This is a genomic window from Pseudomonas sp. 008 (genome assembly GCF_016861935.1).
Classification (GTDB): domain Bacteria; phylum Pseudomonadota; class Gammaproteobacteria; order Pseudomonadales; family Pseudomonadaceae; genus Aquipseudomonas.
Window position 1 is genome coordinate 1 of record NZ_BOMA01000016.1, and the last position, 56008, is coordinate 56008.

Sequence of the window (56008 nt, forward strand, 5' to 3'; positions counted from 1 at the left end):
GTAAGTTCACCTCCAGAGGTAAGTGCTTTGTTTACGCTAACTCTGCAGTCCGACGTTATCCAACACCCGATTCGCCGCGATCTCCGCCACCATGATGCTATTGGAAATACCCAACAGCGCATAACGCGACTCACCGTCCAGATGATCCACCAACTGGTGAACCATCACATCAACCGAGGCCAGTGTCTCGACCAGATAAACCGCCAGGGTTTCAGTCGTGGCCTCAGGGTCCACGGAAAACAGGGTGCTGCGCGTTCGCGGGGTGGCTTTGATGTCGGCATTCGACGGGAAGTGGAAGTCGAGCGCTCGCTCGGCGGCTTCGTTGAGTTTTTTGGAATCGGTGGATTCGTAGGGGGAAACGTCGTCCGTTTCGGGTGGGTTTGGCGTTGGTTTGAACATAGATGGAACTCCTAACAAGATAAAAGGAGCCATCACCCTCGCTACCAAACGAGTGGGTGGCGGCCATGCTCAGGTTGGTAGACCGGGCGTTAGGAAACCGGCGCGCCCGAAAGCGCCCTGCGCATGACCACCATAAAAATCCAGAGAACAGAAACTCTGCAAAAGGTGGTGCTGTGCACCTAACAATAATCCCGGGCTACCAAACCCCATCGCTGTTTTTCAGCGACAAGGAAACGATACCGCCCGGGCTCAAGGCGCACTAGCCGGCGGATTCTGGCGCAGTCGTAGGCAGCGGCGCAAGAACATGTAGCCTCAGTGAGTATCTGGAAATGTCTTTTAAACATCGCCCTTAAACACCCGCCAGATTTCCTGCTTTGGCATCCAGCTCAATCACCAACCCACCCGGCATCTGCACGAAAATCTGCCAGATCCCGTCTTCCGGCACCTGCGCCACCTGATACGGCAAACCGCTGGCCTGCACCCGTCGCAACACCGTGGCAGCCTCCTCATCGGTGCGAAAGGCAATGTGGCTCAACGCCGTCTCATCGAACGTCGGCTGTTCGATCACATGCACCAGCGCCTGCGCATCCTGATACAACCAGCGTCCGGGGAACGGGAATGGCGGGCGGCGTCCCGGCGCCAATCCCAACAACGAACCGAAGGCCTCCTGCAACGGTTGCCCGTCGGGGGTGTTGAAGGCCAGATGATCAAAGTGCCAACTCATAGCAACCCTCCTCCGTCGACGTCGATGACGGTGCCGCTGATAAAGTCGTTTTCCATGGCCAGAATAAACGCTGCCGCCAGATCTTGCGGGGTGCCGACCCGGCCCACCGGCAATGCCGCGGCGGTACGGGCAAACATCGCGGCGCGTTGCGTTTCGTCCATGCCGGCGTAAGCCTCGGTGTCGGTCACGCCGGGGCTTATGACGTTGACCCGGCGCGGTGCCAGTTCCTTGGCCAGTTGCTTGCCCAAGGCCTCCAGCGCCGCATTCAAGGTGGTTTTGATGAACTGCCCGGCGACGAATTTGCGTGACAACAGACCCGAGGTCAGCGTGATGCTGCCACGTGCGCTCAGGTATGGCAGTGCGACCTGAATCGTCCGCAGCGTGCCCCAGAATTTGACATCGAAGGCCTGTTGGGCGTGCTGCAAATCGCTGTCGACCAGCGGTTTGGCACTCACAGCCGGACCGGCCGTGATCACCAGATGATCGAAAAAGCCGATACGCTCGAACAGCTGTCGCAACGACGCTTCATCAGTGACGTCCGCCGCTTCGTGTCGGATGTTTGCATCAAGGTCAGCCGCTGGCTGGCGGCGACTCACCGCGACCACACGGGCCTCACGCTCGGCTGCGGCCCGGGCGACGGCTGCGCCTATTCCGCTGCTGCCACCGATCACCACTACAGTCTGATTGAGCAAGGAAGCGTTGAGTTGTGTCATGAGCCGATCTCCGGTCGAGTTAGGGAGATTCAATCTTCTCCGGTTGCCAATCGAAGAAAAATCCCGGTAAATCAGAAGGATCTTTAAAGGATTTTTACCAATGAGCTCGATTCTCGATCTGGAGATCTTCGTTCGCACCGCCGACTCCGGCAGCATTTCCGCCGCCGCCCGCGCCCTGGAACTGACCCCGGCGGCGGCCAGCATCGCCCTCAAACGCCTGGAAACTCGCCTCGGCATCCGCTTGCTGGCCCGTTCCACACGAAGCATGCGCCTGACCGAAGAAGGCCGGCGTTATCTGGAAAGTGTGCGACTGGCGCTCGCCGCGCTGGCCGAAGGTGAGCAGGCGCTCAAGCAACAAACCCAAGGCTTGAGCGGCGTGCTGCAACTGGCCGCGCCGTCGGACTTCGGGCGCAACGTGCTGTTGCCGTGGCTTGACGACTTCAAACGCGAGCATCCGCACATTCAATTTCAGCTACTGCTCAACGATCGCCATGCCGATCTGTTCCGCGAGACAGTCGATGTGGCTCTGCGCTTCGGTGTGCCGAGTGACTCGACGTTGGTGGCGCTGCCGATTCTGCCGCAGCATCGCCGCGTGGCCTGCGCCAGCCCCGAGTATCTGGCCCGGTGCGGCGTGCCGTTAACCCCGGCGGAACTGAGCGAACACAGCGCCCTGCTCTACCTGCGCGATGGCCGGCCCTACAACCAGTGGCGTTTCAGCCGTGGCGATGAAGTGATGGAGGTTCAGGTGCACGGCGACTACCTCAGCGACGACGGCGAAGTTGCCCGCCGCTGGGCCTTGGCCGGGCATGGCATCGCCTATAAGGCTTGGCTCGACGTCGCCGCCGATGTGCGGGCCGGGCGCCTGGTGACGCTGTTCGATGACTGGCAAGGCGAAAGCGTGCCGTTCAATTTGCTGTGCCCGCATCGGGTACAGGTGTCGGAACGGGTCAAAGTGCTGCAAGCGTTTTTGCAGGAGCGTTGTGAGGCACTGCGTCGATAATTCAGATTGCTCCGCGCTGCGGTTCTTGGTATTTGATTGAGGCTTTCTCACCGGTAAAAGGATTTCGTCATGAGCTATCGCACGCTGGGTCATTCGGGTTTACAGGTGTCGACCCTCACATTGGGCACCATGATGTTCGGCGAACAGACCAGCACCGAAGATTCCCTGCGGATCATCGGCAAGGCCTGGGACCAGGGCATCAACTTCATCGACACCGCGGACGTGTACACCAATGGCCGCTCCGAAGAGATCGTCGGCGAAGCGATCGCCAGCCACCGCCACGAATGGGTGCTCGCCACCAAGGTCGGCTTCGGCCCGGTGGACGGTGTGCCGAACCGCAGCGGTTTGAGCCGCAAGCACCTGTTCAATGGCATCGACGCCAGCCTGACGCGGTTGGGCACCGATTATCTGGACATCTATTACCTGCACCGCGAAGACCACAACACGCCGCTGGAAGTTACGGTGTCGGCCATCGGCGATCTGATTCGTCAAGGCAAGATCCGCTACTGGGGCCTGTCGAACTACCGTGGCTGGCGTATCGCCGAAGTAATTCGTTTGGCCGACAAACTCGGCGTCGACAGGCCGGTGATCAGCCAGCCGCTGTACAACATCGTCAACCGTCAGGCGGAAGCCGAGCAGATCACCGCCGCGCAAAACTATGGCCTCGGCGTGGTGCCTTACAGTCCGCTGGCGCGCGGTGTGCTCAGCGGCAAGTACGCGCCGGATGTGACACCGGACGCCAACAGCCGCGCCGGTCGCCAGGACAAACGCATCCTGGAAACCGAATGGCGGGTTGAGTCTTTGCGCATTGCCCAGCAGATCCAGCAATACACCCGGGACCGTGGCGTGGGCATCGTCGAGTTCGCCATCGCCTGGGTGCTGAACAACAGCGCCGTCACCTCGGCCATCGTCGGCCCGCGCACCGAAGAACAGTGGGACGGGTACACCAAGGCCCAGGCGGTGAAAATCACGGCGGAAGATGAAGCCTTTATCGATTCGCTGGTGACACCGGGGCATGCGTCGACGCCGGGGTTCAATGATGTGAGCCATTTTGTGCCGGGACGCAAACCGCGTTCGGCTTGAGGTTTATCGCGGGCAGGCTCGCTCTCACAGGTTCTGTGTCGATCTGCTGACTATGCTTCGACGAAGTTACTTGTGGGAGCAGGCTTGCCTGCAACATCCATCGCGATGTTGAAAATATCGATCACCCGGCCAATATTCAGCACAAAAACCACGTATCCTGCGCGCCCCGTTTGACCTTCAACCCGCGAGGACAGTTTGTCTAAAGGTATCGCTCTATCGGTCACAGCCTCGATGCTGTTTGCCGTCATGTATTACTACACCTCACTGCTCTCCCCCTTGAGTGGCGTGGAGATTTTCGGTTGGCGGATGTTGCTGACCGCGCCATGCATGACCGTGTTCATGGTGGTGTCCGGCGAATGGAAACGCGTGGTCGAGATTCTTCGGCGGCTGGCCGCCAAGCCGAAGTTGCTCATCGCCCTGATCGGCTCGGCAGTGCTGCTGGGCCTGCAACTCTGGTTGTTCATGTGGGCGCCACTCAACGGCTATAGCCTTGACGTGTCGCTGGGGTATTTCCTGTTGCCGCTGTCCATGGTCCTGACCGGGCGAATCGTCTATGGCGAGCGCCTTTCCTACCTGCAGAAAATAGCCGTGTTCTTCGCCAGCCTCGGCGTGCTCAACGAGTTGTATCAGGTCGGCGGTTTTTCCTGGGCGACGTTGCTGGTGGTGATCGGCTATCCGATCTATTTCATCCTGCGCAAACGCTTGGCCACGGACAACCTTGGCGGGCTCTGGCTGGACATGGCGTTGATGCTGCCAGTGGCGTTCTGGTTCGTGCAGGGCGGTGAACAAGGGTTTGGCGTGTTCGATCAACATCCGTGGCTGTCGCTGTTGATTCCGCTGCTCGGGGTGATCAGCGCTTCGGCGCTGGTGGTCTACATCATTGCCAGCCGGCTGCTGCCGTTCAGCCTGTTCGGGTTGTTGAGTTACGTCGAGCCCGTGCTGTTGCTGGGCGTTGCGTTGCTGTTGGGGGAAAGCATCAAGGCCGGCGAATGGCTGACTTATATTCCGATCTGGCTGGCGGTGATGGTATTGGTGTTTGAAGGGTTCAAGCATCTGGTCCGGCAACGACGCCGGCCAATGTAATTGCATGATTCAAAAAAAAGCCCGGCCAGCATTGCTGCTGACCGGGCTTTTTCACATCAGGAACGGCTTAATCGGTAGAGAGCACACCGCGACGAACCTGGTCACGCTCGATGGATTCGAACAGTGCCTTGAAGTTGCCTTCGCCGAAACCATCGTCGCCTTTACGCTGGATGAACTCGAAGAACACCGGCCCCATCAGGGTTTCCGAGAAAATCTGCAGCAGCAGACGCTTGTCGCCAGGCTCGGACGAACCGTCCAGCAAGATGCCCCGTGCTTGCAGTTGATCAACCGGCTCGCCGTGGTTCGGCAAACGGCCTTCGAGCATTTCGTAGTAGGTGTCCGGCGGCGGCGTCATGAAGCGCATGCCGATTTTCTTAAGACGGTCCCAAGTATCGATCAGGTTATCGGTGAGGAACGCCACGTGCTGGATGCCCTCGCCGTTGAACTGCATCAGGAACTCTTCGATCTGCCCGGCGCCCTTGGACGACTCTTCGTTCAGCGGGATGCGGATCATGCCGTCCGGCGCGGTCATCGCCTTGGATGTCAGGCCGGTGTATTCGCCTTTGATGTCGAAGTAACGGATTTCGCGGAAGTTGAACAGCTTCTCGTAGAAGTTGGCCCAGTAGGCCATGCGACCGCGATACACGTTGTGGGTCAGGTGGTCGATGATCTTCAGACCGGCGCCGACCGGGTTGCGGTCAACGCCTTCTATGAACACGAAGTCGATGTCGTAGATCGAGCTGCCTTCACCGAAACGGTCGATCAGGTACAACGGCGCGCCGCCGATGCCTTTGATCGCCGGCAGGTGCAGTTCCATCGGGCCGGTTTCGATGTGGATCGGCTGGGCGCCGAGTTCCAGGGCACGCTTGTAGGCCTTTTGCGAATCCTTGACCCGGAACGCCATGCCGCACACCGACGGGCCGTGCTCGGCCGCGAAGTACGAGGCCACGCTGTGGGGTTCGTTGTTGAGGATCAGGTTGATCGAGCCCTGGCGATACAGGTGCACGTCTTTGGAACGGTGGGTCGCGACCTTGGTGAAGCCCATGATCTCGAAGATCGGCTCCAGGGTGTTCGGGGTCGGCGATGCGAATTCGATGAACTCAAAGCCCATCAGGCCCATTGGGTTTTCGTATAAATCTGCCATTTTGGCGCCTCATCATGCTTTTAGAATTAACGGATCGTTAGTTGCTAGCAATGCTGAGACCGGCGGGTGGCGCGCAGGAGATGCCCCTCACGCTGCGGGCGAGGAAGTCACCGTAGATCAATTGAAACCCGAATATCTTCATTGTCGACCCAAGGCTCTTGCGGGCGAGGCTTCTGCTGCCAGAAGACGATTATTATTGTATGCGTAACCGGATTCTACACAGCGTAAATCAGTTTGTCCGCCTTCTTATACAATCCCCTTTTTCGTGGCCTGCGCAAGCGGTTTGTTGCACAGGAAAATCCCCGCCAGGATCAGCCCGCCGCCCAGGCACATCACCAGTGTCAGCTGTTCGCCCAGCAACAACGCGCCAAGAAGAACAGCCGTCAACGGGTTCAAGGCGATGAACACGCCCGAGCGCGTCGCGCCGATTTTGCGGATGCCGTCGTAATAACCAATGTAGGCCAATGCCGAACCCAGCACGCCCAGGTACATCAGGCTCAACCATTGTTGTGCGCCGAGCCCGGTGAGCGCCGCGACACTCAACTCGCCCCGCACGGCGCTGGTCACCCAGAGCATCAGCGTGCCGAGCAAAATCGAGTACGTCACCGTCTGCACCGGCCCCAGTGTTTGATTCAGGCCTTTGGAGAACAGCGAATAAATGCCCCAGCCGAGCACGCAGCCGAAGATCAACAAATCGCCAATCCAGGCATCGGCGTTGCCGGCCAGTAACTGCGGATTGCGGCTGACAATCACCAGGCTGGCGCCGGCAATGCAGATCGCGATACCGGCCACTTTCGCCCGACTCAGCCGCTCCTTGAACAGCAGCCACGAAGCCAGGCCGATCACGGCCGGGTTCAACGCCACGATCAAAGACGCCCGTGACGCGTTGATGTAATGCAGCCCGTAAAAGAAGCACAGGTTGTAGAAGAAAATCCCGAAGAATCCCAACAGCGCCAATTGCAACCATTGCCTGGGGCTGGGGCGCACCAAGGGCACCCGTGCCAGCAGCAGAAACAACAGCAACGCCACGCTCGCCAACAGGAACCGCAGACTCGCAGCGAATAACGGACTGAGGCTGTCGGCCAGAAACCGCCCGGCGACGAACGTCCCACCCCAGATCATGGTGACCGCCGCCAGTTTCAGATAAACCGGCACATCCGAAGGGTTCGCAAGGGTCTGTTCACACGTAGTCATAAGTCTCCACCGCCAGAAATCGGGCATGTGGCGTATCATTCGACTAATGATCGATCATCGTAAAATGAGTAAAAGCTCATGACCCTCACTCAACTCGAGATTTTCTCGCTGGTGGCCGAACTGCGCGGCTTCACGGCGGCCGCCCATCGTTTGGAGATTTCCCAGTCTGCGGTCTCCCACGCACTCAAGTCGCTGGAACAGGAATTGGGCGTCGAACTGCTGCGTCGGCATCAGTCCCAGGTCGAGCTCAGTGATATCGGCCAGCAGCTATTACTGCGCGCTCGGGCAATGCTCGGGCTGGCCAACACTTTGCGTCAGGAGGCGGCCGATTCACGCGGGATGAAAACCGGCACTCTGCGTATAGGCTCGTTCGGCCCGACCTCATCGATCAAGCTGTTGCCCAGGATCTTGCAGCACTACCGCGCCTCGCATCCGGGCATCGAGGTTCATATCGATGAAGGGCCGGATCGCCAGGTGATCCAGTGGCTGGAAGAACGGCGTATCGATATTGGTTTCGTGGTGTTACCCCAGGAACGTTTTGACACGATTGCACTGATCGAAGACCAGATGGTCGCGCTGCTGCCTGCCGATCATGCACTGGCCGGTCGCGACAGCGTGAGTTTGAGCGACTTGTGCCACGACCCTTTTGTGCTGACCGAGGCTGGGTCTTCGGAGCTGGTGTCGCGCCTGTTCAATACGGCGCGATTGACGCCGAACATTCGGTATCGCTGCTCGCAGTTGCTCAGCACGCTGGACACGGTAGGTCGTGGCGATGCCCTGACCGTCGTCGCCGAAGGCTCACTGCCCGATGGCAACGACAGCCGCTACGTGAAAAAGCCACTGTCACCCCCCATCAGCCGCCAGGTTGGTCTGGCGGTGCTCGATCAGCGTCAGTCATCCCCCGCGACGCTGGCCTTTATTAAACTGGCCTCAAGATTGATTAAAGGTTGACCGGCATAAGGGCCGATAGCCAACTATCATGGCTGAACTCTTTTGGGAGGCATGTCGACCTGCCAACCTTTGAGAGCCCTCTTTTATCGCGATGGATTTGCGAATGCCACTGAACGTCAAAAGTCGCCGCAAGCGTGGTACCCGGATCACTGTGACTGTTTTGAGCGGATTGCTCCCGATGTTGCTGGGAGTCGCCATTCTCTATCTGCAGGCTGAACGTACCCTCAAGCAGAGTACTGAACTGACTGGCGAAGAATCCATTCGCCAATTCGAACTGATGCTCGACAACACCGCCCAAGCCGCGCAAGAACTACTGCCGCTGGCTGGCAAAAACTGCAATGACGTCAAACTGGCCTTGCGCGAACAAGTTACGCGCCGGCCCTTCGTGCGCTCGACCAACCTGGTGTGGGACGACAACCTCTATTGCAGTTCGTTGTTCGGTGAATATCAGGAAAAGGTCAATCCCGGCGACTACACCCAAGGCCAGTTATGGCTCATGAACGGCAACCCCGTCACGCCCAATACCGCGCTGTTGGTGTATCGGCTCAGCGAAGGAAATAAAGGGGCATTGACCACGCTGAACGGTTATCACCTGAGCAACGAATTGCGCCTGATCGGCCGCAAGACATTACTGTTGCTACAAGTCGGTCCCAACTGGTTGTCTGCCGACGGCAAAGTTCACGAGGACGCCCCACCCGTCTTGCCGGTAGCACAAAGTACGCTAACGTCCTCGCGATATGCCTTTACGGTGGCCGCAGGTTTCCCCGAAGGAGAAACCTGGCGTTACATGCGTAGTGAATACCCGCCACTGTTCAGTCTGTTGATGTTCTTCGGCATGGTGTCAGGTTCGATCGGGCATGTGCTGCAGAAGCGCTCGATGTCGCCCAGCCGTGAAATGCAGCGGGCGCTGGAGGCAGCAGAATTCATTCCTTACTTTCAGCCCGTGGTGCATGGCGACAATAAGCGGTGGTCCGGCACCGAAGTATTGATGCACTGGAAACATCCCAGGGAAGGCCTGGTGCGTCCGGATCTGTTCATCCCGTTTGCCGAACATTCCGGTCTGATCGTGCCGATGACCCGCTCGCTGATGCAACAGACCGCCACATTGCTGGCGCCCTTGTCGGCATCGTTCGACGGGCCGTTCCACATTGGCATCAACATCACCGCCAGTCATTGCCGGGACCTGGAACTGGTCGAAGACTGCCGTGAATTCCTCAGCGCTTTTGCACCGGGCAGTGTCCACCTGGTGCTGGAGTTGACCGAGCGCGAACTGGTCGAACCGACAGTCATCACTCTGCAGTTGTTCGAACAGCTTCGCGCGCTGGGCGTGATGATCGCCATCGACGACTTCGGCACCGGCCATTCAAGCCTCGGTTACTTGCGTCAGTTCAATGTGGACTTCCTGAAAATCGACCAGAGCTTTGTTGCCATGATCGGTGTCGACGCCCTCTCCCGGCACATTCTGGACAGCATCATCGAACTCTCGGCCAAACTCGATCTGGGTATCGTCGCCGAAGGTGTGGAAACCGAGGAGCAAAGTGACTATCTGACCGCCCATGGCGTGAACTTTCTGCAAGGTTATCTGTTCGGTCGGCCGATGCCCGGAGCAGAATTCATTAGTGCATTAAGTGATCATTAACTAGTCACGTTAAGCGCCGAGAGCATGATGATGCGCACCAAATTGAATCAAACGACTACTCTTGTTACATGAAGAAAAAGTCAGGATTTACTCTTGGCCATTTAACTACTACAATTTTTCATACCTGTGCAAAATCGGCAGGCGTGTCATTATCACCGAGTCGCTTCAAGGCTCTTGGCTTATAGCTTTGTTTGCGGTTGGTTTCAGCCAAACACACTATTGGAGTAAAGATATTGTCCAGACTCGCTGAATTCCGTGCAGCTGAAAAGGCCCTTCAAGAACAGCTCAAGCAGTTGGAATCGCTGAAAAACGATGCCGGGCTCAAGAAAGAAATCGAATTCGAAGAAAAGCTCCAGGGGCTGATGAAAACCTACGGCAAGAGCCTGCGCGACATCATCGCCATTCTCGACCCGCACCCGGCGAAATCCGGCCTGCAGCAGGCAACAGCGCCTAAAACCCGCCGCGCTCGCGTGGTCAAGGTTTATCAGAACCCGCACACCGGTGAACTGATTGAAACCAAGGGCGGTAACCACCGCGGCCTGAAAGCCTGGAAGGAACAATACGGTGCAGCCACCGTTGACTCCTGGCTGCGTGCCTAAGCGCTCACGGTAATAAAAAAGCCCTGCCAATGCAGGGCTTTTTCATGGATGCCGTCTAAAATGCGACGATAGTCGCCGGTCAATTCGCTATAGCCTGACTAACTTTGTGCTTAATCCGTTTGGCTATCTAAAAATCCGGGCCATGCTCAAAAACGCGGGTACAGAAACCTTAAACTAAAGTTTCAAGCTGTTTCGAGCTGCCTCTATGTCGCCCTGACTTGCCTTATAAACCTCAGCCTGCCCCGCGTAGGAAAGAACATAGGCTTTATCGCCGTCGACTGCGGCGACCAATGTTTGAGACAACACATGTCGACCGTTCTGGGTAATGGTGCAGGTAGTTTCCAGCGCCGATAACCGGCTCAAGGCAGTCGGATGAATTTTGTTGCAGACGCTCTGATAGCCGCCCTGAAAAAAGTCCTTCTGCACGGACTTGCGCATTTCCAGTAACACACCTTCCAGATTCACCTGATGACCGCTTTCCACTTGAGTCATGGTCAACTCCATCACCATTACCGGTGTCCCGTCCTGGTCGTTTTTTACCGCGCGCTGACGGGAAACCTGAGGCTTGGCCTCGTCTTGCGGAACGGTCTCGACAGTCCATCCATTGGGCCAGGTCACGACCGGAGCTTCTGCATCAGCACGGGTAACACCTGAAAGCAGACACATCAGGACGAACATCAATTGACAGGGTCGGATCATTGTAATGAACACTCACGGATTGAGCCGCGAAGTCTGAGCTTCACCCGCCCGGCAGGCAAGCCTGCGGTTTTGGTTTGGCGATGCCAGGACCCTTGCGTATCATTGTGAGCATTCTTGGAATTTCCGGAGGGCCCATGAGCCTGCATGAACTCAATACATTTCCTGGTGTGACCGCCCAACCTGACACCGCCACCCAGAAGTTCGTCTTCAACCACACTATGCTACGGGTCAAGGACATCACCCGGTCGCTGGATTTCTACACCCGCGTCCTGGGTTTCTCGCTGGTGGAAAAGCGTGATTTCCCGGAAGCCGAGTTCAGCCTGTACTTCCTGGCGCTGGTCGATAAAAACCAGATCCCGGCCGATGCCGCTGCCCGCACCGAGTGGATGAAATCGATCCCCGGCATTCTCGAACTGACCCACAACCACGGCACCGAGAACGACGCGGATTTCGCCTACCACAACGGCAACACCGACCCGCGCGGCTTCGGCCATATCTGCATCTCGGTGCCAGACATCCGTGCCGCGTGCGAACGTTTTGAAGCCCTGGGTTGCGATTTCCAGAAACGCCTGAACGACGGTCGCATGAAGAGCCTGGCGTTCATCAAGGACCCGGATGGTTACTGGGTCGAGATCATTCAGCCGGCACCGCTGTAAATCAAAATCAAAAGATCCACCCACAAAAAACCCCATGATCGCTCATGGGGTTTTGTGTTTTCAGCTTCGGCGTTTATGCCGGCGCCGAGGTACGGATCAAGTGATCGAATGCGCTCAGGGAAGCCTTGGCGCCTTCGCCTACTGCAATCACGATCTGCTTGTACGGCACGGTGGTCACGTCGCCGGCCGCGAACACGCCGGGGATCGACGTCTCACCACGGGCATCGACAATGATCTCGCCACGCGGCGACAGCTCGATGGTGCCTTTGAGCCAATCGGTATTAGGCAACAGACCGATCTGCACGAAGATCCCTTCCAGCTCGACAGTACGTAGCTCGTCCGACTGACGATCCTTGTAGCGCAGGCCGTTGACCTTCTGGCCGTCGCCGGTCACTTCAGTGGTTTGCGCACTGGTGATTACGGTGACGTTCGGCAGGCTGTGCAACTTGCGCTGCAACACCGCATCGGCACGCAGTTGTACGTCGAACTCCAGCAGCGTTACGTGGGACACGATCCCCGCCAGGTCGATGGCTGCTTCGACGCCGGAGTTACCGCCACCGATCACCGCCACACGCTTGCCTTTGAACAGCGGACCGTCACAGTGCGGGCAGTACGCCACGCCCTTGTTGCGGTATTGCTGCTCACCCGGAACGTTCATTTCACGCCAGCGCGCGCCGGTGGCGAGGATCACGGTCTTGGCTTTCAAGGACGCGCCGCTGGCGAAATGGATTTCGTGCAGTTCACCGTTTTTGCCCGGCACCAGCTTGTCGGCGCGTTGCAGGTTCATGATGTCCACGTCGTACTGTTTGACGTGTTCTTCCAGCGCCACGGCCAGTTTCGGCCCTTCGGTTTCCTGCACGGAGATGAAGTTCTCGATGGCCATGGTGTCGAGCACCTGGCCACCAAAACGTTCAGCCGCCACGCCGGTGCGAATGCCTTTACGAGCAGCGTAAATTGCCGCTGAAGCACCGGCCGGGCCACCGCCGACGACCAGTACGTCGAAGGCTTGCTTGGCGCTGATCTTCTCGGCCTGACGCTCGATACCGCTGGTGTCGATCTTGGCGAGGATTTCTTCCAGGCCCATGCGACCCTGGCCGAAGTTCACGCCGTTCAGGTAAACGCTTGGCACGGCCATGATCTGGCGCTCGTCAACTTCGGCCTGAAACAGCGCGCCGTCGATGGCGACGTGGCGGATGTTCGGGTTCAGCACGGCCATCAGGTTCAGCGCCTGAACCACATCCGGGCAGTTCTGGCAGGACAGCGAGAAGTAAGTCTCGAAATTGAACTCGCCTTTGAGCGAGCGGATCTGCTCGATCACTTCGGCGCTGGCTTTCGATGGGTGGCCGCCGACTTGCAGCAGGGCCAACACCAGGGATGTGAATTCGTGGCCCATCGGGATGCCGGCGAAACGCAGGCTGATATCGGCTCCCGGGCGATTGATCGAGAACGATGGTTTACGCGCATCGTTACCGTTGTCGAGCAAAGTAATCTGGGTGGAAAGACTGGCAACGTCTTTGAGTAACGCGAGCATTTCCTGGGATTTCGCACCGTCGTCGAGGGAGGCAACGATCTCGATCGGCTGAGTGACCCGTTCCAGGTACGATTTCAACTGGGCTTTAAGATTGGCGTCCAACATACGGGCGATTTCCATGTATTTGATAAAAAGAAGTCGAAAAAAAACGCCCGAGCGAATCTCGCCCGGGCGTTTTATGGGGCGGTGCAGCTTACTTAGTAGGTGCGGAGCTCCGCCCTGATGAAGCGCGTCACAGACTTAGATCTTGCCGACCAGGTCCAGGGACGGAGCCAAAGTGGCTTCGCCTTCTTTCCACTTGGCTGGGCACACTTCGCCCGGGTGAGCAGCGACGTATTGAGCTGCCTTGATTTTGCGCAGCAGCTCGGAAGCGTCACGGCCTACACCGCCATCGTTGAGTTCAACGATTTTGATCTGGCCTTCAGGGTTGATCACGAAAGTGCCACGGTCAGCCAGGCCAGCTTCTTCGATCAGCACGTCGAAGTTGCGAGAGATGACATGAGTCGGGTCGCCGATCATGGTGTACTGGATTTTGCCGATGGCTGGCGAAGTGTTGTGCCAGGCAGCGTGGGCAAAGTGGGTATCGGTGGAAACGCTGTAGATCTCGACGCCCAGTTTTTGGAACTCGGCGTAGTTGTCAGCCAGGTCTTCCAGTTCGGTCGGGCAAACAAAGGTGAAGTCAGCTGGGTAGAAGAAAACGACAGACCACTTGCCTTTCAGGTCAGCGTCCGACACGTGTACGAAGTCGCCGTTTTTGAAGGCGTTAGCTTTGAACGGTTTAACTTGGCTGTTGATGATAGGCATCGGTGACTCTCCGTCAGGGGTTAAGAAGTTGATGTGGTGAATCCTACCCACCCGATCGCCGGTTGGCTCATTGGCAAACCTGATGCTGCTGATTTGTTTTCGCTATTAGCCGAGCGTATTGATAGAAGAAAACGTGATCTACAGCGCCAACGGCTTTTCAGCGATTCGGGTCATCCCGAGAAACGGGCTGGCTTCAACATAGCGCATGGCTGACTTCACATCCTTCCAGCCCACGTAATTCATCAACGACTTCAAATCCCAACCGCTCTGATGGGCCCAGGTGGCGAAGCCACGACGCAGGGAGTGACTGGTGTAGTGCTCGGCCGCAATGCCGGCTCGCTCCAGTGCCTGGCGCAACAACGGGATCACGCTATTGGCGTGCAAGCCCTCCTCGCTCAAATGGCCCCAGCGATCGATCCCACGAAACACGGGGCCACGGACCAACGCGGCTTCGGTAATCCATTCGATGTAGGCCTGCACCGGGCACAGGCGCTGCAAGGCGGGTGTCTGGTAAGTCTGCCCGAGGTTCTCGCGATCGCCCTTGCTGCGTGGCAAGTAGAGGGTAATGCCTGAACCGGCGCTGGCTTGTACATGCTCGATCTGCACGCGGCACAACTCATCGCTACGAAAACCACGCCAGAAGCCCAGCAAGATCAGTGCGGTGTCGCGCTTGGCTCTCAGCAATCCCGCTCGATCGCCCTGCGCCCTAGCGGATTGCGCTTCCTGCTCCAGCCAGGCGATCACTTGCTCCAGATGCTGCAACTGCAACGGCTCAGCCTGTTTTTCCTGGGCCGGGTGCAATGCGCGAATGCCTTTGAACACCTTGCGCACCACCGGGGCCTTGGTTGGATCGGCGAACCCCTGGCTGTTGTGCCACTGGGCTAGCGCGGACAAGCGCAACTTCAAGGTATTGATCGACAGCACGCCCGCATGTGCAACCAGGTATCGCGCAACGCTATCGCTGGTCGCCGGCAGGAACCCACCCCAACTGACTTCGAAGTGCTCGATGGCCGCGCGATAGCTGCGACGGGTGTTGTCACGGGTAGCGGCTTGCAGGTAGCGATCCAGATCGGTCATGGGCTCAGTGCTCGAAAACGTACCGCGTTGGCGATTGAAAACCCGGTCTACAGCTGATCACACGGGGTAATACCAGTATATCCCGCATCAGCTATTACAAGTTTTTAACTTTATTCATGGCATGGTACATTGCGCATATTAGTGGTACGTACCACAGTATCAAATCGTAGGAGAACACATGGCACGTGGCGGCGTAAACAAGGCACTGGTGCAAGCGGCACGCTCGGCAATCCTCGCCCGGGGCGAGCATCCGAGCATCGACGCAGTGCGGATCGAAATGGGCAATACCGGCTCGAAAACCACGATCCATCGCTATCTGAAAGAGCTCGACGACGGCGCCGAACCCGCACCAGCACCTTCCGAACCGATCGATGATGAGCTGACGGCCCTGGTGGCGCGGCTGGCGCAACGCCTGAAAGAGCAGGCGCAAGAACCCATCGACCAGGCACGCGCGCAGTTCGAACAACAACGAAAAGAGCTGGAAACCCAGCTGCACGAGGCCCGCGAGGCCAATACCGAATTGCAGCAGCAATACGAAATTCAAAGCCTGGCACTGACCCAGGAATCGGCTGAACTGCACGACACTCGCTCGATGCTGCAAACCGAGCAAACCCGCAACGCCGGGCTGAACCAGGCACTGGCCGATTTCGAATTACGCTTGCAGGACAAGGACGAGCAGATCCGCTCACTGGAAGAAAAACACCTGCACGCCCGCGAAGCACTGGAGCACTACCGCAACGCCGTCAAAGATCAGCGCGAGCAGGAACAGCGACGCCACGAAGGCCAGGTGCAGCAGATTCAGATGGAGTTGCGTCAGGCCCAGCAAAGCGCTCTGGTACGCCAGGATGAAATCACCCAACTGCATCGCGACAACGAGCGTCTGCTGACCGAAAACCGGGGCACGCTGCGGGAGTTGAGCCTGTTGCAGGAGCAACTCAAGCACACCAACAGCCGACAGGATCAGTTACTGGAACAGGTCACCCGCATCGACAGCGAACGCACCCTCCTCCAGGAACGCTTGCGCATTGCCTTGCTGGAAAGCCAGTCGCTCAAGCAGAACATTGACGAGCAGTCGCACATCAACAAAGCGCTGGAAGTTGAACTGATCAAGTTGCAGGCAAGCCTGGATGAAAGCGCGCGCCTGGCCGCTGTCGTTGCGACAGCGCCAGACGCATCAGCGCCACAGAAGAACGATTAACCCGCGACCGGCGTGCGCATGGTGACGAACTCTTCGGCGGCCGTCGGATGCACGCCGATGGTTTCGTCGAAGTCGCGCTTGGTCGCGCCCGCCTTGAGGGCAATCGCCAGCCCTTGCACGATCTCGCCGGCGTCCGGGCCGACCATGTGGCAACCCAGGACCTTGTCGGTCTTGGCGTCCACCACCAGTTTCATCAAGGTACGCTCCTGGCATTCGGTCAGGGTCAGCTTCATCGGCCGGAAACGGCTTTCGAAGATCACCACATCGTGCCCGGCCTCTCGCGCTTCTTCTTCGGTGAGGCCGACAGTGCCGATGTTCGGCAAGCTGAACACGGCGGTCGGGATCATCTTGTAATCCACCGGGCGATATTGCTCAGGTTTGAACAAACGCCGCGCCACGGCCATGCCTTCGGCCAGAGCAACCGGCGTGAGTTGTACCCGACCAATCACATCACCGAGGGCCAGGATTGACGGTTCAGCGGTTTGATACTGTTCATCCACCTCGACAAAACCTTTCTTGTCGAGTTTGACCCCAGTGTTTTCCAGCCCCAAGTTGTCGAGCATCGGACGCCGACCGGTGGCGTAGAACACGCAATCCGCCTCCAGCTCACGACCATCCTTGAGCGTCGCCTTCAGGCTGCCATCGGCCTGTTTGTCGATACGCTCGATGTCGGCATTGAATTGCAGGTCCATGCCGCGCTTGGTCAGCTCTTCCTGCAAATGTTTGCGCACTGCGCCGTCGAAGCCACGCAGGAACAGATCACCGCGATACAGCAGCGTGGTCTCGGCGCCCAGCCCGTGGAAAATCCCGGCAAACTCCACTGCAATGTAACCACCACCGACCACCAGAACACGCTTGGGCAGCTCTTTAAGGAAGAACGCCTGGTTGGAGCTGATCGCATGCTCGCGCCCCGGAATCTCCGGGATCTGCGGCCAGCCACCGGTGGCAATCAAGATGTTTTTGGCGGTGTAACGCTCGCCATTGATCTCAACCTGGTGCGGATCGACGATTTTCGCGTGACCTTCATGCAAGGTCACACCGCTATTGACCAGAAGATTGCGATAAATGCCGTTCAGGCGATTGATCTCGCGATCCTTGTTGGCGATCAGCGTCGCCCAGTCGAATTTTGCGTCGCCCGGGGTCCAGCCAAAACCTTGCGATTGCTCGAAGTCTTCGGCGAAGTGCGCGCCGTATACCAGCAGCTTTTTCGGCACACAGCCGACGTTCACGCACGTACCGCCCAGATAACGGCTCTCGGCCACGGCGACTTTCGCACCAAAACCGGCCGCGAACCGCGCAGCCCGCACACCGCCAGAACCGGCACCAATCACATATAGGTCAAAATCGTAGGCCATTACTATCTCCTCGGCAGGACACCAGCATACCTGCGGGCGGCCCTTGGGCAAGCGTTGCAAACTATTTGGGGCCGAAAAATGAAAAAGCCACCCGAAGGTGGCTTTTCAATACAAGCAGGTCAGGCCGCTATCAGTAAGCCTTGCCAGTCTTGTAGAAGTTCTCGAAGCAGAAGTTGGTCGCGTCGATGTAGCCTTCAGCGCCACCGCAGTCGAAACGCTTGCCTTTGAACTTGTAGGCCATGACGCAGCCGTTTTGCGCTTGCTTCATCAGGGCGTCGGTGATCTGGATTTCGCCGCCCTTGCCTGGCTCGGTCTGTTCGATCAGGTCGAAGATGTCCGGGGTCAGGATGTAACGGCCGATGATCGCCAGGTTCGACGGTGCATCTTCAGGTTTTGGCTTCTCGACCATGCTGTGAACGCGATAGATGTCGTCGCGAATCATCTCGCCGGCAATCACGCCATACTTGTTGGTTTCTTGAGGATCGACTTCCTGGATGGCCACGATCGAGCAGCGGAACTGCTTGTACAGCTTGACCATCTGGGTCAGTACGCCGTCGCCTTCGAGGTTGACGCACAAGTCGTCCGCCAGTACTACGGCGAAAGGTTCGTCGCCAATCAGTGGACGGCCGGTCAGGATCGCGTGACCCAGGCCTTTCATTTCGGTCTGGCGAGTGTAGGAGAACGAGCACTCGTCGAGCAGTTTACGGATGCCGACCAGGTATTTCTCCTTGTCAGTGCCCTTGATCTGGTTTTCCAGCTCGTAGCTGATGTCGAAGTGGTCTTCCAGGGCGCGTTTGCCGCGACCGGTAACGATGGAGATTTCGGTCAACCCGGCATCCAGTGCTTCTTCGACGCCGTACTGGATCAGTGGCTTGTTTACCACCGGCAGCATTTCTTTGGGCATGGCTTTAGTCGCTGGCAGGAAGCGAGTACCGTAACCGGCTGCTGGGAACAAGCATTTCTTGATCATATAAGTCCTTGAAAGGGCTGTGTGTACGAGTTTCGGCGCAGTCTAATCAGGCGGCGTGCACCTTACAATGCCCCGCACTGGCTAACCGACGCCATCATAGAGAAATATTCTGATGGATAGTTCCGCAGATAAGCTGCACAACGTCTTATAGATAGCAGAGATCGACGACCTGCGCGGCCATCAGTCTAGCGACAATCTGCCCCACCCTACACCCATCGGCACCCGTTGAGGGCATTTGGCGCTATCATTGCGCACCTGAACCAGCCAACGAGGCAGATAGATGTCGGCAGCAAAAAGCGTCAACGGGTACCTGATCAATCAGGCGAAAGACGGCCAGTGGTGGATAGACAGCGTCGGCGGCGAGAATATTGCCGGGCCGTTCCCTACAGAAGCGTTGGCGATTGAAGTGGCATCGGTGTTGCAGGATCAACCCGCAGCACCCAAGCGGCGCGGCAAGGACAAGCCTTGAGCTGAACCTGGCGCGACCGCAGCCCTGTCTTTGCGCAGGGCTTTTTTGTGAATGCCTGCAACGAAGTGGCCAATCGCTATAACCTTTCGTTGCAGCCGCTGTCATAGCGTTTAGCCCCCATCACTGACGACGACCACGACATGAAAAGATTCTTGCCACTGATTGCGGTACTGGCCCTGAGTGGCTGCGCCACGTCCGAAACGACTTACCTGAAAAATGGCGAGCAAGGCCTGACCATCGACTGCTCCGGAGAAGCCAACGCCTGGGCCAGTTGCTACGAAAAAGCCGATGCCTCTTGCGCCGGCACCGGCTATCGGATTGTCGGTACCGACGGTACACCTTCGACCAAGGAAAGCGACAAAACCCTGGGCGTCGACGTCGGCAATTACAAGAACCGCAGTGTGGTGGTGGTCTGCAAGTAGGGCACCCAATGCCCTACATATGGATTTCGGCGAACTTGATCCCGAGCCCGCGTACGGTCTCGATCAAATCGTCGAGGCGGCTGAAGGACTCGACTTCATCATTGTCATCCACCAGGAAAAAACTGCGCCCGGCGCTTTTCTTGAAAAATACGATCCACTCCCCCGGATTCGCCGGGTTCTGAATCACATGGGTGGCAGAGATATGACCCTCTGCGTGGCGCTCCCGCACCTGCTCTCGTTTCATGCTCGACTCCAGAAATGACAATGCCGTCAAAGTGCGACTTTGACGGCATCGATGCTGACCGAGGGTAGTCTATCAGCCAGAAATGCACGCGGTGGCGGCATTGCGCACATCCCATGGGCGCAACGGTACATTGGAGATGCGCTCATGCAGTTTGATGCTGCTGCCACCGGAGCGGTCTTCAATGTCAAACACCGCTGCCGGCCCCGAGGAGAACTTCTGCGGCACAATCACCCGCATGCCATCCTTTTGCGGCTCGACTTGCAGGGCCCCACGGCTACTGGCCAACTTCTCGACCAGGCACTGGGCGTACTCATGGGGCTTCTTGCCTGAAATCACGTTCATGGTAGGCAACGATGCAGTGATGTCCGAGACCGTCGCACATCCACCCACTGCCAATGCAAACGGTACGACCAGAACACCCCATTTCATATGAAACCTCCGATAAAGACCCTCCGACAGCACAAATGCTGTTTTTCTCCAAGGCTCCCTGCTTTTATCGCTCATAGAATTCCAAATAACTGTTTTTAATTGTCAAAGCGGACCCCGACAGCCAGATAATAACCTGTTCGGGCTGATAAACTGCGCCAATCGCCCATGCTATCGTTTTGATTTTGTAGAAAAAGCCCTTCTGGAGGCGCCTCATGAAATTTATCCACCAGCGCGAGCACCTCAACGAAGACGACATCGTCGTCATTCAGTGCTCCCAAATGTGCAACATCCGTTTGATGAACGATGCCAACTTCCGCAGCTTCAAGAACGGCGGCCGTCACACGTATCACGGTGGCGCATTCGACACCTTCCCGGCCCGGATCACCGCGCCGAGCACCGGTTTCTGGAACATCACCATCGACACGGTCAACCGCCGGCCGATCAGCGTGACCCGCAAACCGACCCTGACGCACTCGATCAAGATCATCCGCCGCTCCAGCTCGAAGCTGAGCTGAACCCACACCAGAACAGACAGGTATGACCGTGGCCCAGACGACCAAATACGTCATCAAATACAAACTCAACGGCGAGCGTCGCTTCGAATTCGCCCAGCTTGAAAACGGCACCGCAGAAGAAGCCAAGGCTGCGCTGGACAAGCTGCATGGCCAGAGCGAAGACGTCATCAGCGAGATCAGCGTCAGCAAAGCGCTGTAACGCGATCTGGAGCGACAACATGGACGTCTGCTCCCCTCGCGAATTCGACCGCAAGCGCCGGAGTGCCCGCTCTCGCAACGCTCACTAAACTGGCCGCCTCGACCTTTTGGTCAAGGAGTCAGAACCCTTGTTTACCGATCCGATTCACCACGATGCCCTCGACTGGGGCGCGCTTACGCAGCAACTCGACCAGGATGGCTGCGCGATCATCAAATCGCTTTTAAGCCATAAGACCTGCGATGAAATAAGCGCCCTGTACGACTGCCCCGAACCCTTTCGCTCGAAAGTGGTGATGGCGCGCCACGGTTTTGGCCGTGGCGAGTACAAATACTTCAGATATCCGCTACCGGATCCGGTGGCCCGGTTGCGCAGCGCGCTCTACCCTCGACTGGTTCCCATCGCCAATCGCTGGTACGAATGCATGGATTTGCCGACCCGTTTCCCCGAATCCCATGAAGCGTTTCTGCAACGCTGCCATGCCGCCGGTCAGGAACGCCCGACACCTTTATTGCTGCAATACGGCGCGCAGGACTACAACTGCTTGCATCAGGATTTGTACGGCGAACACGTATTTCCGCTGCAAGTGGCGATTCTGCTGTCAGAACCGGAAGAGGACTTTACCGGTGGCGAATTTGTGCTGACCGAACAACGCCCACGGATGCAATCGCGCCCGCAAGTCATCGGACTGAAGAAAGGTGACGCGTTGATTTTTGCCGTGAATCAGCGCCCGGTTAAAGGCGTTCGCGGCTATTACCGAGTGACCCTGCGTCATGGGGTGAGTCGCCTGCACAGTGGAAAACGGCATACCCTTGGAATCATCTTTCACGATGCGCTATGAGCCCATGAACCCGATCACCTTCGATCTGTTTGCCGACGCCGAACCCGAGCAGCAGCCCAGGCGCGAGCAGATCGGCGAACAGTCCTACGTCCTCAGGGGCTTTGCCCTGCCCTGGCTCGACCGGTTACTACCGGCGCTGGAGGCGGTTCTGACAGCGGCGCCGTTTCGGCAGATGGTCACACCCGGTGGCTTTACCATGTCGGTGGCCTTGAGCAGTTGCGGCACCTGGGGCTGGACCACCGACCGCAACGGCTACCAATACACCCGCAACGATCCGCAAACCGGCGCGCCCTGGCCTGAAATGCCCGAGGTGTTTTTCGAACTGGCCCAGGCGGCGGCGCGAGAGGCCGGGTTTATGGCGTTCGTACCGGATTCCTGCCTGATCAACCGCTATGTTCCTGGGGCCAGGATGTCGTTGCATCAGGACAAAAACGAAAACGCCTACACCGCCCCCATCGTGTCGGTGTCTTTGGGGTTACCGGCGACGTTCCTGTTCGGCGGCTTCGAACGCAGCGCCAAAAGCCAGCGGGTGCCACTGTTTCACGGTGATATCGTGGTTTGGGGCGGCGTGGACCGTTTGCGTTACCACGGCGTATTGCCGATCAAGGAAGGCCAGCATCCGCGGCTGGGCGAACAGCGGATCAATTTCACTTTTCGTACTGCGCGATGATGCAGTCGAATTCGACCGCAAGACCCGGAGTGTGGCGTCGGTGCCGGCTGGTTAATCTGCATGAAACGGGTCAACGGACATGAAGCCATGACAACTCAATCGCCAACAATCGCCACCGAAAACGATCCTCGCTGGGCCGCCGTGGTCGCGCGCGATCCACGTGCCGACGGGCAGTTTGTGTATGCGGTGAAAACCACCGGTATCTACTGCCGCCCCAGCAGCCTGGCACGCCTGCCGAAACCGCAGAACGTCGAATTCTTCGACACGGCCGAGCAAGCTCAGGCGGCGGGTTATCGCCCCAGCAAACGGGCCGCGAAAGATCACAGCGACGTCGCCGCCCAACATGCCGCGACCGTGGCCGCCGCGTGCCGTCAAATCGAATCCGCCGAAACGTTACCGGCGTTGAATGAGCTGGCGGAGGCAGCCGGTTTGAGCAGTTTCCACTTCCATCGTGTATTCAAAGCCATCACTGGCCTGACGCCCAAGGGCTACGCCACCGCCCATCGTTCACGCAAGGTTCGCGAGCGCCTGACCGATGGCGGCACGGTTACCGATGCGCTGTATGACGCCGGATTCAATTCCAACAGCCGTTTCTATGAGGCAGCGGATCAATTGCTCGGCATGACACCCGGCGACTATCGCGCGGCCGGGCAGAACAACGACATTCGCTTTGCCGTCGGCCAGTGCTCTCTGGGAGCGATTCTGGTGGCACAAAGTGAGCGCGGAGTCTGCGCGATTCTGCTGGGCGACGACCCGCATCAACTGGTCTGCGACCTGCAGGACAAGTTTCGTCGCGCCAACCTGATTGGCGCCGATCATGAGTTCGAGCAGTTGATCGCCAAGGTCGTCGGCTTTATCGAAGCCCCGGCCCTCGGCCTGGACTTGCCGCTGGATGTACGCGGCACAGCGTTTCAAGAGCGGGTATGGCAAGCCCTGCGGGAGATTCCCGCCGGTAGCACCGCCAGTTACGCCGATATCGCTAAGCGCATCGGCGCGCCAAAAGCCATGCGCGCCGTAGCCCAGGCCTGTGGCGCGAATAGTTTGGCGGTGGCGATCCCTTGCCATCGCGTGGTGCGCAGCGACGGCAACCTGTCGGGCTACCGCTGGGGCGTGGAACGCAAGCGTCAGTTGCTGGAACGTGAAAACGCGTCCGGGTCCTGAAAGCCGATATAGACCGCCACGGACTCAGGCCCGGTGTAGACCTCGAAGTCCGTGGCGAACTTGCGGCGAACCAGCGGGTTGTCCTCGAAGTAGGCCCAGATAAAGCCCCAGGCCTGAATGACGCTATCGGGCATCGCCCCTTTGGCGCTGAACACCAGGTAATCGCCGCCCTCAACCTGAATCTGCGCAAAGCCCTCGGAGGGTGCGGCGACCGCCACTCCCGCGGTCACATCGAAGTGGCCTGACGCGTCGGACTCGTAGTTGGAATACACGCCGTACATAAAGGAATCCGGTTGTTTGTGGGCGATCTTGTCGAAAATATCCTCGACGAAAAACCGCTCCCACATAGGGCCGATACGTGCGGTATCCGGCTGCTGCTCTGCGGCATTGCGGGTTCGCACCTGCAAACCCGAGACGCTGAAGGGCTGCACTTCGCGCAGTTTTACATCCATTGGTCGATATTCCTTGTCGCTACAGTTTGTCTATTTGAGTGATTGATGCTGAAACGATCAACGATTGACGTCGACCACCACCCGGCCGCGCAACTGCCCGGCAAGCAAGCGTGGCGCGGCGTCGATGGCTTCGCTCAAGCCGATTTCGTGGCTGATCAGCGGCAGCAAGGCGAAATCCAGGTCCTTGGCCAGGCGATTCCAGGCCAGTATCCGCCGGGCTTTGGGTTGGGTCACGCTGTTGATCCCGGCCAGGGTCACGCCGCGCAATATGAACGGTGCGACGGACGCCGGGAAGTCCATGCCCTGGGCCAGGCCGCAGGCGGCGACGGTGCCGTTAGCCTTGGTGCTCGCGCAAGCATTGGCCAGTGTGTGGCTGCCGACCGAGTCGATCACCGCCGCCCACCGTTCCTTGGCCAACGGCTTGCCCGGCTCCGACAATGTGGCGCGATCAATGATTTCACTGGCGCCCAAGTGCTTGAGGTAGTCGTGTTCGGAGGTGCGGCCAGTGGAGGCCACCACGCGGTAGCCGAGTTTACTCAGCAGCGCGATGGCGAAACTGCCTACACCGCCGTTAGCGCCCGTCACCAATACCTCGCCCTGCTCGGGAGTCACGCCGTTGTGCTCCAGCGCCAGGATACTCAGCATCGCCGTGTAGCCGGCCGTGCCGATGGCCATCGCTTGTGCGGCGGTGAACGCCTTGGGCAACGGAATCAGCCAGTCGCCATTCAGGCGAGCTTTCTGCGCCAGCCCGCCCCAGTGTCCTTCACCCACACCCCAGCCATTGAGCAGGACTTGATCACCGACCTTGTAGTCCGGATGACTGCTGACTTCGACAGTGCCTGCCAGATCGATCCCCGGCACCATCGGGAATTTGCGCACCACCGGGCTGCTGCCGGTGATCGCCAGGCCATCCTTGAAATTCAATGTGCTGTAAGCCACACGCACCGTCACATCGCCCTCGGGCAATTGATCGTCAGCGATCTCTTGCAGTGTGGCCCGGTAACCGCTGTCGTCTTTGTCGATCAAAATGCCTTTGAACATCACTGCCTCCAGGTGGAATCGCTCAGTTGTCGTGCTGTTGAAATAACACAGGGAACCCCATCACCGTACCCGACTTTAAGCCAATCCCCATCGTCTGGCGCCTTGCGGATCATCCTGTACGCATTAAAAACTCGACTGGCCCTGCGCCAGGCATTACTGATACAAACTGGCTTCTACCGTCCCTGCCCTGTTTCGACGTCGGAGAACACTGCACATGAACCAATGGCCAGACACCCGCATTCTTGACCTGCTCGGGATCGAGCTGCCGATCATCCAGGGCCCTTTGGCCGGCGCGACGACTTCGGCCATGGTGATTGCTGCGTGCAACGCTGGTGGCCTGGGTTCGATGCCTGCCGCGATGCTGAGCATCGAGCAGTTGCGCGAAGAACTGAAGACGATTCGCCAACACACCCAGCGCCCGTTCAACGTCAATTTCTTCTGCCATCAACCTCCACCGCCGGATGAGCAGCGCGCCCGGGAATGGAAGAATCTGCTGGAACCGTACTACCGGGAATTGGGCGTCGACTTCGACGCACCGACGCCGGTGTCCAATCGCGCGCCGTTCGATAACGCGGCCTGCGAAGTGATCGAAGAGTTTCGCCCCGCAGTGGTGAGTTTTCACTTCGGCCTGCCGGAAAAGTCGCTGCTGGATCGGGTAAAAGCCACCGGAGCGAAAGTTCTCTCCTCAGCGACTACGGTCGAAGAAGCCATCTGGCTGGAGCAGCATGGCTGCGATGCGATCATTGCGATGGGTTACGAGGCTGGTGGTCACCGGGGCATGTTCCTCAGTGATGATTTGAGCAGCCAGGTGGGTACTTTCGCGCTGGTGCCGCAGGTCGTTGATGCGGTGAAAGTGCCGGTCATTGCGGCGGGCGGGATTAGCGATGCGCGTGGCGTCGCAGCGGCTTTTATGTTGGGCGCATCGGCGGTTCAGGTAGGTACGGCTTATTTGTTCACGCCAGAGGCCAAGGTCAGCGCGTCCCACCACAAGGCGTTGCGCACGGCCAAGGAAAGCGAGACAGCGGTCACCAACATTTTCACCGGGCGCCCGGCGCGCGGGATTCTCAATCGGGTGATGCGTGAACTCGGGCCGATGAGCGCCAAGGCACCGGCCTTCCCCTTGGCGGGCGGTGCGCTGATGCCATTGCGGGCCAAAGGGGAAGCGGATTTCAGCAACCTTTGGGCCGGGCAGGCGTTCACCCTGGGCGTTGAACTGACTTCGGCAGAGCTGACCCGGCGATTGGCGGATGAAGGATTGGCCAAATTGATTCACCGCTAGGACGGGGGCCCGCTACAGGGCGCGCGTGAATTCCGACGTGCACATCCCATTCGTTCCGTTTACAGGCATTTCGCTATATATTCTGATATATAGCGTTTCACTCGCCTACCACGGAGCCGTTTCATGACCATGCGTGCCTCACGTTTTGCCCCTGTGTGCCTGTTCAGCGTGTTCGCTTTCGGGTCCGCCCACGCGGATGAAGTCCAGGTCGCCGTTGCCGCCAACTTCACTGCGCCGATCCAGGCCATCGCTGCCGATTTCGAGAAAGACACCGGGCACAAACTGGTCACCTCCTTTGGTGCAACCGGCCAGTTCTATACCCAGATCAAGAACGGCGCGCCGTTCGAAGTGTTGCTCTCGGCGGATGACACCACTCCACAGAAACTCGAGACCGAAGGCGACACCGTCAAGGGTTCGCGCTTCACCTACGCCATCGGCACGCTGGCGCTGTGGTCGGCCAAGGAAGGTTATGTCGACGCCAAGGGCAAGGTTCTGAGCGACAACCAGTATCAGCATCTTTCCATCGCCAACCCGAAAGCCGCCCCATATGGCCTGGCTGCCACTCAGGTGCTGGCCAAGCAAGGCCTGACCGACAAGGTCAAAGACAAGATCGTTGAAGGCCAGAACATCACCCAGGCTTACCAATTCGTGTCCACCGGCAACGCCGAACTCGGTTTTGTGGCCTTGTCGCAGATCTACAAAGACGGCAAAGTGACCAGCGGTTCGGCCTGGATCGTTCCGGCCAACCTGCATGATCCGATCAAACAAGACGCGGTGATCCTCAACAAGGGCAAGGACAACCCGGCCGCCCAGGCATTGGTTGACTACCTCAAGGGGCCGAAAGCCGCCGCCGTCATCAAGTCCTATGGTTACCAACTCTAAATGACGCTATCGAGTGCCGATTACTCCGCGATCTGGCTGACCCTGAAACTGGCGTCCCTGACTACGGCCATCCTGCTGATCATTGGCACTCCGATTGCGTTATGGCTGTCGCGTACCCAATCCTGGTTGCGCGGTCCGGTCGGGGCGATCGTCGCCCTGCCCCTGGTGCTGCCACCCACGGTGATTGGCTTTTATTTACTGTTGGCGCTCGGCCCGAACGGGTGGATCGGCCACTTCACCCAATCGCTGGGGCTCGGTACCCTGACCTTCAGTTTTGCGGGGCTGGTGATCGGCTCGGTGCTGTACTCGATGCCGTTCGTGGTCCAACCGCTGCAAAATGCCTTTTCCGCCATCGGCACTCGCCCACTGGAAGTGGCCGCCACCTTGCGCGCCAACCCCTGGGACACGTTCTTCAGCGTGATTGTGCCGCTGGCCCGTCCCGGTTTCATCACCGCGGCCATTCTCGGTTTTGCCCATACCGTCGGCGAGTTCGGCGTGGTGCTGATGATCGGCGGCAACATTCCCGACAAAACCCGCGTGGTTTCAGTGCAGATCTACGATCACGTCGAAGCCATGGAATACGCCCAGGCCCATTGGCTGGCCGGGGCAATGCTGGTGTTCTCCTTTGCAGTGTTGCTGGCGCTCTACTCCAGCCGTAAAACCAAAGCGGCCTGGAGCTGACCCATGATTCAAATGCGCTTGAAACTGAGCTATTCGGGATTTGCCCTGGATATCGACTTGCAATTGCCCGGCCGTGGAGTGACTGCGCTCTATGGTCATTCCGGTTCGGGCAAAACCACCTGCCTGCGTTGCATCGCCGGCCTGGAGCAGGCTGAGCAGGGTTTTATCCAGGTCAACGATGAAGTCTGGCAGGACAGCGACAAGCGGATTTTCGTCCCGCCGCATAAACGCGCCCTGGGTTATGTTTTCCAGGAAGCCAGCCTGTTTCACCATCTGTCGGTGCGGGCCAATCTAGAATTCGGCCTCAAGCGCATCCCTCGCCAACAGCGGCGGGTCGACATGGCGCATGCCACGGAGTTACTGGGGATTGGCCATTTACTCGACCGCAATCCGCAGAATCTTTCCGGCGGTGAGCGCCAGCGTATCGGCATCGCCCGTGCCCTGCTCACCAGCCCCAAACTGCTGCTGATGGACGAGCCACTCGCGGCGCTCGATACCCAGCGTAAAAACGAAATCCTGCCATACCTGCAACGATTGCACGATGAGCTGGACATCCCGGTGCTGTACGTCAGCCATTCCCAGGATGAAGTCGCGCGGCTTGCCGATCACCTCGTCCTGCTCAGCAACGGCAAGGCTTTGGCCAGCGGCGCCATCGGCGAAACCCTGGCCCGGCTCGATCTGCCGCTGGCGCTGGGCGATGACGCCGGCGTGGTGATCGAAGGGCACGTCAGCGCCTATGACGCCGACTACCAGCTGCTGACCTTGCAACTGCCCGACACCGACCTGAACATTCGGGTCGCCCACGCGCCGATGACCAAGGGCCAGGCATTGCGCTGCAAGGTTCAGGCGCGGGATGTCAGCCTGAGCCTGCAAGGCGTCGAACAGAGCAGCATCCTCAATCGCCTGCCGGTCACGGTGATCAGTGAAGTCGGCGCCGACAACGCTGCTCACGTACTGATCCGCCTGAATGCCGCCGGCACACCGCTGCTGGCGCGAATCACCCGCTACTCCCGGGATCAACTGGGCGTGCACCCGGGCCAGCAACTCTGGGCGCAAATCAAAGCGGTGGCGGTGCTGGCCTGAACCCGTCGCCGAGACGTATTCAAGGGGGCGCTGAACCGACGAACGACCCACCAGTTTTTTGCATGATCGCAACGGGCTTCTATGCTTGATCTGAACACGAATAGCTTCGGTGACGCCATGGAAGACATTTTCGTTGTGAAACGCTGCAACAAGATCATCGTTCATGGCCGCCGGGCCGGAGAAGTCGGTCATCCACCGCCCGACGCCGCCGTCTGGTATCGCATCGTCGATACCCGCACGCGCGGCTTCATCGGTGACGGCTTCGATCTTGAGGAGGACGCCAGGCGCGAATGTCGCAGGCTTAACGAGGCCAGTTCGCCGGTGTCGCACGGGTTGGCTTGACGCCGGCCACTTTCATTTTCCGGGTCTATACTTGAAGGAGCTGAAGGACCAGCGACCCATCGGCAGAAAGCTCGCTCCCCCGCGGGCTTTTTGTTGCCCTTTAGCCGATTTCCTTGAACGGAGGTGATTGTCATGTCCGAGAAAGAGTCTATCGCCACCCTGCTCACCCTGCTTGACTCCCGTCAGGCCCGCCTTGCTGCTGCGTGCAAGGAAATCGCCGACTGGGTCGATCATCAAGGGGGGCATCCGACAGCGCTCAGGATTCGTGACCGCTTGAACGACATCGAGAAGGACACGCCGCAGATTCGCAGCGCGTTGTCTGCACTCAAACATGTCGAGCCGCCACTGCCTCGGTTCAAATCAGGCGACCGCGTTATTTGAGCCAGGGACAGAGTCCAATTCAGCACACCTGAGCGGTGACCTCTTCGTCACCGTGGTTATGCCTGCCTGCCAGACTCGCGCTACATCCCAACCCGGCCCAGTTTGCCGGGCTTTTTTTGTGCGCGCGGCGGCCATTTCACACCGTCTTCACAACCGAACTCCTACAGTTCACCTGCTCCTTTGAAAACATCCCCTGGCCCGCCCGCATGCGGGCCATTTTTTTGCCTGCCGTAACGCGAACGAACGCCCTCACCCGCCAGGTGTCGAACGCTTACACATCACGAAGGAGAATGTCCCATGGTCACTCACTTCAAAGTCGGCGGGCACCTGGCCTGCGGGCACAAAGGCAGCAACCTGACTTCCAGCAGCATATTGAACCGGGTGAAATGCAGAAGCTGCCGCAACACCGATGCGTACAAGGAAGCGCGCAAAGCCGAACGCAACGCCGCACGTCGGGCCGCACGCAAAGCCAAAGCCACCCATGCCGCCAATGACTGGCGCACAGAGTGGGTACAACGGCTGATCGAGATGCCCGGACTGCAACGGCTACCGCGTGGCTTTACTGGCCAGCCATTTGTATAGCTGACACGTTAGGCGTGAGGATTTCCTCTAGAAAATCGATAAACACATTGATCCGGCTGGATCCCCGGTGGTTGGGCAAGTACAGCGCGTTGATGCAGCTGCTCGCACTGCCGGGATTGACTTCGTAGTGTTCCAGCAGTCGCGTCAGCCGGCCTGCGGCGACATCGTCGCGCACCAGCCAGTCGGCCAGCAGGGTCACCCCGCCGCCGGCGATTGCCGCTTCGCGCAGGATGTCGGCGTTGTTGCTTTGCAGGCGGCCGTGCACATTGAGCTGGATGGTTTCCTTGTCGCCCTGGAACGTCCAGCACTGGTGCGAACCAGCGTAATCAAAGCGCAGGCATTGGTGCTCGAGCAAGTCGCGAGGATGACACGGCGCCGTGTGGCGGCTCAGGTAATCCGGGCTGGCCACCACCCAGCGCTGGAAGGCCCCTACCCGTTTACTGACGATGTCTTCACTGACCACCGACGATCCCAGACGCACCGACACGTCGATCTGTTCGCTCAGCAGGTCGCTGACCTGATCGCTCAACGACACGCTTATTTCCAGTCCCGGATGGCGCTCGAGCAAACGGCCCAGATGCGGCGCGATGATCCGCCGACCGAACTCGACGGGCACGCTGATCCGCAGGCGTCCTTGCGCCTCGCTGCCACGGTCGGCAACCACGGCATCGGCTTCGTCGATGGCGTCAAGAATCGCCACAGCCTTTTCGAAATAGGTTTGCCCGGCGACGGTCACGCTGGTGTTGCGTGTCGTGCGGTTGAGCAGGCTGGCGCCGAGCTCGTTTTCCAGCCCCGCCACCTGGCGAGTGACCGAAGACGTCGAGATACCGAGCTTGCGCGCCGCAGAGGAATAACCGCCGCAACGCACGGTTTCAACAAACATCTTCAGTGCCAGCAACTTGTCCATAAGTGGAATCCGGTCAAAAGGGAACGGTGGTGATTGTGCATCACCGTTCGCCAACCGTCTTGTATGACGGTGCTTCACCGGATTCCCCGGCGCCTGGCGCTCAGGCATTGGCCTTGCGACCGAGGAACATCACCAAAGCCAGGGTCGGGAGCAATGCCACCGATGCGGCAGACAGGTTCCAGCCGAAGTGCTCGTAGAGCGGGCTCGCCACCAGCGATCCCAAGGCACCGCCAACGAAGATGCTGGTCATGTACACGGCGTTGAGTCGTGCCCGGCTGTGCGGGTCGATGGCGTACACCTCGCGTTGGCCCAGCACCATGTTCAGTTGCACGGCGAAATCCAGCAGCACCGCACACACCACCAGCCACAAGTAGCTGCTGCCGGGCAGCGCAGCGATCAACAATGAAGCCGGTGCCAGTAGCAGTGCGACCAATGTTCCGCGGTGGCCGTGACCGGCATCGGCCAAGCGCCCGGCAATCGGCGCAGCAACTGCACCTACTGCTCCAACCAGGGCAAAAATCGCCACCTGCGCCTGGCTGAAACCGTGGTGACGCATCAGCTCAATCGGCGCAAGCGTCCAGAACAGGCTGAAACTTGCGAACAACAATCCCTGATACAACGAACGTTGACGCAGCACCGGATGACGACGAGCCAGGGTAAACACCGAGCCGATCAGCGCGGCATAAGTCGCCTGATGCGTCGGCACACGGCGCGGCAGCGCAGCCGCGGTGATCAGGGCGATGACGGCCATCAGTGCCGCCGCGCTGTAAAACACCCCGCGCCAGCCGAACACTTCCACCAGCAGGCTGGACAGCGGACGCGACAACAGAATGCCCAGCAGCAGCCCGCTCATGATATTGCCCACCACACGACCGCGCGTGGCTTCGGGTGCCAGATGCGCCGCCAATGGCACCAGAATCTGCACCGCAACCGAAGTAAGGCCGATCAGCAAGGAAAATACGAGGAACATTGACGGCGAGTGCGTCAGCCCGGCACACAACAGCGTAACGCTCGCCGCGAGGGTGAAACCCACGACCAGGCGCCGGTTTTCCATCAGGTCGGCCAGCGGCACCAGCAACAGCAGACCCAGCGCATAACCAAACTGTGTGAGTGAAACGATCAGGCTGGCATTGGCGCTGGACAGGCCGATCTGTGGCGCGATCAATTCGACAATCGGCTGGGCGTAATAGAGGTTGGCCACGACCGCGCCACAGCAAAACGCCAGGAACGCGACCATCAGGCCGGAGAGTGAAGCAGGCTGTTCGGCCTTGGCCGCTGCTGCGGGGTTACCCGTGAGCATGATGACACCTCGTTGAGTTCGGGAAAGTGATGCCAAGGCTAAGGGCACGGGTCGATGCAGAGAATCCATGCCACCGGCAATGCAGTGATGCGCCATTCGCAACGATCCCGGCGTTGCCGTTGGCGCAATGCGCTATTGCGCGAACTGGCAATACTCCGGCGCTTACGCCTTCTCTACCCTTGGGCACTTGGCGCAGGGCTCTCCATCAGCGCCCTTCCCCGGTTGCTCAAGGAGCTGTTCATGATCCCGAATCCCTCATCGATGCGCATTGGGCGCCTCTCGCGTTGCAAACCCTCATGAAGGGCAATTTCCTGAGATCCAGCCCCCTCTGGATCAGCGCGGCCGTCCTCGCTTCGATAGGTGCAATCGGCGCGGCGCTGCTGATGTGGCGCCCGGCGATAGCACCGATTGAGCGCCCGCGAACGTTCGATGCCGCGCAATTGCAGCGCGGTGCGCGGGTGGTCGAAGCAGGCGATTGTGCGGTGTGCCATACGCGTCCGGGCGGTCAATACATGGCGGGCGGGCTGCCGCTGGTGACGCCGTTCGGCACGCTCTACAGCACCAACATCACACCCGATCCGCAGACCGGTATCGGCCAATGGTCACTGCCGGCGTTCGAGCGGGCGATGCGTGAAGGGATCTCCCGCGATGGCCACTTCCTGTACCCCGCCTTCCCGTACGTGCACTACCGGCGCATGAGCGAAGGCGACATTGCCGACGCGTATGCGTACTTGATGAGCGGCCCTGCCGTGAACTCACCGGCCATGCAAAACCACATGAATTTCCCGATGAACCTCCGGCCACTGGTGTCGTTCTGGAATCTGCTGTTCCTGCACGCAAAGCCGCTGACACCTGTGGCGCAGCAATCTGAAGCGTGGAATCGCGGGCGTTACCTGGTTGAAGGCCCCGGCCACTGCGCGGGCTGCCATTCACCGTTGAACCTGATCGGTGCCGAGCAGTCCGGCGCAAGCCTCGCGGGCGGTGAGGTGGATGGCTGGGAGGCGCCTTCGCTGCTCGGCATGGCCCGTCGCGCAAACCCGTGGAGCACTGAGCAGTTAGTCCGCTATCTGCGGGCAGAAGTGGTGGATGGGCACGGCACAGCCGCAGGCCCGATGCGCCCGGTCAGCCTCAGTCTGGCTCGCTTGCCGGTCAGTGACGCCGAGGCGATTGCCGAATATTTACTGAGCCTGCAAACCAAGGCTGCGATCACCGAAATCCAACCCGGCGCCGGGAGCGTTGAGACCTTGGACCAGACCAGCGGCGCCCTGCTGTTCGCCAGTGCCTGCGCCGGTTGTCATGCCCCTGCGGCGCCGATGCGCGAGATCGACGGGCGTCCGGCGCTGGATCGCACCTCGGCACTGCAAGCCCCAAGCGCACGCAACTTCCTGAAAACCGTGCTCGAAGGTGTGCCGGCAACTCCGGGCGTGCCCGGACCGGTCATGCCGCCGTTTGCCGCCAGCCTGGACAACATTCAACTCGCAGCCCTGGCGTCATACCTGCGCCAGCAAGCCAGGCCTGACCAACCCTGGGCAGAGCTTTCTTCCACTATTGAAGCGATCCGTCAGGAGACGAAATGACCCAAGTCACGCTCAACGTCAACGGCTCGGCCCAGGCCTTGGAGCTGGAACCTGACATGCCGCTGCTCTATGCGCTGCGCAATCATCTGGGGCTGAACGGTGCCAAGTACGGGTGTGGCTTGGGGCAGTGCGGCGCCTGTACGGTCATCGTCGATGACAAACCGGTCTTTTCTTGCGTGACGCCCTGCGCAGGCCTTGAAGGCAAGAAGGTTCGAACGGTTGAAAGCCTCGGTACCGCCGAACGTCCCGGTCCTTTGCAAAAAGCCTTTATCGATAAACAGGCGGCCCAATGCGGCTACTGCATCGCCGGCATGCTGATGCGCGCGCAGTCATTGCTGGAGAGCAATCCGCACCCGGACGAGCAGACCATTCGCGAGCACATGGCAGGCAACCTGTGTCGTTGCGGCACCCACCTGCGGATTATCGAGGCAATCAGCCTGGTGGCCGGGCAAAACGGGAGCGCGACATGACGATGGAGAAAAAAGTCGACCACAGTCGCCGGGCTTTCTTGCGTGGGGGTGCCTTGCTGGTGGCGTTTACCCTGGTGCCGGCGGCGCGTCGTGCATGGGCCGACACCGAAGTGGATACGCTCGGCACGGTGGTGCTGGCACCTGATCTGCCCGGCAGCCTGCGCACCAATCCCTACCTCGATGCGTGGATTCGCGTGGGCCCTGAAGGCATCACCGTCTACACCGGCAAGGTCGAATTGGGCACTGGCGTCAAAACAGCCTTGCTGCAAATTGCCGCCGAACGTCTGGAGGTTTCACCGACGGCGATCAACCTGCTGACGGCCGACACTGCCCTGACGCCCAACGAAGGCTACACCGCCGGCAGCCATAGCATTTTCGACAGCGGCACCGCGCTGTTCAACGCGGCGGCGCAGGTACGTGAGTTACTGCTGCAGTCGGCCGGGCGCAGCTGGGAGGTGGCACCGCCACTGTTGACGACGCAGGAAGGCGTCATTCACGGCCCTGCCGGACAACGAATGTCCTACGCTGACGCCGTCAAAAACGTCGATCTGCACCTCTATGCCAAGTCCGAATCGCCGGCAATGCCCGCGACGGGCTTCAAGCTGATCGGTCATTCGCTGCAACGGCTGGATATTCCGGCAAAAGTCAGCGGCGGCCCTGCATTTGTTCAGGACATTCGTCTACCGGGCATGCTGCACGCTCGGGTCATTCGCCCTCCTCGTCCCGGTTGCACGCTGGAAGCCTTCGACGCGGAGTCGATCAAAACGTTGTCCGGGGTTGTGCAGGTGATTCGCGACGGCAATTACCTTGCCGTGGTGGCGCGTGATGAATGGCAAGCGATCAAGGCCATGCGCCGCGGATATGAATCGGCGCGCTGGAGCGGTGGACAAGCGATACCCGAGTCACGGGACATCCACACATTGCTCGAGCGCCTGCCTTCACGCCGCTACCCGATCAGCCACGAGGGCACGCCACAGGAAGCGACCGACAACCGCTATCGAGCGCGCGTGACCAAGCAATACCTGATGCACGGATCCATCGGCCCGTCCTGCGCCGTGGCCTGGTTCAAGGACGGCACCCTCACCGTCTGGACCCACACCCAAGGCGTGTATCCGCTGCGCGCCGGGATCGCCGAAATGGTGCGGCTACCGCCCGAGCGCGTTCGCTGTATCCACACCGAAGGGTCCGGTTGTTACGGCCACAACGGCGCAGACGATGCAGCGGCCGACGCGGCGTTGATTGCCATGCGAATACCGGGCACGCCGGTGCGAGTGCAGTGGATGCGCGAGCAGGAAAATCTCTGGGAACCCTACAGCTCGGCGATGGTGACTGAAGTGCAGGCCAATCTTGATGCGCAAGGTCGACTGCAGGACTGGAACTATGAACTGTGGACCACGCCGCATAACGAACGCATCGTCAACGCGGGCCGGTTGCTGCCGGCGCGACTGCTAGCCCGGCCGTTCACCTCTGCGCCTTCGGTGCCCATCGCTCAACCTGAAGGCGACGGCGATCGCAATGCCGTGCCGCTGTACACGCTGGCATCCACGCGCATCAACATGAACTTCGTCACTGAGATGCCGTTTCGCACTTCTGCCATGCGCTCGCTGGGCGCGCACATCAACATCTTCGCGATCGAGGCATGCATCGATGAGCTTGCCGCCAAGGCCGGGAGCGATCCGGTGGCCTTGCGCCTTGCCCATCTGGCGGATCCCCGGGCGCGGGCCGTGGTGGAGCGCGTGCGCGACACCATCGGCTGGTCGCAAAAAAGCAGCGAGCCCGGCGCGGGCATCGGCTTCGCGTTTGCCCGCTACAAAAACATCATGGGCTATTGCGCGATCGCGGTGCGCTTGCGCGTACATCCGCAGACCGGCGAGGTGCAGGTCGATCACGTCGTCACGGCGGTAGACGTCGGGCAAATCGTCAATCCCGATGGCCTGCGCAACCAGGTGGAAGGCGGGATCGTGCAGTCCACCAGTTGGACGCTGTATGAAAAAGTCGCCTATGACGCCGGGGGTATACACAGCTACGACTGGAGTGGCTACCCGATCCTGCGCTTTTCGCAGGTGCCGAAAAAGGTCGACGTGCACCTGCTCGACCAACCGGGACAGCCGTTTCTCGGCGCCGCCGAAATCGTCCAGGGACCGATGGCCGCGGCCCTTGGCAATGCCGTGGCGAACGCTACCGGCCGACGCTGGCTGAACCTTCCTTTGACCCGCTCAGAGCAACCGTCCTGACCCTGCGCAGCGTTGCGTTTCACGCAATGCAGTGTAGAGGCTGATGCGGATTATCAAGCGGCATGCAGCGGATTAACTTACGGCCATACGGTGCCTGGCCAAACGTCCATCGCCGCCCTGCTCCCTCTTTTCGAAACCTGGAGAAATTCTATGACGCAGCAACTGTTCCAACCCATCGCATTGGGGCCGTACACACTCCCGCACCGAGTGGCGATGGCGCCGCTGACCCGCTCTCGTGCCGGGCAACCGGGCGATGTCCCGACGGCCATGAACGCCGAGTATTACCGTCAGCGTGCGAGCGCCGCATTGATCATCACCGAGGCGACGCAAATCTCCCGACAGGGCCAGGGCTATGCCTGGACCCCGGGAATCTACAGCGATGAGCAGGTACAGGCCTGGCGCGAAGTCAGCAGCCAGGTGCACGAGGCCGGCGGTTTGATCTTCATGCAACTCTGGCACGTGGGCCGCGTGTCGCACCCAAGCTTTCAGCCCGACAACGCCCTCCCGGTGGCCCCAAGCGCATTACCCGTGCCGGGCAAAACGTTCATCGTCGACGCGGATGGCAACGGTGTGTGGGGCGATGTGCCGGTTCCGCGGGCACTGGAAACTTCGGAGATCGCTGACATCATCAACGACTACCGCCGGGCCGCGCGCAATGCGCTGAGTGCCGGGATGGATGGCGTGGAAATTCACGCCGGCAACGGCTATCTGTTGGATCAGTTCATCAACAGCAACAGTAACCAGCGCGAGGATAGCTACGGCGGCAGCCTGGAAAACCGTGCACGGCTGTTATTGGAAGTGGTTGCTGCGGTTGTCGACGAAGTCGGCGCAGAGCGCGTGGGCGTACGCCTCACGCCAATGGGACGCTTCATGGGCATGGGTGATGAGACGCCGCAAGCGACGTTTGGCCATATCGTGCGTTCGTTGAACCAGTGGAATCTGGCCTATCTGCACCTCGTCGAGCCTGCCGTCGTCGGCACCGTCAAGGACGAGAACTTCGATCCGCGCTGGGATGCAATCATCAGCCAACTGCGTGCAGCGTGGGACGGCGTGCTGATGATCGCCGGTGGCTACGACCCCGAGACGGCGGAACAGGCCTTGATCGACGGTCGCGCGGACATCATCGCGTTCGGCAGGCCGTTTCTGGCCAACCCTGATCTGCCACGACGAATTCGCGACGGATTGTCGCTCAATGCGCCGGATCCGAGCACCTTCTTTGGTGGCGATCAGCGTGGATACGTGGATTACCCGGCTCACTCCTGACAGCTGAATCCAGACTATCAATGCACCTTGGCGCGCCCGTGGGCGCCCTGTCCGACGGGCAGGAGCGCCGCGCCAAGGAACTGATGCTGCGTGCAATCAGCCGCAGCGTTTGCATCAGCGAACGGGCTGAACAATGCGCTCTAGCACAACCTCCAGTGGATGGCGTAATTGCATGTTGGCAAAGCGCTTCACCTGACTGCGGCAGGAGTATCCCGTCGCCAGCGCCTCACCCTTTTTGTCCAGTTTACCGGCCCATGACTGCTCGAAAATGGTCCGCGAGGTGTCCTGGTTTCGGGCTTCATGACCGTAGGTTCCGGACATGCCGCAGCAGCCGGTCGCCTCAGTCGTCAGCTTGAGCCCGAGCCGGGCAAAAACGGTTTCCCATTGCGAAGTGCTGGCCGGGACATTGGTTTTCTCGGTGCAGTGCGCCAACAAACGGAATGTATCAGTCGCCGGATGCGGATTTTCCGGCAACGCATCGCAGAGCCATTCCTGGGGTAGCAGGACCTTTGGGCAATCGTTGAGCCCCGGTACTTTCTGATATTCCTGGCGGTAGACCAGGGTCATCGCCGGGTCCAGCCCCACCAGCGGCACTCCACAGTCGGCGAGCGCCTTGAGCTGATGGGCGTTGCGGATCGCCGCCTTGGCGAAGGCACCGAGGAAACCCTGCACATGCAAAGGCTTGCCGTTGGCGCTATAGGGCGCCAGAAACACCCGATAACCCAGCTGATGCGCCAACTGGATGAAGCTCGCCAGCAACGGGGTTTCGAAGTACCGGGTGAAGGCGTCCTGCACCAGCACCACGCTGCGCTCACGTTGCGCGACAGTGAGCTCGCGCAAGGCTGGCACACTGGCGACAGCGACCTTGCAGCGGGTCAGCGTGGCCTGCAGGTTATGGCGATTGATCAACGGACTGTCGAGCATACCGACCTGTCGCTCAAGCAGACGGCTCACCCATTTCGAGCTCATCACCGCGTTGTACACACCTGGCGCGTAGGCCATGTAAGGCAGGGTGAACTCCAGCGAGCCAATCAGATAGTCGCGCAGCGGGCGTTGATAACGACCGTGGTACAGCTCCAGAAATCGCGAACGGAATTCCGGCACGTTGACCTTGACCGGGCATTGTCCCGCACAGGATTTACAGGCCAGACACCCCGCCATCGCGTCGTAGACCTCATGGGAGAAATCCGCCTCGCCGCGCGAGCGCGCCAGGTTATTGCGCAACCGCGTTGGCAACCCGCTCAGCCACGACAATTTGCCTCGGGCCGCTTGCAGTACATCGATATTGGCCGCGCCTTGCAGACGCAACCACTCGCGAATCAATGAGGCCCTGCCCTTTGGCGAATGCTGGCGTTCACGGGTGGCTTTCCACGACGGGCACATCGCATCGTTGGGATCATAGTTGTAGCAGGCGCCATTACCGTTGCAGTGCACGGCGGAGCCGAAGCTTTGCCAGACGCGCTCGTCGATTTGCCGGTCCAGATCACCACGCAGCGTGACTTCGTTGACCTTGAGCAAGCCTTGGGCGGCGTCCGGCGGAGTGCAGATTTTGCCGGGATTGAGCTGATTGTGCGGGTCGAACGCCCCCTTGAGCGATTGCAGCGCCGGGTACAGCTCGCCAAAAAACTCGGGGACATATTCCGAACGCAAACCTTTGCCGTGCTCACCCCACAGCAGCCCCCCATAACGCCGGGTCAGCTCGGCCACGGCATCGGAAATCGGCTTGACCAGAGCGGCCTGGGCCGGATCTTTCATATCCAGCGCCGGACGTACATGCAACACACCGGCATCGACGTGACCGAACATGCCATAGGCCAGGCCATGGCTATCCAGCAAGGCGCGGAACTCAGCGATGTAGTCAGCCAGTTTCTCCGGCGGCACGGCGGTGTCTTCGACGAAAGGCTGCGGGCGAACCTCACCGTCGACGTTACCCAGCAGCCCGACCGAGCGTTTGCGCATGGTGTATACGCGGGTCACGGCTTCGGCCCCCTCGGCCAGGGTGTGGCCCAGTCGCTCAATCGTCGTGTCGGCCTGCAGATGCTCCACGAACGACGCCACGCGAGCATTTACGTCCACCAGGTCTTCCCCGCTGAACTCCACCAGGTTGATGCCCAGCGTCGCGCGCCCGGCGTCCGTCGGGAAGTACTCGGCGACGCTGTGCCAGACGATGTCTTTCATCGCCAGCATCAACACTTTGGAGTCCACGGTTTCGATGGACAACGGTTTGTGCGCCAATAACGCATTGGCGTCGCGCAACGCATCCATGAAGCTGCTGTAGCGCACGTTCACCAACACCGAATACTTGGGAATCGGCAGTACGTTGAGCTTGGCTTCGACGATGTAACCCAACGAACCTTCCGCACCGCACAGCACACTGTTGAGGTTGAAACGCCCGTGTTCGTCACGCAGGTGCGCCAGGTCGTAACCGGTCAGGCAGCGGTTGAGCTTGGGGAACACCGACTCGATCAGGTCGGCCTGGGTTTCCTGAATGTGCCGCGCCGTCCGGTACACCTCGCCGATGCGGCCGGGTTGCGTGCATGCCACTTCCAGCTCCGCGTCGGACAGAGGCCGGCTGTGCAGGCGCTCGCCACCGAGTAGCACACTGTGCAGCTCCAGCACGTGATCGCGGGTCTTGCCGTAGGTGCAACTCCCCTGGCCGCTGGCATCGGTGTTGATCATGCCGCCGACGGTGGCGCGGTTGGACGTCGACAGCTCCGGGGCGAAGAACAGCCCGTGGGGTTTGAGCGCGGCATTCAGCTGGTCCTTGACCACGCCCGCCTGCACCCGCACCCAACGCTCGGCGACGTTGATTTCGAGGATGGTGTTCATGTGCCGCGACAAGTCGACCACGATGCCATCGGTCAACGACTGGCCGTTGGTGCCGGTGCCGCCGCCTCGCGGGGTCAGCTTGATCTGGCGAAAACGTGGTTCGGCCATCAAGGTCGCGATGCATGCGATGTCGTCCGCGTCCATGGGGAACACCGCCGCTTGCGGCAGGCGCTGGTAAATCGAGTTGTCGGTCGCCAGCACGGTGCGAGTGGCGTAGTCGGCGCTGAGCTGGCCACGAAAGCCGCTGGCGCGCAGGGCCTGAAGAAATTCCGGGTAGTCTGCCGCGAGTGCAACGGTGGGCAACTGAGCGATCATCGCAGGCTGTTCTCTTGTCGGTCTAATCATGGAAAAAAATCAAAACACTTGTCGCCTGAGCATTAATGGGTCAGCCTCAGGTCGTCGGCTACGCCAATGATCCTGTAGGCTCTGGCGCCGGACAAACGGATAATCCTGCCGCTATCGATGACTTTTACGAATGAATTACCGTCACCTCACGCCCTCGATGTCGTTGCTGCTGGCCTTTGAGGCCGCCGCCCGCCATGAAAGCTACACCCGCGCCGCGATGGAACTGTCACTGACCCAAAGCGCCGTGAGCCGGCAAGTCCAGGCGCTGGAACAGCAACTGGGCCTGACGCTGTTTCGCCGTGAAGGCCGGCAAGTGCAGTTGACCGATGTCGGTCGTCTCTACCAGCGGGAAATGAGCGAAGCGCTCGGACGCATCCGCAGTGCCACGCTGCAAGCCATGGCTTATCAATCCGGCAGCGGCACCTTGCGCCTGGCCACCTTGCCGACCTTCGGCTCGAAGTGGTTATTGCCGCGCCTACATGACTTCTACAAAACCCATCCCGGCATGCTGGTGCACATCAATTCCCGGATCGACGCCATCGACTTCGAAACCAGCGGTATCGATGCCGCGATCGTCGTCGGCAATGCCGATTTGCCGGGCCTGATCAGCCATCGCCTGCACACCGAAGAACTGATGGTGATCATTTCTCCAGAAGTGGCCGAGCTCCATGACGCCTGGACGCCGGAACGCATTGGCGCACAGACACTGCTCAACGTCGCAAACAACGCCAACGTCTGGGGCGAGTGGTTCAGCCATCACGGCCTGCCCCATCGAATGATGCGGCTGGGGCCGAGTTTCGAACTCACCTCGCACTTGATCCAGGCCGTCAGGGCCGGCATCGGCATCGGTTTGGTGCCACGTATTCTAGTGGCCGACGAGTTGGCCAACGCAGAGCTGATCAGCCTCGACCAGCCGTTCGCCAGCCAGCGCAGCTACTACCTGACCTACCCGCCGCGCAACGAAATGCTGCCATCGCTTATCGCGTTCCGTACCTGGTTGCTGGAACAGATCTAAACGAGCGCGAAGAACAGGCTGTCCACTTTGTTCTTCTATGATGTCCATCAGTTGCGCGCGCAACTGCAGGATTTTTGATGCATTGGTGGCAAGGGAATTGAGGAATCCATGACTGACCGCGAACAACTCCATCGAGATGGCTTTGCGCTGCTCCGTCGAGCGATCCCGGCCGAGTGGCTGGGTGACCTTCGTGCCGTGTTCGATGCGGGCGTGAAGCCGGCGGACCAATGGCCAGTGCCGCGTGGCATGGATTGGCGCCATTCGCTGCTGGATTCTGATTCGAAGATTCAGGCGGTGTGTCGTCTGCCGGAGCTGCTGACGGTGGTGGGTGAGCTGATCGGAGAGCGGTTTTTCCTCTCGCAGGTGGAGGGTCGCGAGCCCCTTGCAGGTGGCGGTCATCAGCAGCTGCACCGCGACTTGTCGGCCCAACGGCCAGGCGACATTGTGAACGCCATTGCTTACTTCGACGATTATGGCCCCGAGAACGGCGCAACACGTATCGTTCCCGGCAGCCATCGCCCTGACCAGGAAGCGCCGCCATTCGACTTCAATGACGAGTCCCGGTCCGTGCAGCTTTCAGGCTCCGCGGGTGACATCCTGGTGTTTGATGCCGATTTAGTGCATGCGGGCAGTCTGAACTCGATCGGCGCACGCCGACGCTCCATCCTGATCAGCTATTTTTCGGAGCCTTTATACGCGTCACACCTGGAAACGGTGGGCCTGCGAAGTATTCGGATGGACACGACCGATCGGTTCGACCCTTCGGATTTTGCCTGCTCAAGCCATCAAAAATAGTGGATCGAAAACCAACAAGGAGTGCCTGCTATCAATGGCAGCACCCACCACACCCGTCCAACTGACAATCGGACGGGTGTGGTGGCCTTGATGGATTCTCCAGCGGGGATCCACCCCTACAGCTGGGACTTTTTTTGTGCCCGCCACTTTCCTGGGGTCATATTGAATTTCTTGGAGAACATTCGGGTGAAATGGGATTGATCAGCAAACCCGCACTCCAAGCCCACTTGAGTAATAGAAAAATCAGTTTGCTCAAGGAATTCTTTCGCTCGGGTTAATCTTGCAAGCTGAAGCCAATCACGTGGGGAGTGGCCCGTAGCATTCTTGAAAGCTCGGGAAAAATGACTTCGTGACAAGGAACACTCCTTGGCTACGGCCGAAACCTGAATGCCGCAATCAAGGTTTTCCATCATGACTTCTTTTGCTTTTCGCTCCTGCCAATAACTCAGCCTGCCCGGCCCGTTACTGGTCGCTATGAATCGCAGATAGGCGGGAGCCATCGTCATGATCTGCTCAGCGCCCAGCCCGGCGGCACTGATTGCGATGGATCCCCGTTTGTCGCCTCCCTGGCTGGACTTGAAGACTTCTACAACGTCCACGTCGTTCATTGTGACCTCTCAATGTTGGAGACGAGGTCTATTGTGGCCAGCATCATTTTGGCGAAAGCGCTTGATCGGGCCGTCCATGCGCCCGTTTGGGCCAGATCGTTAGCGGGGTTTGCGTAGCCCGCTTGGGGTTAGACCCAGGTGGCGCTTGAACAGTCGAGCAAGGTATGAGGGGGAGTCCAGGCCTACCGCGAGGCTGACTTCGAGGATCGATAGTGAAGTGCATGAAACAAGCCGAGCGGCCGTTTCCACTCGGGTTCGGTTGGTGAAATCCAGCAGGGTTTCGCCCGTAATGTCTTTGAAGATACGAGTAAGGTGACGCCGTGACAGGTGGAACTCATGCCCAATCGACTCAATATCCAAATCTGTTTCCAGATTCTCCTGAATGTAGCGCTGTATGTCGCGAACCAGCGTCGCCTGCTGCTGTTCACTCGGCTGCGGCTGAGTCTGCTGACAAGCGATAACCCGCGCGCACTCCTCGAAGAGCAGATGATTGAGATGGGGTAATTGGCGCTGAAAGGCCTCCGCGGATGCACTGCCTTGCAGTTGGTCGTACAGGCGCAAGATACTTTCCAGAGCTTCGGTTCCTTGCCAGATCCCCGATCGATTTACCTGTTTGGCGAAACCGCTGTAACCGTTCATCTGTCCTTGATGTTTGATGTAAGAGGGATCGACATACAAGGTCATATGTTTCTCCCGCCCCGGAGCCGCTTGGGTTGCGTGTGCAAAGTCTGCCGGCACAAAGGAAAACAACCGGGGCGAAACGTGAGAAGTCTGGCTGCTTTCGGTCGACAGGAATAGCCCTCCCTGGCGTGGTAACAGCAGCATATGACAGTCGTGGGCGTGCCAATCCACGGCGTAGCCACTGGTGTCGCTAGTCTCCAAGTGAAACACTTCGGGCGACTGACCGCTGAGCTTGGACGACATATAGGCCATAAAGCAGACCCCTTAATACTAATGCACCGCTGCAATAGCCTCGTCGGGGCGGTTCTGAGCGGCGGATAGGGACTATAGGAACGATAGGGTCATTATCATACATACCTTCCCAACGCGGCACGACCAGACCAAAGCGCTCCTCCCCCCTTGATATTCACTGCTGTCTTGGCCATATCCAATTGGTATTGCGCTGGCTTTACCGTGCGGTCACCGGGTGAGCATGGCGTATCGTCCTTGGGTCAACAGAACGGAGGCTGATATAAAAACTAAGGTCCTGCATGATAAATCTCACGCAAGCAATTGATATATATAGAAAAACAGGCGCATTGAAGGAGGTACAAAAACGCCACATCACCCTATAAGAATCAATAACTTAGCGTTGGATATTCCTACAATAGCTCACCCTTTCCCTGGCGTTCTGCCGACCGAAACAATCAAACCTCCCTGCAATACCAAGACTGCGCGTATAGAACACCATCGACCTCTTCCAGACCACTCAACGTGAAACCGAGCGTTGCCATACTGGTCAGACGAGCATCAAGAAGCGGTCGAAGCGGCGGCTTATCACTTGGCCAGGCGCCATATCGCAAAGATGCGGTGCTGGACGTTCTTTTCAGGATGTCAGACGGCGCAGTGGAGAAAATGATATCGCCCCTTACCGGTTCGGCACTGGCAATATCCCTTTGGGATCTGGCGACACCACGCTCTCTCATGGGTACGATTAGGAACTGCATTGCTTAACCATACTGGACAAAAATACAGTATCCGGACGATATGCTGATTGCTCAATTGGTCGCTGACGATTGGTAACGTTTCGCCTTGAAGCAGTAGAGACTGTTCTACGTTGAGAGCACGGTCAGGAGAACCTGACCATGGGTGGATAACGTGCGCAATCAGGAGCAGAAGCTAATCTCCCCTTTGAACGATAAAACTCAATAATCGAAAGTGTCTGCCGATAGTCAAAACGATGCCCCAGCATTAGGGGATTTTAGAATGTGGAGTAGCAGGCTCAAGCTTATGAAAGATATCTATCTACTGATCGAACATGGTATGGATCAGGGCGAAGTTTATGTGCTTGGCTGGTTCGATGATGAGAAAAGGGCCAAGGAAGTGGCTGAGGAGAAGGAGTGGGAGGCATACCGCGCCAGCTTGAAAACTGAGCACCCCTGGTCAAATCACAAACCGCTGCCGCCAGACCAAACTAAATATCGTCGCTTCTGGATCAAAGAGATTTCCAAATTTGATCACGTTCCAGTTCCTAGATCCTCGGCAGTTCATTGACCCCCCATCCGACTTCTGCTCGATTGCAGATCTATCAACTTATCTTCCAGCGGTGACCTCCAGGACGTACGCCTGACAAGCAGCCATGCGGCCAAGCGTACGCAGCCGGAACGCCCTGTTAGCGATCGGGATCTCTGCCGTCTCTTCGCGGAAACGCTTGCGGGTAGAAGGTTTTGATTGATCGAATCATGTCCCGAAAGTCAGAACACAAGGTCCGCTCGACACGACTGATCGCTACAGCGGATGGCACACCAATGACAGTGGCGATGTTGCGGAGAAGGTTTGATTTGGCCAGGGAAGCGGCCGGCGTGGCGAAATCTGAATTTCAGATGCGGGATTTACGCGCCAAGGCAGGCACAGATAAGGCCGAGTCCAGCGGTGATATCTTGCAGGCGAGAGATCAACTTGGGCATAAGGCTGTGGTAATGACAGAGAAGTACATCCGGAACCGCATGGGCAAGACAGCCACTCCTACCAAGTGAATTGCGGACCAAATCCAAAATAGCGGACCAGAAACAAACAAGGGCTTGCATGGTGCCGAACGGACTGTTGGTCTCGATCTCGGCGATCCTGACGCCTTTGCCGGTGTAGTCCTTCCAGACCGGCAGGATATTGGCCTGGGACAGGTACCACTGATCGGTCACCAGCGGATCGTCGGGCAGGTCCGATGTTTTCAGATAGACAGCGGCCCGCATCGTCGCGCTTTCGCCGGTGCCCATGTTGACGATCGTACTGGCTTCGTTGCCCTTGGCATCGGCCACGGTGTACTTGAAGCCCATGATGCCGGTGAAGGTGGCGTCCGGCGTGAACAGCACGTCACCGGCCTGGGTCACGACGGCCGTTCCGCCCACCACATCGAACAAACCCGTGATGTGCAACGCGTCATGCTGCCAATCGATGTCGTTCTGCAGCAGTTGTTCCTTGCCGATCAAGTGCGCGCTGGTGCGCTCGAACGCCACACCGTTCTTGTCCTTGCCCAGGACATCCTTGACCAGCAGCGCATTCTCCATGCCCTCGCTGGTCGCGGTCGGGATCTCCACCAGCTTCAAGTTCTTGAAGTTGGCTTTCTCGACGTTCTGCAAGAAGTCGGTACCATCGCGGCCCGCCACGGTATCGCTGATCCAGACGCCTTCGGCGGTCCGGGTAATGCGGTAATCGCTAAAATCGCCGGACAACTCGATGACGTCTACACCGTCACCGCCACTGATCGTATCGTCACCCTCGCCGCCAATCAGAACATCGTCGCCAGCGCCGCCACTCAGGTTATCGTCCTCCAGACCACCATCGATCAGATCGTTGCCTTCCCCGCCCATGACTTGGTCTCGCCCGCGGTGACCGCGCAGGACATCATTACCGGCATCGCCGTTGATGAAGTCATCGCCATCCTCGCCGGATAAGGCATCGTTGGCCGACCCACCTACCAGGACATCATCACCGTCACCACCGCGCATATAGACCGTGCTGTGTCCGCCGGCGATAAAAACATCATTACCCCGGCCGCCCTGTGCGATCTCGATTTCAGCCTCGGTCAGATTGAGGGTGACACCTCGGTCGCCAATCACCTGAACAATATCGGTACCGGCACCACCGTGGATATTGATCGCCAGATCATCGGCGTCGATCAACAGCACGTCGTCCCCGGCCCCCGCCTGGAAGCTGTCACTGCCTTGCCCGCCGGCCAACCAGTTACTTCCGGCATCGCCAAGCAGGACGTCACGACCCACGCCACCACTGGCATTGCTGACGCCCTTTTGCGCGACATCAATGGTTTCCCCTGATGTAGGGGAAGAAGCATAAGCGCTGACCGGGGCTACCTCGCCCCCGCCCTGAGTCGAAACGATCGTGCCATTGCCACTGGCGCTGAATGTATGACCGTTGGGGTTGGCCAGGAAATTGGCCGCAATCGCTTCCTTACTGATACCGTTTTGCACGAACGTGCCACGGGCCAACACTTCATTGCCATCGCGGACTTCGCCGTTTTGCACAGTGTTGGCGAGATTGATGCTGGTAATGCCAAGCTCGTTCAAGGTACGAACTTCGCTGGTCTCCCCGGCATCGACGGCATTGTTGCCGTTGCTATCGACCCAGCTTTTACCGTCGTGATTCGCATCGACCCACACCTTCACGCTGGACCAGGCGTCATCACGACTATCGAAAAGGTTGTCGCCATTGCTGTCGAGGCTTTTCAGCGCGGCAAAACCATTGGCAAAAGGCTTTTCTCCCGTGTTTCCACCCGCGCCCGCCGCCCCACCGAAGTACTCGGAAAGGGTTTCACTGATGTTGTCGATCTTGCCATTGTTGTTTCGATCGACAACGACGATGCCGTCCTGCGCACTGACCCAGCCGGTTTCCTCAAGGCTGCCGCCATCATTGTCGACGTCGAAGAGCACCGGGTTGCTGAGATAATCGGTCAACCGAACGCCGTCACCATTGAGATCGAGCACCAGCGGGTCAGTTGGAAGCGTCAGGCGTGCCTGGGCATTACCGGAGTTGAGCCATGCGCCTGCTTGCCCTGAGTTACTGCCAAATGAAATACCGTTGCTGGCACCGCGCAGGCTGAAATCGAACACTTCCTTGACGGTGTTCGCGTTACCCGGCCGGTAACCATCGGCGAGAATCTGCGTCGCCGCAGCAGCAAAGGTGTTGTTGACCCAACTACCCTGCATCTGATTGACGTTCAGTTTGTTTGGATCATAGGTGATCGCCCAACCACCACCATTGCGGACCAATCCATCTGCCACTTGTGCGGCACTTTGCTCGTGATCTGTTGCGCCTTTCTCAACCACCGCACCAGCGGTATTGATATTGAGGTTGAAGAAGTTATCGCTGACGGAGGGTATAGGCGTGGCACCTATATATTTTTTTATTTGTTCGGCGTTCTCAAGATAGACCTGTCCACCGCTGGTACCTCCGCCTGGCTTTGGAGCATATTGAGCATCCGGAAACTCTGAAAAAAACTGTTCAGCTTTCCCGACAGCCCACTCTTCACCATTATTATAATAAGTAATTAAAATCGCATCTTTGGTGTCCTGATCGTATCCAGCCCATGCGGAAGCAGCCTTAACCGAATAAAATTCATTTGCCTCCACCAGCATAAGGCCGGCAAACTTTAGACTCAGCGTATTTTTCTCATCCCCAAGATCTTTAACTAATCGCCCATAATCCTGAGCATAATTTTTTATACCAAGCGGATCCGAACCAGGATTACTCTCCATATAATCCCCCAACAATTTCATAGCGGTCAGTATCTTTATATTGCCGGGCCCAACATCATTCAAAACCGGATTAAAATATTTTATAACTCCTTGACGCACATCATTTGCACCTACAATCTCTTTAAGCAAATCTGGATCAGCCAAGACACTTTCATAATTAGCCTTAAGCTCTTCATGACTAGCGCCTGACACTGTTATAGCCTGCACAACATCTTTAAACCCTAGGGATTCATACTCTTCTCCTATGGCTCCCAGCATGCCCTGAGCAGTTACGTCGTCCACCCCCAAGGCCTTCGATATTTCGTTTGCTTCGTCTGCCATAGACTGAAGGTATTCAAGTGTTGACTTACTAAAAGACATAATCCGTTCCCTTTGATTCATCCATTAAATATTCAGCTACCCGACCCTAGAATCAGCATTAGCATTATAAACAAGCCATGAGAAACTACCGAACCGATAGAAATCCACAATCCAATTTTTCTTACCACATTCGCTTTGATACGCCCACCCACCAGAGTACACGCCCCCCCTACCCACCCGATCTGGGAATAAGCTAAAAGCTCAAAAACAACTATTTCAGGACTCAACCACTCTCGCCCCCAGCGCCCATAAGCCCAAACAAAACAACAATATATCGTCAGCGGAAAGCTAATAAACCAAACGAATATGAACGATGCCTGTTTGCGCTTGACCCTCATAAAAATAAAACCAACTAATACCAAGACGATATAAATATAAATATCAAAATCCACAAAAAAATCTCTTACCCTATCCATTTAAACCTCATGCCTCGCCATAACACCAAACACCAACACCAAACTCAATAAAAAAAACGACATTCATGCTGTGAGCAATGACCTTTAGCATATCCATTAGAACTTCCATCAGCCTTCCTCCAGTCCTTTAAAGAAAGCTCAACAACACTACGATTGCTCATCTATAATATGCAGCGTGACCGATTCTATCTTTCCCGCAAACTCTCACCCGCATACTGCTGCAACGGACTCAGGAAATAATCAATCACCTTCCGGCGATCCGTCTTCACTTCCACCGTCACCGACATCCCGGGAGACAAAGGCACTTTTTTCCCGTGAACAAGAATGGAATCCTGCAACAAGCGAATGCGGCTGCTGTAGATCAAGCCACGCTTCTCGTCTTCGATCGCATCGTTGGAAACGCTGACTATTTCACCCTCGACCGTGCCGAATTTGGTGAAGGTAAAAGTTTCAACTTTCACCGTGGCAGGCTGGCCCTGGCGGACAAAACCGACGTCCTTGTTCTCCAGCATGGCCTCGACTTCCATCGGCTGGTCATTGGGCACGACCACCATCAGCGGCTGGGCCGCCGTCACTACACCGCCCACGGTATGAATCGCCAGTTGCTGTACGGTGCCATCCACCGGCGCGGTCAGGCTCATCAGGTGATCGCGTTGTTCCGCCTTCTTGAGTTCTTGTGCCAACGCCGCCGCCTTCTGTTCCGATTGCTGCTGCAAATCGAGCATTGCCCGGCGGGTCTGGGCAAGAATGCCCTGGCGCCGGCGCTCGGCTTCCTTGCGGCTGGCATTGAGTTCGATCACGCGCGCTTGCTGCACAGCCATGTCCCGCTCCTTCCACGATACCCATCGCGACCAAAATCAGTCGGGGTGCTGTAACCAAAACTGTCGTTATCGCCCTTGCGATAGGAAGCCACCGCTTCGACCGTCGACGGCATAGTTGCTCGCCAATAGCATCAGGTTCTGCTCGACAGCGCCTTCTACCCACAACTTCGTATCATTCGGAATCGGTGCCAACACCGGCAATTGATGCTGCATGCCCTCGATGCTGGTGTATTGTTGATTAGTCAAATGCACCAATTGCTCGAAAGCGTCTTCGACCTTGCGCTGCGCCAGTTGGCGATTGGCTTGGGCATTATCGAAAGCAGACTCAGCATCCAGGACATCCGTGATGCTCGACAGTCCACCTTTCAGACGTGCTTGCGCCTGATCCATTTGTTGCTTGAGCGCGGTCTCCTCAGCTTCCGAAGCTGCCAGCTCATCCGTGGCACGCAGTATTTCAAAATAGGCCTCCGCCGCTTGCAGAACGAGTGCTTGCTCTTTGGCCGACAACTCTAGGGCCGCTTGTACAATGCTGGCCTTGGCAGCCTTGAATTCATACCAGAATGCAGCGCTGACCAAGGGTTGTCTCAGGTTGGCCTGGATCGTATTGCCGCTACGCACCCGTTCAAGTCCTGGCTCGTCACGCGACAGGCGAGTGGCTTCAAACGTGGCACCGGTGCTGATCACGGGTAATAGGTTGGCCCGTGCCTGCGGCAGCAATTCCTGTTGCGCGGCGTAATCGGCACGGGCTGCCGCCAGGTCGGAGTTATGCAAAACGGCCTGACGATAGACCGCCATCAGCTCGGCCCGCTCAGCTGTCGGCGCGGAAAAAACGAACGAAGGGAACAGACAAGCGAACAACAGAACGCGTTGAGCGCGACTCATGAACAAATCCTTTTGAATGACGCGAAAGCAGCGAAAAATCGGCAGCTGCCCCGATGGGGCGTCGAAACTAAGATAGACCGCGTCGAAGATCAAGCACTCAAGCCCAAGTGTTGGCCTTGAGTTTCTGCACGCGCACCGAGGCGTCGGTGTTGATGGCGAAAATCAGGTTGTCGAGCTTGACCCGGCTCGGGTCCCAGTACTGCTGTGGCAGGAGGGCACGCAATACCCGAAGATGATGAGCGTGGGTCTGCATGGGCGGATCAGTGGCCATCCTGGTCGTGCGATGGCGCTGGCGCGCTTTCTCGATTAAGTGCAAGGCCACGACGCGGTATGGATCTGCCGGCGAAGAAATTGCCAGGCACTGGATAGCCCAATTTCCAGCCTGAATGGTAGATACAGTGATGCATTGATAGTCTGTATACGCGCTCAGTCGGCTAGGCCTTTTCCTCCTAAACTAATCAGGCTCCACGCCCAACACCGAACGCATGACACAAGGATATCCCAATGACACTGGCTGACTTGCAACGGCTATCCGTATCTCAAAGCGAACTGGTTCTTCCCTATCCCCACGCAATTACAGCTTTGCAACTCCTGGAGGCAACCGGCGCTATGCGGGCCGTCTCCATCTTCTGCCTGTGTTTTTGCTTGGTCTCAGACCTGACTGTTTTTTCAGCTTGTACGGTGGAGTGCAGGTCCTTTTGCAACCAATGGAGCTCCTTAACCGCCTTTTCCAGTGACTCTAATCGTTTGATCAGCTCCCGAACTTCCTCAACAGCACACTCGGCATGGCCGCCCGGGTGAAATTGCCGCGACTCCTTAATATGACCGAGTACCGATAGACAAGATGATCGGACATCCAGCAGCGAGCAGACATATTCGGGCAGATGAAAGCCGAAGCGGGAAAACCTCATGTGTTGACAATCGCTCAATGACTCAAACCAGTCAGGACTGTACCCGGTGGTTTTTACCAAGCAGTCAAGGGCCCACCCAGCCAGCTTGACAAGGCATCTCAAATGCAAGGTCAATATCAATTGGCTCTTGTGTAATCTCAGCGCGCAGGATGACTCCGGCCAGAAACTCCCGCGTGCACTCACTTTCCCCGCAGTCCCACTGCGTAAGGTGCGCTTCAATGATCGACAGCATGTCAGGTTTTATCACGTGCCCACCGCCCCTAGAGCTCTGGGCTCGTCAATACCGACCTTATGTGCAAACTCGTAGGGCGTGATGTGCTTTTCCCGGTTGGCATCCAGATAGTCAGCCCACCACGTCATCATCAGTCGACGCTCTTCCTGGTGCTCTGTCTTGTGGATATAGGCCGCACGCACGCCGTTGCGCTCTTGGTGATTCATTTGCCGTTCAACCGCGTCACGCGACCACAGGCCGGACTCGACCAACGCGGAACAGGCCATAGTGCGGAAACCGTGCCCGCAAATCTCTATCTTGGTGTCGTACCCCATGCGGCGCAGTGACTTGTTTACGGTGTTCTCCGACATTGGCCGCCAGTGGTAGTGATCGCCCGGCAACACCAGATCAAAACGCCCGCTAAACCGGCGTCTCTGCTCTAGTACTTCAAGCGTCTGGCGTGACAACGGGACAAGGTGTGGAGTCCCCATCTTTGCTCCTCGGTGCGACCTCTTGACGCCCTCGATTGGTGTCCGTTCGAGGCGTTTGCCCAGCATGGGGAAAAGATCGACCTCGATCTCTTTCAACACCCTGACCGCGTGATCCCTTACAAGCAAAAAAAGCCCTTGCCCGTCGAACAGGGTGTAGTTCTTTGCGCGGGGTTTGGCGGCCTCGCATTTGGGGTCAGTAAGAGGGGTTACGGTGCGCGCCATAGGTATACGCCTCGATATCGAACCGATATATAACTAAACGTGTACCTAAATCGTGGGGCTGTACAGGAACATACGAGGGATATTCAGACACAAAAAAACCGGCTAATAAGGCCGGTTTATCTGGGTTTCAGGTGTTTACGGGAACATCTGAAATCATACTATTGGTGCCCGAAGCCGGAATCGAACCGGCACGCCCTTACGAGCGGGGGATTTTAAGTCCCATGCGTCTACCAGTTTCGCCATTCGGGCGGTAGCGCGGTAAGCAGTCTGAAGACTGTCCAAATAACGATCTGGCAGCTCTGACGCTTGTGCAACAGAGGGGGAAATATATACATCCCGCCCCGGTGAAGCAAGTTCGCAAATCCCCTTTTCAAGACTAAATCTTGCAGGACTGCAAAAATAAAAAAGCTCCGTAGATCATGGATCTACGGAGCTCGTTTAAAGTGGAGGCCGAAGTCGGAATCGAACCGGCGTAGGTGGATTTGCAATCCACTGCATAACCATTTTGCTATTCGGCCTCAAACATCTGATGTTCAGTAGCACAACATCAAACGTGTAAACTCGTATCTGGAAACAAGATTCTAATCTAGCTTCCAACCCTTTGAAATCTAAGGGGTTTTCGTGTTCCTGAATCAGGAATGGACGCAATTCTGGACTGGTTCGAAAGGCATGTCAAGAACTGGAAGAAAATAATTCAAGATGCGCTAACGCCACTACCCAGGTGCTTTCGAGACTAACACTTCAGCGCCACAGAAAGCGCTACCCACCGCAAGATGCGCGCTGCAACCGCTGCCGATACTCAGTGGGCGTCTCGTGCATTTCATGGCGAAAGTGCCGATTGAAATTCGACAAGTTGGCGTACCCCACCTCAAAACAGATATCGGCAACGCTGAAACTGCTTTGCGCCAGCAAACGGCAGGCGCGCTGGACTCGTAGTTTGCGCGTCAGGTCGACGAAGGTATGGCCGGTGGCGCGCTTGAAGAATTTGGAGAAGGCCGGCTCGTTCATGTCCAGGCGCTGGGCGATGACCGACATCCGCAACTCGTCAGCGAGGTCGTTCAGGATGTAGCCGAAGACAATGCTCATGCGCTGAGCCGTCAATGCGTCGAGCATGGGCGCGTATTGCAGGCTGGCGAGCGGCTGTCTCTCGCTGTCGGGGGCCGATGCCAGCAGTTGCAGCAACGACAGGAACAGGCACAGTCGCTGCAAGCCCTGGCACTGGCCGATCTCTTCCAGCAGTCGGGCCGCCTTCTTGCGGGTGTTGCCATGAAATTCGATGCCCTGCGCCGCCTGGCGAAACAGGCTTTGTAACTCGCTGAGTTCCGGGACCTTGTCGCGCAGTTGCATCAGCATCTGGCCATCGAATTGCAACACGACGTCACGGCCGGTAATCACCTCGCCTTTGCCCAGATCGCTGATCCAGTCGTGAGGCAGGCCCGGGCCGATGAGGGCGACATGCCCGGCTTCGAATACGCCGATGTAGTCACCAGCCAGTAGCCGACCGCTGCCTTCGCGGATCAAGTGGATCTCGAACTCCGGATGATGGTTCCAGCGCGCCAGGTCGAAGGGATAGTCGTGTTCGTACCAACGAAAGCTGTGCTGGGGCTCGTTGAGGATAACTTCAAGCGCTGGTGGCTTGTCTGCGGTTACGTGATGGTTCATCACCCTGGCGATTCCGTTTTTGTTGGTTTTATCAAGGTACCGCGAAGCCCGGGACGGGTCGAAGTCTCGGGACGCTGACATGAGACTCGCACTAACGACGCCCGGCGCCTAGCGCGTTACATGGAGCCCACTGATACTTTTTTTCCACGGTCAAAAAAGTATCAGCGGCGCGTATGCCATTCATTTGTTCGCTGCTTGGGTAGCTGCAATTCTGTGGTCATCCCGGTGCGGCTATGACCCGCCTCGTGGATTACAACAACAATAAAGCTTCTGCCGCCCAAGGCGCAGAGCGGAGATCACGATGAAGATCATTCCAAGCGCACTTTTTCTGTCCGCCGGCCTGTGCTCTGCCCTGCTCTGCCAGGCGGGTGAAACGGTGACCATCGCCACCGTGAACAACAGCGACATGATCCGCATGCAGCGACTGTCCAAAACTTTCGAACAGCTGCACCCCGACGTGAAGCTCAACTGGGTGGTGCTTGAAGAGAACGTGTTGCGTCAGCGCCTGACCACCGACATTGCCACTCAGGGCGGCCAGTTCGACGTGCTCACCATCGGCACTTACGAAACACCCTTGTGGGGCGCCAAGCATTGGCTGGAGCCAATAAAGGACCTGCCCGCCAGCTATGACCTCGAAGATATTTTCCCTGCGGTTCGCCAAGGGTTATCGGTCAACGACACGCTCTATGCCCTGCCGTTCTATGGCGAAAGCACCGTCACCTATTACCGAACCGACCTGTTCAAGAACGCCGGCCTGAGCATGCCCGAGCA

The 56008-nt window shown here is 58.3% G+C and carries 55 protein-coding genes, 2 tRNA genes and 6 pseudogenes (1 of these 63 cut by a window edge); 32 read left to right on the forward strand and 31 right to left on the reverse strand.

The window, feature by feature from the left end:
- Positions 1–36: 36 nt before the first annotated feature.
- From JUI81_RS26555 to JUI81_RS26565, 3 genes are all read right to left on the reverse strand, one after another.
- Positions 37–399, reverse strand: a complete 363-nt coding sequence (locus JUI81_RS26555; RefSeq protein ID WP_204125346.1) for a DUF6124 family protein — start codon at positions 397–399, stop codon at positions 37–39.
- A 349-nt stretch (positions 400–748) separates the two neighbouring features.
- Positions 749–1123 carry a hypothetical protein gene (locus JUI81_RS26560; protein ID WP_019578802.1) on the reverse strand — a complete coding sequence of 125 codons (375 nt, stop codon included), beginning with the start codon at positions 1121–1123 and terminating at the stop codon, positions 749–751.
- Complete coding sequence (locus JUI81_RS26565) at positions 1120–1836, reverse strand: SDR family oxidoreductase (protein WP_204125347.1); 717 nt, start codon at positions 1834–1836, stop codon at positions 1120–1122. Before JUI81_RS26565 ends, JUI81_RS26560 begins: the two co-directional genes overlap by 4 nt.
- Before the next feature lie 100 nt (positions 1837–1936).
- Here JUI81_RS26565 and JUI81_RS26570 point away from each other — a divergent pair, with 100 nt between their 5' ends.
- A complete protein-coding gene (locus tag JUI81_RS26570) occupies positions 1937–2836 on the forward strand; it encodes a LysR family transcriptional regulator (protein WP_028940661.1) in 900 nt (299 codons plus the stop codon).
- 69 nt (positions 2837–2905) lie between these two features.
- Positions 2906–3919 (forward strand): aldo/keto reductase, encoded by a 1014-nt coding sequence (locus tag JUI81_RS26575; RefSeq protein ID WP_028940662.1) that lies wholly within the window; start codon positions 2906–2908, stop codon positions 3917–3919.
- Between the two features lie 50 nt (positions 3920–3969).
- Here JUI81_RS26575 and JUI81_RS26580 read toward each other — a convergent pair whose 3' ends face one another.
- Entirely contained in the window at positions 3970–4167 is a 198-nt protein-coding gene (locus JUI81_RS26580; RefSeq protein WP_172901162.1) for a hypothetical protein, read from the reverse strand.
- Between JUI81_RS26580 and rarD the strand changes: the two genes are divergently transcribed.
- On the forward strand, positions 4115–5002 hold the full coding sequence (rarD, locus tag JUI81_RS26585; RefSeq protein ID WP_204125348.1) for an EamA family transporter RarD: 888 nt from the start codon (positions 4115–4117) through the stop codon (positions 5000–5002). The two genes, JUI81_RS26580 and rarD, sit on opposite strands and share 53 nt — an antisense overlap.
- A gap of 67 nt (positions 5003–5069) precedes the next feature.
- Here the strand turns inward: rarD and hppD are convergent, their stop codons facing one another.
- Both hppD and JUI81_RS26595 read right to left on the reverse strand, forming a co-directional pair.
- Entirely contained in the window at positions 5070–6146 is a 1077-nt protein-coding gene (gene hppD, locus JUI81_RS26590; protein ID WP_007935668.1) for a 4-hydroxyphenylpyruvate dioxygenase, read from the reverse strand.
- A 246-nt stretch (positions 6147–6392) separates the two neighbouring features.
- Complete coding sequence (locus JUI81_RS26595; protein WP_204125349.1) at positions 6393–7340, reverse strand: DMT family transporter; 948 nt, start codon at positions 7338–7340, stop codon at positions 6393–6395.
- A 78-nt stretch (positions 7341–7418) separates the two neighbouring features.
- Between JUI81_RS26595 and JUI81_RS26600 the strand changes: the two genes are divergently transcribed.
- The 3 genes from JUI81_RS26600 to JUI81_RS26610 all read left to right on the forward strand — a co-directional run bounded on the left by JUI81_RS26600 (position 7419) and on the right by JUI81_RS26610 (position 10529).
- On the forward strand, positions 7419–8291 hold the full coding sequence (locus JUI81_RS26600; protein ID WP_028940665.1) for a LysR family transcriptional regulator: 873 nt from the start codon (positions 7419–7421) through the stop codon (positions 8289–8291).
- A 103-nt stretch (positions 8292–8394) separates the two neighbouring features.
- Complete coding sequence (locus JUI81_RS26605; RefSeq protein WP_204125350.1) at positions 8395–9930, forward strand: EAL domain-containing protein; 1536 nt, start codon at positions 8395–8397, stop codon at positions 9928–9930.
- A 233-nt stretch (positions 9931–10163) separates the two neighbouring features.
- The gene (locus tag JUI81_RS26610; RefSeq protein WP_007935661.1) at positions 10164–10529 is read left to right on the forward strand and encodes a histone-like nucleoid-structuring protein, MvaT/MvaU family; all 366 of its coding nucleotides are present in this window, start codon (positions 10164–10166) and stop codon (positions 10527–10529) included.
- Between the two features lie 174 nt (positions 10530–10703).
- Here the strand turns inward: JUI81_RS26610 and JUI81_RS26615 are convergent, their stop codons facing one another.
- Entirely contained in the window at positions 10704–11228 is a 525-nt protein-coding gene (locus tag JUI81_RS26615; protein WP_026286641.1) for a DUF4946 domain-containing protein, read from the reverse strand.
- Between the two features lie 134 nt (positions 11229–11362).
- Between JUI81_RS26615 and gloA the strand changes: the two genes are divergently transcribed.
- A complete protein-coding gene (gene gloA, locus JUI81_RS26620; RefSeq protein WP_007935657.1) occupies positions 11363–11884 on the forward strand; it encodes a lactoylglutathione lyase in 522 nt (173 codons plus the stop codon).
- A gap of 73 nt (positions 11885–11957) precedes the next feature.
- Here gloA and ahpF read toward each other — a convergent pair whose 3' ends face one another.
- From ahpF to JUI81_RS26635, 3 genes are all read right to left on the reverse strand, one after another.
- A complete protein-coding gene (gene ahpF, locus JUI81_RS26625) occupies positions 11958–13520 on the reverse strand; it encodes an alkyl hydroperoxide reductase subunit F (protein ID WP_019578794.1) in 1563 nt (520 codons plus the stop codon).
- A 135-nt stretch (positions 13521–13655) separates the two neighbouring features.
- The gene (gene ahpC / locus JUI81_RS26630; RefSeq protein WP_007935654.1) at positions 13656–14219 is read right to left on the reverse strand and encodes an alkyl hydroperoxide reductase subunit C; all 564 of its coding nucleotides are present in this window, start codon (positions 14217–14219) and stop codon (positions 13656–13658) included.
- Between the two features lie 138 nt (positions 14220–14357).
- Positions 14358–15296 carry a site-specific integrase gene (locus tag JUI81_RS26635; protein ID WP_018929072.1) on the reverse strand — a complete coding sequence of 313 codons (939 nt, stop codon included), beginning with the start codon at positions 15294–15296 and terminating at the stop codon, positions 14358–14360.
- 178 nt (positions 15297–15474) lie between these two features.
- On the opposite strand from JUI81_RS26635, the gene JUI81_RS26640 reads away from it, so the two are divergent.
- Positions 15475–16494 carry a DNA-binding protein gene (locus JUI81_RS26640; protein WP_204125351.1) on the forward strand — a complete coding sequence of 340 codons (1020 nt, stop codon included), beginning with the start codon at positions 15475–15477 and terminating at the stop codon, positions 16492–16494.
- Here JUI81_RS26640 and gorA read toward each other — a convergent pair.
- Both gorA and galU read right to left on the reverse strand, forming a co-directional pair.
- Positions 16491–17849, reverse strand: coding sequence for a glutathione-disulfide reductase (gene gorA, locus JUI81_RS26645; protein WP_204125352.1), 1359 nt, complete (start codon positions 17847–17849; stop codon positions 16491–16493). The two genes, JUI81_RS26640 and gorA, sit on opposite strands and share 4 nt — an antisense overlap.
- Positions 17850–17979: 130 nt before the next feature.
- Positions 17980–18819 carry a UTP--glucose-1-phosphate uridylyltransferase GalU gene (gene galU / locus JUI81_RS26650; RefSeq protein ID WP_003182953.1) on the reverse strand — a complete coding sequence of 280 codons (840 nt, stop codon included), beginning with the start codon at positions 18817–18819 and terminating at the stop codon, positions 17980–17982.
- Positions 18820–19099: 280 nt separating this feature from the next.
- Between galU and JUI81_RS26655 the strand changes: the two genes are divergently transcribed.
- Both JUI81_RS26655 and JUI81_RS26660 read left to right on the forward strand, forming a co-directional pair.
- The gene (locus JUI81_RS26655) at positions 19100–19288 is read left to right on the forward strand and encodes a hypothetical protein (RefSeq protein WP_007935646.1); all 189 of its coding nucleotides are present in this window, start codon (positions 19100–19102) and stop codon (positions 19286–19288) included.
- Positions 19289–19428: 140 nt separating this feature from the next.
- Positions 19429–19710, forward strand: coding sequence for a hypothetical protein (locus tag JUI81_RS26660; protein ID WP_018929069.1), 282 nt, complete (start codon positions 19429–19431; stop codon positions 19708–19710).
- Positions 19711–19723: 13 nt separating this feature from the next.
- Here the strand turns inward: JUI81_RS26660 and JUI81_RS26665 are convergent, their stop codons facing one another.
- Together JUI81_RS26665 and JUI81_RS26670 are read right to left on the reverse strand one after the other, a co-directional pair.
- Positions 19724–19954 carry a hypothetical protein gene (locus tag JUI81_RS26665; protein WP_007935641.1) on the reverse strand — a complete coding sequence of 77 codons (231 nt, stop codon included), beginning with the start codon at positions 19952–19954 and terminating at the stop codon, positions 19724–19726.
- 72 nt (positions 19955–20026) lie between these two features.
- Positions 20027–20383, reverse strand: coding sequence for a hypothetical protein (locus JUI81_RS26670; RefSeq protein ID WP_019578790.1), 357 nt, complete (start codon positions 20381–20383; stop codon positions 20027–20029).
- 212 nt (positions 20384–20595) lie between these two features.
- On the opposite strand from JUI81_RS26670, the gene JUI81_RS26675 reads away from it, so the two are divergent.
- The 5 genes from JUI81_RS26675 to ada all read left to right on the forward strand — a co-directional run bounded on the left by JUI81_RS26675 (position 20596) and on the right by ada (position 23766).
- Positions 20596–20898: a DUF1883 domain-containing protein gene (locus tag JUI81_RS26675; protein ID WP_007900033.1), complete on the forward strand. Its 303-nt coding sequence runs from the start codon at positions 20596–20598 to the stop codon at positions 20896–20898.
- 28 nt (positions 20899–20926) lie between these two features.
- Positions 20927–21097, forward strand: coding sequence for a hypothetical protein (locus JUI81_RS26680; RefSeq protein ID WP_086945763.1), 171 nt, complete (start codon positions 20927–20929; stop codon positions 21095–21097).
- 127 nt (positions 21098–21224) lie between these two features.
- Positions 21225–21935 (forward strand): 2OG-Fe(II) oxygenase, encoded by a 711-nt coding sequence (locus JUI81_RS26685; protein WP_019578789.1) that lies wholly within the window; start codon positions 21225–21227, stop codon positions 21933–21935.
- Positions 21925–22605, forward strand: a complete 681-nt coding sequence (alkB, locus tag JUI81_RS26690) for a DNA oxidative demethylase AlkB (RefSeq protein ID WP_204125353.1) — start codon at positions 21925–21927, stop codon at positions 22603–22605. Before JUI81_RS26685 ends, alkB begins: the two co-directional genes overlap by 11 nt.
- A gap of 87 nt (positions 22606–22692) precedes the next feature.
- Entirely contained in the window at positions 22693–23766 is a 1074-nt protein-coding gene (gene ada, locus JUI81_RS26695; RefSeq protein ID WP_026331630.1) for a bifunctional DNA-binding transcriptional regulator/O6-methylguanine-DNA methyltransferase Ada, read from the forward strand.
- Here ada and JUI81_RS26700 read toward each other — a convergent pair.
- A complete protein-coding gene (locus JUI81_RS26700; protein ID WP_204125354.1) occupies positions 23730–24218 on the reverse strand; it encodes a GyrI-like domain-containing protein in 489 nt (162 codons plus the stop codon). The two genes, ada and JUI81_RS26700, sit on opposite strands and share 37 nt — an antisense overlap.
- Positions 24219–24275: 57 nt before the next feature.
- The gene (locus JUI81_RS26705) at positions 24276–25259 is read right to left on the reverse strand and encodes an MDR family oxidoreductase (protein WP_019578785.1); all 984 of its coding nucleotides are present in this window, start codon (positions 25257–25259) and stop codon (positions 24276–24278) included.
- A 214-nt stretch (positions 25260–25473) separates the two neighbouring features.
- Between JUI81_RS26705 and JUI81_RS26710 the strand changes: the two genes are divergently transcribed.
- From JUI81_RS26710 to JUI81_RS26740, 7 genes are all read left to right on the forward strand, one after another.
- Positions 25474–26538: a nitronate monooxygenase family protein gene (locus tag JUI81_RS26710; protein ID WP_204125355.1), complete on the forward strand. Its 1065-nt coding sequence runs from the start codon at positions 25474–25476 to the stop codon at positions 26536–26538.
- A 129-nt stretch (positions 26539–26667) separates the two neighbouring features.
- Entirely contained in the window at positions 26668–27420 is a 753-nt protein-coding gene (gene modA / locus JUI81_RS26715) for a molybdate ABC transporter substrate-binding protein (RefSeq protein ID WP_371929188.1), read from the forward strand.
- A complete protein-coding gene (gene modB / locus JUI81_RS26720; protein WP_019578782.1) occupies positions 27421–28101 on the forward strand; it encodes a molybdate ABC transporter permease subunit in 681 nt (226 codons plus the stop codon). It abuts the gene before it with no gap.
- 3 nt (positions 28102–28104) lie between these two features.
- Positions 28105–29184: a molybdenum ABC transporter ATP-binding protein gene (gene modC / locus JUI81_RS26725; RefSeq protein WP_028940673.1), complete on the forward strand. Its 1080-nt coding sequence runs from the start codon at positions 28105–28107 to the stop codon at positions 29182–29184.
- An 81-nt stretch (positions 29185–29265) separates the two neighbouring features.
- The gene (locus JUI81_RS26730) at positions 29266–29526 is read left to right on the forward strand and encodes a hypothetical protein (RefSeq protein ID WP_204125356.1); all 261 of its coding nucleotides are present in this window, start codon (positions 29266–29268) and stop codon (positions 29524–29526) included.
- 132 nt (positions 29527–29658) lie between these two features.
- On the forward strand, positions 29659–29907 hold the full coding sequence (locus tag JUI81_RS26735) for a hypothetical protein (protein ID WP_018929055.1): 249 nt from the start codon (positions 29659–29661) through the stop codon (positions 29905–29907).
- A gap of 297 nt (positions 29908–30204) precedes the next feature.
- On the forward strand, positions 30205–30489 hold the full coding sequence (locus JUI81_RS26740) for a hypothetical protein (RefSeq protein WP_204125357.1): 285 nt from the start codon (positions 30205–30207) through the stop codon (positions 30487–30489).
- Here JUI81_RS26740 and JUI81_RS26745 read toward each other — a convergent pair.
- Together JUI81_RS26745 and JUI81_RS26750 are read right to left on the reverse strand one after the other, a co-directional pair.
- A complete protein-coding gene (locus JUI81_RS26745; RefSeq protein WP_204125358.1) occupies positions 30467–31396 on the reverse strand; it encodes a LysR family transcriptional regulator in 930 nt (309 codons plus the stop codon). The two genes, JUI81_RS26740 and JUI81_RS26745, sit on opposite strands and share 23 nt — an antisense overlap.
- Before the next feature lie 100 nt (positions 31397–31496).
- Complete coding sequence (locus JUI81_RS26750; RefSeq protein ID WP_019578778.1) at positions 31497–32696, reverse strand: MFS transporter; 1200 nt, start codon at positions 32694–32696, stop codon at positions 31497–31499.
- Between the two features lie 296 nt (positions 32697–32992).
- Between JUI81_RS26750 and JUI81_RS26755 the strand changes: the two genes are divergently transcribed.
- From JUI81_RS26755 to JUI81_RS26770, 4 genes are all read left to right on the forward strand, one after another.
- Positions 32993–34273 carry a cytochrome c gene (locus tag JUI81_RS26755; protein ID WP_204125359.1) on the forward strand — a complete coding sequence of 427 codons (1281 nt, stop codon included), beginning with the start codon at positions 32993–32995 and terminating at the stop codon, positions 34271–34273.
- On the forward strand, positions 34270–34743 hold the full coding sequence (locus JUI81_RS26760) for a (2Fe-2S)-binding protein (RefSeq protein ID WP_019578776.1): 474 nt from the start codon (positions 34270–34272) through the stop codon (positions 34741–34743). The genes JUI81_RS26755 and JUI81_RS26760 overlap by 4 nt, the downstream gene beginning before the upstream one ends.
- On the forward strand, positions 34740–36977 hold the full coding sequence (locus JUI81_RS26765; protein ID WP_204125360.1) for a molybdopterin cofactor-binding domain-containing protein: 2238 nt from the start codon (positions 34740–34742) through the stop codon (positions 36975–36977). The genes JUI81_RS26760 and JUI81_RS26765 overlap by 4 nt, the downstream gene beginning before the upstream one ends.
- A 150-nt stretch (positions 36978–37127) precedes the next feature.
- Complete coding sequence (locus JUI81_RS26770; RefSeq protein ID WP_204125361.1) at positions 37128–38240, forward strand: alkene reductase; 1113 nt, start codon at positions 37128–37130, stop codon at positions 38238–38240.
- Positions 38241–38354: 114 nt separating this feature from the next.
- Here JUI81_RS26770 and JUI81_RS26775 read toward each other — a convergent pair whose 3' ends face one another.
- Complete coding sequence (locus JUI81_RS26775) at positions 38355–41384, reverse strand: FAD-binding and (Fe-S)-binding domain-containing protein (RefSeq protein ID WP_204125362.1); 3030 nt, start codon at positions 41382–41384, stop codon at positions 38355–38357.
- Between the two features lie 160 nt (positions 41385–41544).
- Here JUI81_RS26775 and JUI81_RS26780 point away from each other — a divergent pair, with 160 nt between their 5' ends.
- Positions 41545–42429: a LysR substrate-binding domain-containing protein gene (locus JUI81_RS26780; protein WP_096480274.1), complete on the forward strand. Its 885-nt coding sequence runs from the start codon at positions 41545–41547 to the stop codon at positions 42427–42429.
- Positions 42430–42537: 108 nt separating this feature from the next.
- Positions 42538–43224, forward strand: a complete 687-nt coding sequence (locus JUI81_RS26785) for a phytanoyl-CoA dioxygenase family protein (RefSeq protein WP_204125363.1) — start codon at positions 42538–42540, stop codon at positions 43222–43224.
- A gap of 116 nt (positions 43225–43340) precedes the next feature.
- Here JUI81_RS26785 and JUI81_RS26790 read toward each other — a convergent pair whose 3' ends face one another.
- Positions 43341–43832, reverse strand: coding sequence for an AraC family transcriptional regulator (locus JUI81_RS26790; protein ID WP_019578770.1), 492 nt, complete (start codon positions 43830–43832; stop codon positions 43341–43343).
- A gap of 99 nt (positions 43833–43931) precedes the next feature.
- Positions 43932–44765, reverse strand: coding sequence for a helix-turn-helix domain-containing protein (locus tag JUI81_RS26795; protein ID WP_096480276.1), 834 nt, complete (start codon positions 44763–44765; stop codon positions 43932–43934).
- 1017 nt (positions 44766–45782) lie between these two features.
- Here JUI81_RS26795 and JUI81_RS26800 point away from each other — a divergent pair.
- Positions 45783–46046: a hypothetical protein gene (locus JUI81_RS26800; protein ID WP_026286635.1), complete on the forward strand. Its 264-nt coding sequence runs from the start codon at positions 45783–45785 to the stop codon at positions 46044–46046.
- Positions 46047–46127: 81 nt separating this feature from the next.
- On the opposite strand, the pseudogene JUI81_RS26805 reads toward JUI81_RS26800, so the two are convergent.
- Positions 46128–46211 (reverse strand): annotated as a pseudogene (locus JUI81_RS26805) (DUF2280 domain-containing protein); the annotation flags it as partial.
- A 2-nt stretch (positions 46212–46213) separates the two neighbouring features.
- Here JUI81_RS26805 and JUI81_RS31895 point away from each other — a divergent pair.
- Positions 46214–46528: pseudogene (locus tag JUI81_RS31895) on the forward strand (tyrosine-type recombinase/integrase); the annotation flags it as partial.
- Positions 46529–46777: 249 nt separating this feature from the next.
- Here JUI81_RS31895 and JUI81_RS32025 read toward each other — a convergent pair.
- The 5 genes and pseudogenes from JUI81_RS32025 to JUI81_RS32305 form a co-directional block, all read right to left on the reverse strand.
- Positions 46778–49642 (reverse strand): annotated as a pseudogene (locus JUI81_RS32025) (cadherin-like domain-containing protein); the annotation flags it as partial.
- A gap of 11 nt (positions 49643–49653) precedes the next feature.
- Positions 49654–50037 carry a hypothetical protein gene (locus JUI81_RS26815; RefSeq protein WP_204125365.1) on the reverse strand — a complete coding sequence of 128 codons (384 nt, stop codon included), beginning with the start codon at positions 50035–50037 and terminating at the stop codon, positions 49654–49656.
- 185 nt (positions 50038–50222) lie between these two features.
- Positions 50223–50867, reverse strand: a pseudogene (locus JUI81_RS26820) (HlyD family type I secretion periplasmic adaptor subunit); the annotation flags it as partial.
- Between the two features lie 57 nt (positions 50868–50924).
- Positions 50925–51740, reverse strand: coding sequence for a TolC family protein (locus JUI81_RS26825; protein ID WP_374707275.1), 816 nt, complete (start codon positions 51738–51740; stop codon positions 50925–50927).
- A 112-nt stretch (positions 51741–51852) separates the two neighbouring features.
- Positions 51853–51945: pseudogene (locus tag JUI81_RS32305) on the reverse strand (hypothetical protein); the annotation flags it as partial.
- Here JUI81_RS32305 and JUI81_RS31905 point away from each other — a divergent pair.
- Positions 51940–52126: pseudogene (locus tag JUI81_RS31905) on the forward strand (chitin deacetylase); the annotation flags it as partial. The pseudogenes JUI81_RS32305 and JUI81_RS31905 overlap by 6 nt on opposite strands.
- 768 nt (positions 52127–52894) lie before the next feature.
- Here the strand turns inward: JUI81_RS31905 and JUI81_RS26835 are convergent.
- The 4 genes from JUI81_RS26835 to JUI81_RS26850 all read right to left on the reverse strand — a co-directional run bounded on the left by JUI81_RS26835 (position 52895) and on the right by JUI81_RS26850 (position 55237).
- Positions 52895–53575 carry a tyrosine-type recombinase/integrase gene (locus JUI81_RS26835; RefSeq protein ID WP_204125366.1) on the reverse strand — a complete coding sequence of 227 codons (681 nt, stop codon included), beginning with the start codon at positions 53573–53575 and terminating at the stop codon, positions 52895–52897.
- A 162-nt stretch (positions 53576–53737) separates the two neighbouring features.
- Positions 53738–53824, reverse strand: a tRNA-Leu gene (locus JUI81_RS26840).
- A gap of 195 nt (positions 53825–54019) precedes the next feature.
- Positions 54020–54093 (reverse strand) — tRNA-Cys (locus tag JUI81_RS26845).
- Between the two features lie 241 nt (positions 54094–54334).
- Complete coding sequence (locus JUI81_RS26850) at positions 54335–55237, reverse strand: AraC family transcriptional regulator (protein ID WP_204125367.1); 903 nt, start codon at positions 55235–55237, stop codon at positions 54335–54337.
- 301 nt (positions 55238–55538) lie between these two features.
- Here JUI81_RS26850 and JUI81_RS26855 point away from each other — a divergent pair, with 301 nt between their 5' ends.
- Positions 55539–56008, forward strand: the start of a protein-coding gene (locus JUI81_RS26855) for a sugar ABC transporter substrate-binding protein (RefSeq protein WP_204125368.1). 841 nt of this gene lie beyond the right edge of the window; 470 of the gene's 1311 nt are visible here — the first part of the coding sequence; the start codon lies at positions 55539–55541; the stop codon falls past the right edge of the window.

Bases quoted from the DNA above. Each gene is read 5' to 3' on its own strand.
- JUI81_RS26555 (WP_204125346.1), bottom strand. From the start codon at position 399: ATGTTCAAACCAACGCCAAACCCACCCGAAACGGACGACGTTTCCCCC.
- JUI81_RS26560 (WP_019578802.1), bottom strand. From the start codon at position 1,123: ATGAGTTGGCACTTTGATCATCTGGCCTTCAACACCCCCGACGGGCAA.
- JUI81_RS26565 (WP_204125347.1), bottom strand. From the start codon at position 1,836: ATGACACAACTCAACGCTTCCTTGCTCAATCAGACTGTAGTGGTGATC.
- JUI81_RS26570 (WP_028940661.1), top strand. From the start codon at position 1,937: ATGAGCTCGATTCTCGATCTGGAGATCTTCGTTCGCACCGCCGACTCC.
- JUI81_RS26575 (WP_028940662.1), top strand. From the start codon at position 2,906: ATGAGCTATCGCACGCTGGGTCATTCGGGTTTACAGGTGTCGACCCTC.
- JUI81_RS26580 (WP_172901162.1), bottom strand. From the start codon at position 4,167: ATGACGGCAAACAGCATCGAGGCTGTGACCGATAGAGCGATACCTTTA.
- hppD (WP_007935668.1), bottom strand. From the start codon at position 6,146: ATGGCAGATTTATACGAAAACCCAATGGGCCTGATGGGCTTTGAGTTC.
- JUI81_RS26595 (WP_204125349.1), bottom strand. From the start codon at position 7,340: ATGACTACGTGTGAACAGACCCTTGCGAACCCTTCGGATGTGCCGGTT.
- JUI81_RS26600 (WP_028940665.1), top strand. From the start codon at position 7,419: ATGACCCTCACTCAACTCGAGATTTTCTCGCTGGTGGCCGAACTGCGC.
- JUI81_RS26605 (WP_204125350.1), top strand. From the start codon at position 8,395: ATGCCACTGAACGTCAAAAGTCGCCGCAAGCGTGGTACCCGGATCACT.
- JUI81_RS26615 (WP_026286641.1), bottom strand. From the start codon at position 11,228: ATGATCCGACCCTGTCAATTGATGTTCGTCCTGATGTGTCTGCTTTCA.
- gloA (WP_007935657.1), top strand. From the start codon at position 11,363: ATGAGCCTGCATGAACTCAATACATTTCCTGGTGTGACCGCCCAACCT.
- ahpF (WP_019578794.1), bottom strand. From the start codon at position 13,520: ATGTTGGACGCCAATCTTAAAGCCCAGTTGAAATCGTACCTGGAACGG.
- ahpC (WP_007935654.1), bottom strand. From the start codon at position 14,219: ATGCCTATCATCAACAGCCAAGTTAAACCGTTCAAAGCTAACGCCTTC.
- JUI81_RS26635 (WP_018929072.1), bottom strand. From the start codon at position 15,296: ATGACCGATCTGGATCGCTACCTGCAAGCCGCTACCCGTGACAACACC.
- JUI81_RS26640 (WP_204125351.1), top strand. From the start codon at position 15,475: ATGGCACGTGGCGGCGTAAACAAGGCACTGGTGCAAGCGGCACGCTCG.
- gorA (WP_204125352.1), bottom strand. From the start codon at position 17,849: ATGGCCTACGATTTTGACCTATATGTGATTGGTGCCGGTTCTGGCGGT.
- galU (WP_003182953.1), bottom strand. From the start codon at position 18,819: ATGATCAAGAAATGCTTGTTCCCAGCAGCCGGTTACGGTACTCGCTTC.
- JUI81_RS26655 (WP_007935646.1), top strand. From the start codon at position 19,100: ATGTCGGCAGCAAAAAGCGTCAACGGGTACCTGATCAATCAGGCGAAA.
- JUI81_RS26660 (WP_018929069.1), top strand. From the start codon at position 19,429: ATGAAAAGATTCTTGCCACTGATTGCGGTACTGGCCCTGAGTGGCTGC.
- JUI81_RS26665 (WP_007935641.1), bottom strand. From the start codon at position 19,954: ATGAAACGAGAGCAGGTGCGGGAGCGCCACGCAGAGGGTCATATCTCT.
- JUI81_RS26670 (WP_019578790.1), bottom strand. From the start codon at position 20,383: ATGAAATGGGGTGTTCTGGTCGTACCGTTTGCATTGGCAGTGGGTGGA.
- JUI81_RS26675 (WP_007900033.1), top strand. From the start codon at position 20,596: ATGAAATTTATCCACCAGCGCGAGCACCTCAACGAAGACGACATCGTC.
- alkB (WP_204125353.1), top strand. From the start codon at position 21,925: ATGCGCTATGAGCCCATGAACCCGATCACCTTCGATCTGTTTGCCGAC.
- ada (WP_026331630.1), top strand. From the start codon at position 22,693: ATGACAACTCAATCGCCAACAATCGCCACCGAAAACGATCCTCGCTGG.
- JUI81_RS26700 (WP_204125354.1), bottom strand. From the start codon at position 24,218: ATGGATGTAAAACTGCGCGAAGTGCAGCCCTTCAGCGTCTCGGGTTTG.
- JUI81_RS26705 (WP_019578785.1), bottom strand. From the start codon at position 25,259: ATGTTCAAAGGCATTTTGATCGACAAAGACGACAGCGGTTACCGGGCC.
- JUI81_RS26710 (WP_204125355.1), top strand. From the start codon at position 25,474: ATGAACCAATGGCCAGACACCCGCATTCTTGACCTGCTCGGGATCGAG.
- modA (WP_371929188.1), top strand. From the start codon at position 26,668: ATGCGTGCCTCACGTTTTGCCCCTGTGTGCCTGTTCAGCGTGTTCGCT.
- modB (WP_019578782.1), top strand. From the start codon at position 27,421: ATGACGCTATCGAGTGCCGATTACTCCGCGATCTGGCTGACCCTGAAA.
- modC (WP_028940673.1), top strand. From the start codon at position 28,105: ATGATTCAAATGCGCTTGAAACTGAGCTATTCGGGATTTGCCCTGGAT.
- JUI81_RS26730 (WP_204125356.1), top strand. From the start codon at position 29,266: ATGCTTGATCTGAACACGAATAGCTTCGGTGACGCCATGGAAGACATT.
- JUI81_RS26735 (WP_018929055.1), top strand. From the start codon at position 29,659: ATGTCCGAGAAAGAGTCTATCGCCACCCTGCTCACCCTGCTTGACTCC.
- JUI81_RS26740 (WP_204125357.1), top strand. From the start codon at position 30,205: ATGGTCACTCACTTCAAAGTCGGCGGGCACCTGGCCTGCGGGCACAAA.
- JUI81_RS26745 (WP_204125358.1), bottom strand. From the start codon at position 31,396: ATGGACAAGTTGCTGGCACTGAAGATGTTTGTTGAAACCGTGCGTTGC.
- JUI81_RS26750 (WP_019578778.1), bottom strand. From the start codon at position 32,696: ATGCTCACGGGTAACCCCGCAGCAGCGGCCAAGGCCGAACAGCCTGCT.
- JUI81_RS26755 (WP_204125359.1), top strand. From the start codon at position 32,993: ATGAAGGGCAATTTCCTGAGATCCAGCCCCCTCTGGATCAGCGCGGCC.
- JUI81_RS26760 (WP_019578776.1), top strand. From the start codon at position 34,270: ATGACCCAAGTCACGCTCAACGTCAACGGCTCGGCCCAGGCCTTGGAG.
- JUI81_RS26765 (WP_204125360.1), top strand. From the start codon at position 34,740: ATGACGATGGAGAAAAAAGTCGACCACAGTCGCCGGGCTTTCTTGCGT.
- JUI81_RS26770 (WP_204125361.1), top strand. From the start codon at position 37,128: ATGACGCAGCAACTGTTCCAACCCATCGCATTGGGGCCGTACACACTC.
- JUI81_RS26775 (WP_204125362.1), bottom strand. From the start codon at position 41,384: ATGATCGCTCAGTTGCCCACCGTTGCACTCGCGGCAGACTACCCGGAA.
- JUI81_RS26780 (WP_096480274.1), top strand. From the start codon at position 41,545: ATGAATTACCGTCACCTCACGCCCTCGATGTCGTTGCTGCTGGCCTTT.
- JUI81_RS26785 (WP_204125363.1), top strand. From the start codon at position 42,538: ATGACTGACCGCGAACAACTCCATCGAGATGGCTTTGCGCTGCTCCGT.
- JUI81_RS26790 (WP_019578770.1), bottom strand. From the start codon at position 43,832: ATGAACGACGTGGACGTTGTAGAAGTCTTCAAGTCCAGCCAGGGAGGC.
- JUI81_RS26795 (WP_096480276.1), bottom strand. From the start codon at position 44,765: ATGGCCTATATGTCGTCCAAGCTCAGCGGTCAGTCGCCCGAAGTGTTT.
- JUI81_RS26800 (WP_026286635.1), top strand. From the start codon at position 45,783: ATGAAAGATATCTATCTACTGATCGAACATGGTATGGATCAGGGCGAA.
- JUI81_RS26815 (WP_204125365.1), bottom strand. From the start codon at position 50,037: ATGGATAGGGTAAGAGATTTTTTTGTGGATTTTGATATTTATATTTAT.
- JUI81_RS26825 (WP_374707275.1), bottom strand. From the start codon at position 51,740: ATGAGTCGCGCTCAACGCGTTCTGTTGTTCGCTTGTCTGTTCCCTTCG.
- JUI81_RS26835 (WP_204125366.1), bottom strand. From the start codon at position 53,575: ATGGCGCGCACCGTAACCCCTCTTACTGACCCCAAATGCGAGGCCGCC.
- JUI81_RS26850 (WP_204125367.1), bottom strand. From the start codon at position 55,237: ATGAACCATCACGTAACCGCAGACAAGCCACCAGCGCTTGAAGTTATC.